Raw genomic sequence first — 57,671 nt, forward strand, 5'->3', positions numbered from 1 at the left:
AACCAACCTCGGAACGTTCCGCGCTTACGTTGAGTTTTATTTGCGTCAGCATCAAGGGATTGCGCAGAACCAGACCATTCTGGTACGTCAAATGCAGCCAACCAGTGAAGGCTTACCATTAGAGATTTATGCATTCACCAATACCATTGCATGGGCATCTTATGAAGCCATCCAGTCTGATATTTTTGATCATTTGATTGCGATTATTCCTGAGTTTGGTTTGAGAATTTATCAAGCACCATCAGGCCATGATTTCCAGTTACTTACGACTGAACAAGAAACAAAAGCGTAAATGTGGCATTAAAAAAGCACCTTCGGGTGCTTTTTTAATTGATCTCAAAATATCGCTTACACCCTTCCATCCATTCTTTCGATACAGGAGGCTCATTAGGATGTTCAGTATTGGCGAGCTCACAATCCTCAACTTTGTTTAATCCGTTGTCGGCTGGGAAAGAATAACCATAATAACCGTCACTATTCAGCTGATATCCCCCTGTTTTTCTATAATCTAGATACAGGTAGCTCACAGATATCAATGTGATTGCTAAAATTGAAATCACTAACCCTTTTAAGGTCATTTTGTTCGCTCTATTGCTATTTTTTCAACATTATAAACATATTTCCTAAACACTTAAGGATATTAAAATTTATCTTATAAAAAATTATTCCAGCTTAATCATTATAAGCATTGAAATTAATATTTTCTAAATCACATAAAAAAGCCCTAAACAGTGAGGGCTTTTTTTTAACTTTTTACCTCAGTCCCATTCAAGCTGGAACTGGATATTGGTATTGGTAAAATTAGGATTCAGGAAAACACGATAACCCGCAGCCTTTAACTCAGTGACAACAATATCTGCGTCCTCACTACTCACTTCATGTTTTGAAAATTGTTGTAAGGCATCGCGGTCGCCATCATTGGCTCTTAATTTAATGGTACTTGAAATCTTGGAGAGAATTTTATCTACAGTTAATTTTTTAACATTGGCATTAGAAATTGCAGTAGCTCGTGATGCAGGTAACAAAATTTCTTCGTTCACTGTATTCCGCCTGTGATATCAGAATAAGAAAAAAATATAATATGTTCTATTTCCACTTTTTCAAGTCATCAAATTCAACTAAACGACATATTTTGGCGCATAAGTCGAAAATTGATGATCCGACTGATTAATTAGCGCCACTTAACGTAAATCGTCTAAACGCTTTACAACAAGCTTAACCCCATAACCCTCTTCATTTTGCCCACTCAATCGGCCATAACTGATCACAGCTGAGACTTTTTTATCAATATTATGGCCAGCCAACTGTTTTGCATCTTGCTCTTTAAGATAGCCCACCATTAACCCCTGAATTTCTACCCGAATCGTATGGTCATGACTTGAATTTAATGGCTCAGAGCGAACGCTCGCAGTAGTTTCTATAAACTTAGAAGTAGGAGCTGTTGCTCTCGCAATTTCTCTTAGATGATGTTGATAAGAGTGTTCGCCAGTAATCTCGAAGGTATATAAGACATTATCAGCAAAAGAAGCATCCTCTGAAGCGGAGGTCGATAGACTTTCATTATTTTGGAATTTTCTGGCAAATAATATGATCAATAAACCGATGACCAGCGTAATAATGATTGTCCACATATCATTATCTCCCCCAACTTATTAGAGTAGATATAACACGCTTAAATGACTAGAAATTTCTGTTGTTTGTATGCAGATCGCACTTAGTCTGCAACGTTTGTTATTTTTCTTTGCTCATAATATTGCAAAATACTACTGACCTTAAGAAGTAAATAGCCAAACAATAAGCCATTCATAATGATGCCGATACCGACAGCAATAATTTTTCCAGACCAAACTTGAACGATGTCCAGATTATCGTTTCGAGTTTCTATTTGCCCGAAAAGTACAATAAAAGCAATGCCAGCAATACATCCCAATATCATAACAACCCACGCAACAAAGGTATTGGTTGTGCTTTCTCTTAGATGGTGTTGGGTTTCACTCATACTGTCCCCTAAATAGGCCTAATAATTGATATTATGTGATGAATATATCAAATTTTGTACAGAGAAAAAGCTCCAAATTGGAGCTTTTTTATTGCAGTTCGTTATTGTTTATTTACAAATAATATCCAGCTTTTCAGCGTAGTAATCTGTCGATATTTTTAAATCGTTCATCAATTTTTCTTTGGTGTAATCTTTTGGTGCAACCTTTAACAAAGCTGGAATATATTTCGATTCATACAGCTTTGGATAATCTTCACAAAGTACTTTAGTCTGTTGCGCTTTAGGCGTATCTGGATTATCCAGAATATCCATATACTCAGAAATTTTATTGTCTACTGTCTCGAAGCTTTCCTGAGCCTTTTCACTCTTTACTTCAGGCTGCTTATTACAACCTACACATACGATTGCAATCAAACCAAAGAATAGAATCTTGTTTTTCATAAGGATCTTTAAGTTCTAGAAAGTAATAAAAGCTAGTGTATATCAGTTTTCATTTGAATAAATGAGAATTTATTTTTCAATTTCTTGTCTATTTCGTAAAGTTTATAGAACACTTCCTAAATTTTGTGCAGTAAAGAGATTGCCCTAAAAATTCTATTTATTTTCTGCAAAATATGAATCTAAAAAAGGCTTTGAATCACAAAGCCTTTTTCATCAGAAGTTTAATTTTATAAATAAATTTCAGGTGGATACGGCGTCTCGTCGCTGACTGGAGAATATAAACTATGCTCCACAAAGAAACCGTTTGGTGCCTGTGCAATATCGATTGTGACGGAGTCCGCCATAATCTGAGGATAGGCCCAAATGAATTGTTTCATCAGCCCCAACGGTTGATTATTTTGCATATCTCCAAATACGCGCTGCCAGATCGGTGTTCGATAAGCCTTGCTCGCGTCAAAACCATATAAATGTGCAATGGATGAATCCGGTACAAAGCCAGCCAGATATGCAACCTTGTCTTCTGGATAGTTCAGATCCTGTGTCGGAATCTCTGCCACCGCCTGATGTGCCAAGCCCAAACGCGCTTCTAAAATCCAGTCATAGGCTTCCGTCATGAGGTAATCAAAATTCGGATATGAATAATGTTCACGCGGATAATTGATATCCGTCACCAGAGTCTCAATTGGGGTGCGAATTGTCGGGAAGAAAATTAATGGGCAGACTTTGGCTTGAGGATATTTTGCCTTAACCACAGTACGAATATCCTGACAGGTCTGTCCCAACTTATTTCTTAACCAGCTTTTAAACTCATCATACGGCGTTCCCGTCTTATTCATGGCTTCGTAGATGGTGCCTAGATTCGGTGCATACAAACCAGTATCTGCATTAAAAGCCAGTTTGGTTGGGTAATCATAGACACATGGGAGATCTGTGCCCTGGTTATACCACCACCACGGTTCGCCAATCTGCATATTGACTTCACATCCGCCAACAGCCATGGTATCTGCAAACTCAATAAACGCTTTATGCAAATAAACCTGTGCATTTTGATCACATGGACTAAAGAAATAACTTGGTGGCTCATAACCTGTACGGCCCAGATCACTATTCCAGTCACGCTGTGCCCAGAATTCATTGGCACCCAATGAATACATTTCAAAGCTCACCCCAAAAACAGGCTGCATATCGGCACAATGTAATGCCTGAGCAAAATGTTCGTGCCATTTTCGGGTACATGGATTAACCACATCTGCATTGCTTAATAATGGATCTGGAATTTGCCATTTATTGATATCAGCTTTCCATGACATTTCAGGATATTTAGACATGCCACAATAATGATTAATTAAGCCGTGATAACCCAAAGCCGCCATGTTATCGACCAGTCGTTGCGGATTGAGATCATAATGATCATCATAACTGGTACAAATGCCATACTCATGCACAGGAACTGAGACCCGATTTAAAGTCAGCTTGGCATTTGGGCCTGTGGTGACGGAGTTCGTCACTCGGATATAACCATCTTCTGCCTGAGCCAATGGAAGTGTTGAGTGTCCATTGTAACTCATTGTAAATCCAGAAAAAGAAATACGCTGAATGTTACTTACAGGAAATGGATCTGTTGCAGAGAACCCTGCCTTGACGGTATCCCAGTTGATATGAATATGCGCTGATCGTGAGGCTGGCTGATCTGCATAATTAAACAGCACAATATAGGCAACTTTATCGACCCCATTTTCATGATATTGCACAGTCAATGTCGGTGTTAAAGCAGGATTATTTAATGCTGGCATAGTTGCCGATAATTCAATATCAAAATCCCAAATCGTACCGCTGTAGTCATATTTAGTCTCATAAGCGAGAAATTTATGATCTTTTACATCATAAGAATCCCAACTAACACCGACCAGATCAGTGGTGGTACGAGAACGGAAACATGCTTCAAAACCGTTACCAAAATTCGTAATTGCAAAAGACATGGTCTGCGGACCGTCTACACGCCAAAACTTTGGACTAAAACGATCGATGATCGAAGTTGCAACAGTTAAGTTAGGAGATTTTTTAAAGTTTTTTTCAAAGTTATTCGTCATTTGATAATGCTCTCATTTAATAATTAAGTTTTTATCTTAAGTAAAGTTGTTATTTTTAGCTGTTTGTATCGGTAATCTTTGATCAAAAGCGAATCACTTACATTGAGTTTGTGTAACTTGGATTGTTCATACATAAAAAAAGCCTATCAGTTGATAAGCTTTCCAATCATTGCTGCTTTTCAGCTGAGTGAATATTTTGACTATATGACAGGTCGTTATCTTTATAGTCTTCACAATTTCTTATCAGCATTTTTTCATTTTTGGTATCAGCTATAATTTCTTTACCATCTGCTCTCTTCATCAATCTTGATTCAATTAGGCAGCCATTCTTCTACATTCGATGGCGCACTGATGACAGGTTTCAGCACATTGCTGACAATGTTCAGAGGCATGTTTAATACATTCCTTGGCGCACCAATCACATATTTTTGCGCAGATCTGGCACATCTCAGCCAGAAAAACTGATTCTCGTTGATGTGCTTTGGCACATAACATACAAATATCTGAACATTCCAGACATCGGGTAATACACTCCCGCATCATCTCTACCTTTTCCTCTTCTAAGCAGGCTGATGCACACGTAGTACAAGTTAATGAGCAAACTAGACAAGCTTTAGCGCAATCTGAAAACTGGATAGTGTCCATATTTTTCTCCTTAGCTAAATCATCAAAAGTGATTACTTAATAAGCTAACGAGATAAATAGATGCAAAACAGACAGATTCGGTTATGAAAAGTAAGCCATGTTTTTTTAAGTAACCTGAATGAGAAATAAATATTAAATATGTCTTTATTCGACAGAGAAACAACAGATTTACAAGGCTAATAACTACGTAAAAGAAATGTAAAAAGAACTAAGTATTTTTATTCATCTTCATAAAACAAAACGCTCAAATTCATTGCTGAAGATGAGCGTTTTATATGACAAATTAGTCAATATTTTAGATTTATCACTAACTATAAATATTTTTATGCAATGTTTCTGAAATCCAATTGATAAATCCAGTTTTATTCTTAAACTGTGGCGTATCAAATAAATTTACATCTAACTCAAAATTATTAAAATTCATAAACTTATAGATACCGCCTCCCAAAGGGATCAAATGACTATGCGGATATTTAAGTGATTTAAGCGCCTCACTAAAGAATAATGCTTTAAGAGGTATCTCACTATTTTTGTATAACTGATAACTTTGAGATTGCGTGAATAAATCATATTCTTGATCTAAACTTGTCTTGATTTGGGAAATAACCACTTCAGACTCCTTTATGACTGGAAGTCCTGTTATAGCATATAAACAAAAAAAGCCCACCTTTTGATGGACTTTTAAAGTATTAAATTGGTACTGCTAGTGCAGGCTTAACTCTTCATCTTTGGCAATAACGACAGATGTTAGCATCGGAATCCCCAAGATCACTGGAACCATAATAATCCATAAATCAGTCGTTAAACGACTTGAAAAGAAGAAATGAATAGCGATGGCGACCAAAGCAAGTACACTCAACAAAACACTCATGAATCGAACTGCAAATTTAATCAGCATTTTTTGATCCTATGTGATTTTAGTACACCTCATCAGTATACGCTCACTGTATCCATGATGGTATGCCCTTTTGTACTGCCCATAAATCACAAAAAAATCCCAATACGAATTGGGCTTTTCTGATTAATAAAGGTTACATTATGTTTGAATACTTTTGACCAGAAAATGTAAAGTCGTAACTCAAAACAATTTTGTAAGCTAGAAATAAGTGAATTTTTTAGGCCATATCCTGTAAAAGATATGGCTTTTTTATTGATGCCCTTTTCTCATCTCTATTGCTGATTTTCTGCTATGCTACAGAATAAGCTGAATTAGTACTTTAGATTAGAGGAAAAAGAAATGCTGCGATGGTTTGAGAAGTTAGTCGACCCATACCCCACTAAAGACTTAAACAAACCATTACCGACTACCTTTTTTTCTTTCGTTTGGCAATCCACCCAAGGCATTCGCCCTTTTCTATTTTTACTGATTGCATGTACCGCTGCTGCGGCCTGCTTTGAAGCTTTATTCTTTTCCTATATTGGTAAATTGGTCGACTGGCTCACTAAAAGTCAGCCCAACACCTTTTTAGAAAACAATCAGCAGAACTTAACCATTCTGATCAGCATTCTGTTTGCCAATATTTTCTTTGTCAGCCTGCAATCGATTATTAAACACCAAGTATTGTTTAGTAACTTTCCGATGCGTATGCGTTGGCGCTTTCATAATTTGTTGTTGCAACAAAGTCTGGATTTCTTCCATACCGATTTTGCTGGCCGCCTTTCCGCCAAAGTGATGCAGACTGCGCTGGCAGTACGTGAATTCTGGATGATTCTTGGTGATATGCTGGTTTATGTACTGGTCTATTTTGTTACCATTAGTCTGGTCATGGGTGCAATTTCGCCTGTGCTGATTGTTCCCCTGATTTTATGGTTAGCCTTATTTATTGCCATTGCCAGCTACTTTATTCCACGACTGGGCAGAATCTCCCAGCAACAGGCCGATGCACGTTCAGTCATGACAGGTCGCGTCACCGATGCCTATACCAATATTCAAACTGTAAAACTTTTTGCTCATGCTGGCCGTGAAAGCCAATATGCCAAAGAGTCGATGCAGGAATTTATGGTGACTGTCTATAAACAAATGCGTCTGGGTGTGAAATACCAGATCAGTATTCGTTTACTCAGCGCCTTCCTGTTTATTAGTGTGATTGGAACATCGGTTTGGCTGTGGACACAAGGTCAGGCAGCAATTGGGGTTATTGCTGCGACTACGGCGATGGTACTCAAGCTGGATAGTCTAGCCGAATTTATCATGTGGCATATTACCATGCTGTTTGAAAATGTCGGTACCATTCAGGATGGTATGAAAACACTGGGCAAACCGATCCAGATTCAGGACAAGGAAAATGCTACTGAATTAAAAGTACAGCACGGCGAGATTCGTTTTGAAGATGTTAGTTTTGCATATAATCAGAAAAATGTGATTGACCATTTTAACCTGACCATCAAACCTGGTGAGAAAATTGGGATTGTCGGTCGTTCTGGTGCCGGAAAATCAACGCTGATTCAACTGCTCTTGCACTTCTATAACATCAACCAAGGTCGTATTTTGATTGATGGTCAAAATATTCATGATGTAACCCAAGATAGTTTACGTGCCAATATTGCCTTAGTGACACAAGATACCTCTCTGCTACATCGTACCGTCGCTGAAAATATTAAATACGGTCGTCCAAATGCGACTGAAGCTGAAATTCAACAGGCTGTCAGAAAAGCCAAAGCGGAAGAGTTTATTCCGCAGCTAACCGATATGAAAGGCCGTGTTGGATTTGATGCTTATGTGGGTGAACGTGGTGTCAAACTGTCTGGTGGACAACGCCAACGTATTGCAATTTCACGGGTTTTCCTAAAAGATGCACCCATTTTAATATTAGATGAAGCGACCAGCGCCCTTGACTCCGAGGTCGAAGCGGCGATTCAAAACAGTTTAAATGACTTGATGGTTGGCAAAACGGTCATTGCAATTGCCCACCGTTTATCTACTATTGCACAAATGGATCGTCTCATTGTACTTGATCAAGGCAGAATCGCTGAGCAAGGCACACATGAACAACTTATTGCTCAGGATGGTTTATATGCTCAACTGTGGAAACGCCAGACAGGCGGTTTTCTGGTTGAACAACGGGTAACGCAGGACACAGAATAATGTTGTATTTAGAAGACCTTAATATTGGTGATCGCTTCATCAGCCGTGAATATGAAATGACACTTGAAGAAGTAAAACAATTTGCCAATCAATACGACCCACAGCCCTTTCATACTGATGAGCAAGCTGCTGCTGAACATCCTATTTTTCAAGGCTTGGCAGCGAGCGGATGGCACACTTCAGCCGTGACCATGCGCCTTTGGACTGAATGTTTTCCAGTGGCAGGTGGCTTGTTGGGAACCGAGTCAAGCTTACGCTGGCCACGACCGACACGTGCGGGCGATAAAATTCATGTTGAAGTGGAAATTACGGCAATTGTTCCGTCTAAAACAAAACCTGACCGCGGTATCGTCAGCTACGTAACCCAAGCTTTGAACCAGCATGGTGATGTGCTATTAATATCTACAACCAAAATTTTGGTATTTAGAAGAGCAGCTTAAGGCTCGGACATTCAGTGACTGTTTTGTCCAACAATTTTTAAGATTGATTATTTTATTTCATGTAAAGATGTTTAAGACTTTAAAGTTTAAAAGATATTGGCAAAATTGATGAGCGCCACGGAAAGCACATGAAAACAAGCACAACTCGTCAAGATCAAGGAATACCAGGCGTCTATGGCCTCTTGCTATTAGACGTGGTTTCTCGCTGGGGATATAGCGACGAAACCTTATTTGCTCCATTTCATTTAACGAGTGAACAACTGGCTGATCCGAATTATCGAATTCCAACGCCGATTGCCAATGAATTGGTGAAGCATTCTTTACGCCTTACTGGTGAAAGCACATTAGGTTTTCACCTTGGTACACAAATGCGAATTTCCATTCACGGATTTATTGGCTACGCCATTATGACGGCGCATGACATTACCGATGCAATTGCATTGGCAAGCCGCTTTATTCAATTACGTCTGCCTTTTTTACAGCTTTATTTTTCCACTTTCGGGCCTAAGGCGACCTTACAACTGCAATGTGATATTGAAGTTGAGCCTTTACGCACCGAAATTATTTTAGGTTTGACCATTGGCATCATGACCATGGCAAGAGCCTTGACTGGCATAGAAGATTTAAGCGGTGAAGTCGATCTGGATTTCCCAGAACCAGTAGGCTTTGAAAAATATAGAGATAAACTCAGTAGCAGCATTCGTTTTAACCAGCCGCATTTAATCTCAAGCTTTGATAAAAAGTATCTAGGTTTGAAAATGGTCAATGCCGATCCGATTGCCAGCCAGATTGCCATTAATCAATGTGAAGCTGAACTGTCAGCACTTGGGGAACGTCGTCGTTTAGCGATGCGTGTCCGTGATATTCTGACCAATTCAGAACAACATTATCTCAGTATTGAAAGTGTGGCTGAACGCTTGCATATGTCTGACCGCACTTTAAAGCGTCAGTTAGCAGCAGAAGGAACTTCTTTTTCGACCTTAGTAGATGAAGTTCGTTATCGTCATGCCACCTCCCTGCTTTCCCGAACGGATTATAGTCTGGAACAGATTGCAGATGAGCTTGGCTATTCGGATGTCGCGAATTTTAGCCGTGCCTTTAAGCGCTGGAGTGGCCGTAGTCCAAGTAACTGGCGTAAAGATCCTTACTTATAAAATCTTCTATACCGAAAGCTTTTGTTTTTATTGAAAAGCATGTATAAACCAAATAAAAATGATACGACAGATTGTTAAGGAGTTGTCATGAATCATCCAGCAGAATTGAAATATGCACGCACGCATGAATGGGTAAGAATCGAGGGTGACCTCGTTGTAACAGGCATTACTGACCATGCACAAGATGAGTTGGGTGATTTGGTTTATGTGGAAACCCCAGAAGTGGGCAGCCATGTAACCGCAACTGAACAGTCAGGTATTGTAGAATCTGTAAAAACAGCATCAGATATTCATGCTCCTGTTTCAGGTACAGTCATTGAAGTAAATACTGATCTTGAAGATGATCCAGATTTCGTTAATGATGAACCGTATGGCAAAGGCTGGATTTACAAGATCAAACCCGACAATATGGCGGATGTTGAAAAATTACTTTCAAATAGCGAATATGAATCAGGTTTATAATTTTATAAATCTCGATCAAAAAGCCCAGTACACTTACTGGGCTTTTTTTGTTTTTGAGACTATTACATTCATTAAGCAACGTAATCTACAGGAATGCCATCCACCTCTGAAACCAGATTTTCAAAAGAGAAAATTTCATCAAGTTGAGCCTGAGTCAGTAGACCTCGCTCTAAGACCACATCCTGAATGGTTTTATTCTCTGCAATACATTGCTTACCAATTTCATCACAGAGCGCATGACCCAATAATGGATCAAGCAAGGTAATAATTCCAACACTACGCATCACTGCATCATGACAAGCCTGTTCATGCGCCTTGATCCCCCGCACACATTTCTCATCCAGACTTTGCATAGCATGCGTTAATAGCTCAATTGATTCGTTTAATGAAATTGCAATCACAGGTTCCATCACATTTAGCTGTAATTGCCCTGCTTCAGCAGCAAAAGTAATCGTAAGATCATTACCAATCACTTTAAATGCAATCTGATTCACGACTTCAGGAATGACTGGATTGACTTTTGCAGGCATGATTGAAGAACCCGCCTGTAGTTCAGGCAATTGAATTTCACCTAAACCCGTACGTGGCCCAGAACTTAGCAGACGTAAGTCATTACTGATTTTTGAAAGCTTGCATGCCAGACGTTTTAACGCACTTGATAAGATAATAAAGACACCACAATCACTGGTTGCTTCGACATAGTCTTCTGCCCCCACCAGTTTTAAGCCTGTAATCTCCTTTAAGCAAGACACGACTTTCGCTGCATAACCTTTGGGTGTATTCACCCCTGTACCAATCGCAGTCGCCCCCAGATTCACTTCGAGTAATAATTCACGGGTACGCTTAATCAATCGCAAGTCTTCTTTTAATAGAGTTGCAAAGGCACGAAACTCTTGCCCAAGTGTCATAGGTACGGCATCTTGTAATTGGGTGCGCCCCATTTTTAAGACATAGCGGAATTCAACTGCTTTATTTTCAAATGAAGTAATCAATTTATCCATTTGCACAAACAAGGGATCCAGTGAGCAGTAAGTCGATAGTCGAATTGCTGTTGGATAAACATCATTGGTCGATTGGGATTTATTGACATGATCATTGGGATGGATAACATCATATTGGCCTTTTTGATGACCTAATAACTCAAGTGCAATATTGGCAATGACTTCATTGGTATTCATATTAATCGAAGTCCCAGCACCACCCTGATAAATATCGATCGGGAAAGAATCCTGCCATTTTTCTGTTTCTGTAATTAAGGCATCACAGGCATGCTGAATCGCTAGACTTTGAGTTTCGGTTAATTTTCCAAAACTTAAATTGGTTTGTGCCGAGGCTTTTTTAACTTGCGCCAATGCACGGATAAAATAGCCATTTTGTCCAACCTTTTGCGACGAAATTTTAAAATTCTCAATTGCGCGTAAAGTATGGATTCCATAATAACAATCTGCTGGAACTTCTTTTGCACCCAGCAAATCATGCTCTATTCTTATTGTTGCCGCTTGAACCGTATTCACTTCCATTTCTCTCAGAGAATGCACCCTTATAGTGCAATGAATTAATATGAAATATTTCAAACTACTTTTCATTAGCAAAACTGCTTAACCTGATATTTTTTTATTAAGGACTTTCTCTAAAATGTTGCGCTTGTAACATCATGTGTCAAATTTTTTGCTCACTTTTTAACAGTTAAAATTTAATCTACAACTGTAGTTTTTCTATTTTGTAACTTTTAAAAACATTTAGGTTGAATTTCAATCAAAACAAAAAACTTTTTTGGAGAAAAAAAAGTCACTTTTTCGAATAAAAAAATTAAGATTCATACACTTATTTACAATTACACAAACAATACAAACACAATACATAAAAATAACAGTGTTTCAAAAATCATTCATGCTTGAATCTGTGACCTTATCAATCCCAAGAATAGTCATTCATTTTTTACTATTCAGGTGTGATTGCAAATTATGGATATGTAAGGACAGGCATCCATTATGAATTTTTCGAATCCCACAGTTGTTGTATTCGTGGTATATATTCTGGCCATGCTTGGCATCGGTTTATACGCCTATTTTTCTACCAAAAATCTTGATGATTATATTCTTGGAGGCCGAAGTCTAGGCAGTTTCGTTACTGCTTTATCCGCAGGCGCATCAGATATGAGTGGCTGGTTACTCATGGGTTTACCAGGGGCCATTTACTTAACTGGATTATCAGAATCGTGGATTGCCATCGGTTTGATTATTGGTGCATGGTTAAACTGGTATCTGGTTGCTGGCCGTTTACGTGTACACACCGAAGTGCAAAATAATGCCCTCACCTTACCGGATTATTTTACTGGTCGCTTCGATGACCAGAAGAAAATCCTACGCGTCACATCTGCATTGATTATTCTTGTATTCTTTGCGATTTATTGTGCTTCTGGCATGGTCGCTGGTGCACGTTTGTTTGAAACCTTGTTCCAGTTGCCGTATAGCACAGCATTGTGGCTCGGTGCATTTGCAACAATCGGTTATGTTTGTATCGGTGGCTTCCTTGCGATCAGTTGGACAGATACCTTCCAAGCAGGCTTAATGATTTTCGCATTATTACTTCTTCCAATCGTGACCTACATGTCTTTAGGCATTGGCATGGAAGAGTTTACTGCCGTTATCGAAAGTGTTCGCCCACATGCATTTGACTTTGCGACCAACTTGAGTGTTGTTGCGATTCTTTCTGCTGCGGCTTGGGGTCTAGGCTATTTTGGTCAACCACACATTCTTGTACGCTTCATGGCTGCTGATTCTGTGAAATCAATTCCAGCGGCTCGCCGTATTGGTATGACCTGGATGATTCTTTGCTTAGCGGGTGCAGTCGGTTCAGGCTTCATCGGTATTGCCTACTTCCAGATGCATCCTGAATTTGCAGCAGCAGTAACAGCTAACCCTGAAACTGTGTTCATGGAACTCACTAAAATCTTGTTCAACCCTTGGGTTGTGGGTGTGATCCTTGCTGCGATTTTATCTGCAATTATGAGTACGTTGAGCTGTCAGTTACTGGTATGTTCAAGTGCGTTAACCGAAGATTTGTACAAAGGCTTTATCCGTAAAAACGCATCTCAAAAAGAACTCGTTTGGATCGGTCGCTCAATGGTTGTCGCTGTTGCAATGCTTGCGCTTTTCCTTGCACAAAACCCTGAAAGTAAGGTGCTTGGCTTGGTTGCGTATGCTTGGGCTGGTTTTGGTGCAGCATTCGGTCCATTGATTATTCTTTCATTGTTCTGGAAACGCATGACCTTGAATGGCGCATTAGCTGGTATGGTTGTTGGTGCGGTGACGGTTATTCTTTGGAAAAACTTATTTGGTTACACTGGCATCTACGAAATTATTCCAGGCTTCGTTTTCGCCTTGATCAGCATCGTGGTGGTGAGCTTACTAGGTAAAGCACCAAATGCTGCTGTAACAAGTCGCTTCGAACAAGCTGATGAAATTTATGCACGCGAAATGAAATAATTTTGCTGAAAAATTTAAGGGGCTTTCGGGCCCCTTTTTTTATTTAAAATTTTGTGCGTGATTTAATTTTTATTTTCGAACTGTCTTTCACCACCTGCATTACAGGATAACTACGTGTTTCCTTGACCCCAGGCAGTTGCCATAAAATCTGCCCTGCAATACGACGAAACTCCTCCATACCCGCACTACGCAGTTTAATCAGAAAATCAAAACCACCACTGACCATATGACATTCCACAATTTCTGGATATTGCGTGACTGCGTCAATAAAATCATCCAGCACATGCGGTGTGGTCTTATCGAGTAGCACTTCCACAAAGACCAGAAAATTGGCGTTGAGCTTATTCGGATTGAGTTTTGCCTCATAACCCAAGATAAACTCATCCTTCGTCAACTTCTGCACACGCGCCATCACCGCAGTCGGTGAAAGGTTCACGAGTTCTGCTAATTTACTGTTAGAAATTCTTCCATCTGCTTGAAGAATATCCAGAATTTTCAGATCAGTTCGATCTAAGGTATAAATAGGGCCATTCAACTGAATTTTCCTCTAAAAAATAAGCAAATTATAGTGAGTTACTCGGGATTTATTCTGTAATGATAAATTATCTAAACCTCTCTGCTCAATATATTTTAGAGATTGTTATTGGAATTTAGCATGAATACATTGGATACTCCCGCACAAATGGATACAGCTCACGCAGACGGTTATATTACCGAATTTAAAGAAAAAAGTGAGTTTGAGCAACGCATCAATACGGCATGGCGCCGTGCAGAGCCTGAAGCAGTCGCTGTACTTGCTGAAGCAGCCAACATCTCTCCTGAACTTGACCATAAAATTTATGAGCTTGCATTTAGCTTAGCGCACAACTTACGTGAGCGTAAAAGTTCAGCGGGTAAAGCTGGGATCGTTCAAGGTTTACTTCAAGAATTCTCGCTTTCTTCACAAGAAGGTGTCGCACTCATGTGTTTGGCAGAAGCATTGCTTCGTATTCCAGATACAGCAACACGTGATTTATTGATTCGCGACAAAATCAACCAAGGCAACTGGAAAGAACACGTTGGTCAAAGTAACCTGATGTTCGTCAATGCCGCTGCTTGGGGTTTAATGTTAACTGGTAAGCTCATGGAAACACCGAAGCAAACCAGTTTATCAAGTGTTTTAACTGGCCTATTGGCACGCAGTGGTCGCGGTATTATCCGTAAAGCCGTTGACGTTGCAATGCGTATGATGGGCGAGCAATTCGTGACTGGCGAAACCATTGGTGAAGCGCTTGAACATGCTAAACCATTTGAGCACAAAGGTTTCCGCTACTCATACGACATGTTGGGTGAAGCTGCCCTAACTGAACATGATGCTGAGCGTTATTACAACGACTATACTCAAGCAATCCATGCCATTGGTAAAGCATCGAATGGTCGTGGTGTCTATGACGGCCCGGGTATCTCAATCAAGCTTTCTGCATTGCACCCACGTTACCAACGTGCGCAAATCGACCGTGTTCATCATGAACTTTACAATAAGGTTTTTGAACTCGCGTGCTTGGCAAAACAATACGATATCGGTTTAAACATCGATGCTGAAGAATCTGAACGTCTGGAAATTTCACTCGAATTGCTTGAACGCTTGTGTTTTGAACCAAAACTTGCAGATTGGAAAGGCATTGGTTTCGTTATTCAGGCTTACCAAAAACGTTGTTTCTACGTTGTTGATTATATCGTTGATCTTGCAAAACGCAGTAACAAACGCCTAATGATCCGTTTGGTGAAAGGTGCGTATTGGGACAGCGAAATCAAGAAAGCGCAAATTGATGGTATGACCGACTACCCTGTGTTTACACGTAAAGTTCACACGGATTTGTCTTACATTGCATGTGCGAAAAAATTACTTGCTGCACCAGATCAAGTGTATCCGCAGTTTGCGACACACAACGCGCAATCGCTTGCAACGATTTACAATCTTGCAGATCCAAGCAAATATTACCCAGGTCAATACGAGTTCCAATGCTTACACGGTATGGGTGAGCCATTGTACGAGCAAGTGGTAGGTTCTAAAGAAGACAATAAACTTGGTGTTCCATGTCGTGTTTACGCACCTGTAGGTAACCATGAAACATTATTGGCTTACTTGGTTCGTCGTTTACTTGAAAATGGTGCCAACACCTCATTCGTAAACCGTATTGCAGATAAGACTTTAAAAGTTGAAGACCTCATTCAGTCTCCAATCAAAGACATCGAGACTTCAGCGAAAGATGAAGGCCAGCTTGGTTTAAAACACCCTGCAATTCCACTTCCGCATGATCTTTATCCATTACGTCCAAACTCAAGTGGTTTTGATCTCAATAACGATCAACCATTAGCAGATTTGGATGCGACTGCACAAAAGCTACGTAGCCAGATTTGGAAAAGCGCCCCATTACTTGGTTTTGAATCAACGGTTCATGAGCAAAGTAATGCACTTGCAATTACAAACCCTGCACAAAACAGCGAAGTTGTGGGCTATGTTAACGAAGCAACCAGCGCTGATGTACAACTGGCATTAGAAGCTGCAGTACAAGCTGAACAAAGCTGGGCTGCAACCGATAAAGTTGAACGTGCTGCTTGCTTAAAGCGTGCGGCTGACTTAATGGAAGCTCGTATTCAGGAGCTTATGGTTTTACTTTGCCGCGAAAGTGGTAAAACTTATGCCAATGCGATTGCAGAAGTTCGTGAAGCAGTAGATTTCTTACGTTACTACGCAACTCAAATTGAAAACCTGCCTGCCAATGCACAAGTGAAGCCATTAGGTACTGTATTGTGTATTAGCCCATGGAACTTCCCTCTTGCGATTTTCTCTGGTCAGATTGCAGCGGCATTAGTGAGCGGTAACTGTGTTATTGCAAAACCAGCTGAACAAACCCCTTTAATTGCAGCTCAAGCCGTACAAATGCTTTGGGAAGCTGGCGTGCCACACGGCGTTGTTCAACTTCTTCCAGGTCGCGGTGAAACAGTTGGTGCTCAATTGAGCCAAGATGACCGCATCCAGGGCATCATGTTTACGGGTTCGACTGAAGTTGCCAAAATCTTGCAAAAGACTGTGGCAAAACGTTTATCTCCAAATGGTCAACCAATTCCGTTAATCGCGGAAACAGGTGGTCAGAATGCGATGATCGTCGATTCTTCTGCACTCACTGAACAAGTGGTTCTCGATGTTGTCAGTTCTGCATTCGACAGTGCTGGTCAACGTTGTTCTGCACTTCGTATCTTATGTGTACAAGAAGACAGCGCTGCAACCGTTATTAAAATGCTGAAAGGTGCAATGCAACAGTTGATCGTAGGTAACCCAGCGATCTTAAAAACTGACATTGGCCCTGTCATCGATACTGAAGCGAAACAAACCATCGATACGCACATTCAAAAGATGCAATCTAAGGGTTACCCTGTTCATCAATTGATGTTTAACAATGCTGCAAGCCAACAGGCACTTGCACAAGGTACTTTTGTTCCACCAACAGCAATCGAATTACCAAACCTTGATGACCTTGAGCGTGAAGTATTTGGCCCTGTACTCCACATCATCACGTATAAATACGGTGAGCTTGAGCAGCTGATCGATCGTATCAATGCAAAAGGTTACGGCTTGACCATGGGTCTACATACCCGTATCGATGAAACCATTAATACGGTTATTCAACGTGCGGAAGTGGGCAACTTATATATTAACCGTAATATCGTTGGTGCAGTGGTAGGCGTACAACCATTTGGTGGTGAAGGCTTGTCTGGTACTGGTCCGAAAGCTGGTGGTCCACTTTATATGTACCGCTTGATGGAACATTGTTCAGAGAAAGTATTGGCGACTCCATTTGCGGTGAAAGCTGAAATCTCTAACTTTGATGCGGTATCAAATGTTGCTTACCAAAGCTTGATGGCTTGGGCGAAACAACACATGGCTCAAGCAGTACCTACAATTCCAGCATTTGGTGTAGGTAAATTCTACGAGTTGCAAGGCCCGACTGGCGAAAGTAACCAGTACATTATCCTGCCTCGTCATCGTGTGCTTTCAATTGCCAATGATGATGCAAGTCAGCTTCAACAATTGCTTGCGATTTTCGCAGTGAGCAGTACAGCAGCTGTGTTAAAAGACAATGCATTCTTGGTGAAACACAAAGCGTCTTTACCAAAAGATGTTTTAGATGCGATCACTGTCATCTCAAGTGTTGAAAAAGATGCCTTTGATGCCGTGCTTCATCATGGTTCTGTTGAACAGTTACAAGATTTGCAAACTAAAGTTGCTGCCCGCTCAGGCGCAATTGTTGGCATTACTCAGCTTCAAGCCAATGAGCAAATTCCGTTAGAACGTCTTGTGATTGAACGCGCAATCAGCGTGAATACAGCAGCAGCTGGCGGTAACGCAAGCTTGATGACCTTATCTGAAGACTAATATTCTCCTTTCCGAGAAATACTGAATCTATCAATGACCCGAATCATGTTTACATGGTTCGGGTTTTTTATTATTTTGAAGCACATAACATCAAGAATAAAATGAGACGCTTTTGATGTAGTTCTTTTTGTCTACAGAATATTAGCCGACTTGCACTCGGCTTTTCGAAGATTATAAAAACAAGATCGAGCAGTTTATCCCTTTTGCCGTGATTGAACATATCGGTTCCTCAGCTATACCCAATGCGATTTCAAAAGGCGATTTAGATATTTATATCGAAGTATCAGCAAAAGATTTTGTGCTGACCATTGAACAGCTTAAACATCTTAATTTTAAGGAAAAACTTGATACTTTACGCACACAAGAGCTGTGTATGCTTGAGTCCTCAGAACATGATGTCGCATTGCAAATCGTTGTGACTGGCTCAGAATTTAAAAACTTTCTCATCTTCCGAGATCAATTGCGACATCATCCAGACCTAGTCCAGCAATACAATCAGCTCAAACAAAGATGTTCAGGTTTCTCACCACAACAATATCGTGAGCTTAAATCGATATTTATTGAAAATGTTCTGAATCAGGAACCATCTTACAAATAAGCAAATTTGATAATTTCCCTGCACCTTGTAGCACTTTTTTTGATACCATTCCTGTTTAGATTTCACCTATAGTTTTCTTGTTTATGACCGTATCTTACCAGCAGCAACTTCAAGAGAAAGTTGAACGAATCACCGCACAATTTGCTCCGTTCAATCCACCAGCTTTAGAAGTGTTTCAATCACCAGAACAACATTTCCGTATGCGTGCCGAATTTCGTATCTGGCATACAGAAGACGATATGTTCTATGCCATGTTTGAACGTGCTGAAGATGGTAAGCAAAAAGAAGTTGTTCGTGTGGATGAGTTTCCTATTGCAGATCAAAGCATTAATGACTTGATGTCTCGTCTGTTAGAAGAATTAAAAGCAGTCCCTGTTTTGTCGCAACGTATTTTTGAAGCGGACTTTCTTGCTACATTAAGCGGAGAAATGCTGGTTACGCTGATTTATCATCGTAAACTGGATGAAGAATGGGAAACAGCGGCTAAAGCGTTAGCAGAAAAGCTGAATATTAAAATTATGGGCCGTAGCCGTGGTCAAAAAGTTATTATTGGCGAAGACTATGTGGTTGAACAGTTGAATGTTCATGGCCGTACTTTTAAATACAAACAAATTGAAAGTAGTTTTACCCAGCCAAATGCACAAGTCTGTCAACATATGCTGGAATGGGCTTGTGATGCAGCACAGGGATCTCAAAAAGATCTTTTAGAATTGTATTGTGGTAACGGCAACTTTACCCTGCCATTGTCTTTGAAATTTAAACGTGTCCTTGCCACTGAGCTGGCAAAATCTTCGGTTTATGCAGCGCAATGGAATATTGAGCAAAACCAGATTGAAAATATTCAGGTTGCACGTTTATCTGCGGAAGAATTTACTCAGGCTTATCAGGGCGAACGTGAATTTAGACGCTTGCAAGAAGCCAATATCGACATTCAAAGCTATGACTTTGACACGGTTTTCGTCGATCCGCCACGTGCAGGAATTGATGATGAAACGCTGAAACTTCTACAAGGATTCGAGCGTATTCTCTATATCTCATGTAATCCAGATACCTTACATGACAACCTCAACACACTGACCCAAACCCATCGAATTGTGAAGTTCGCAATGTTCGATCAGTTCCCTTTTACTCATCATGTTGAGTCAGGCGTTTTACTTGAAAAGATTTAAACAAATTATTTCAACGTAACAATAATTAATAAAGGGTTTCAATAACCCTTTATTTTCGCTCAAAGTATATTGATAAAAAAGTGATAATTTTCAAAGGTCAAGTCATCATACCGTCATAATTTCGTTTGAGATGAGAAGAGTTATCGAAAAAATTGAGGTTCAACTGCTGCTTTTATCACTTAAGCTGACTTGTATTTTATTTTAAAGTGGCTATATTTCGAGCTATGTTAGGTTGTAAATGAAGGCTCTATGAGTTTTTGGCAAAAATTGTTCAATGCAGACGAACAATATAACGAACACAAGAATCAAACTTCTTGCGTTGAAAACGATTGTTCTTGCAAAACCAATGAACAGCTACTCGATGCTTTAGTCAAAGCAACAGATGAAGATGTCATTAAAGGCATTAAGAAAGTACTGATTTCTCGAGGCTACAGCCGCAAAGAATTACTTGCGCTGATCAAACCTCCAATCCAATAAAAAACAAGCTTGGCCTAACCTCTTTACATCAGGAGGTTAGGCTCGAGTTTCAATGACATCCCGCTTTATCCACTACTTCCGCAACGATTGGACCTAAATTAAAGGCTTTATCGTGACGTTTATTTTGCGCCAGATATAAACTCGAAATTGAACCATCCAGATACAGTGCATTATCCACTTTTAGTTGTTGCTTAAAGAATTGGGCAAATTGATAAAAACTTACCCGCTGCTGTGAAATCACAAAGTAAAGCTGATTATCTTTAACCCCGACACCATTTCTGATCTTTAAAGAATTTGAATCAGGAATGAACTGGCGATTGATCTTGCCCTTATAGAGCAACATCGGCCCGGATTGTGTTGCAAATTTAGCATTAAAACCACTCTCCTTATAATCAGCCGTTGTTTTGATTATTGCACGCTGCTCATTCCACGCGACCACCCCATTCGGCTGCATAAAGAAATTACCAAAACCTTTCGCCTGATTTAATTTTGCCGTTTCCTTGCCCTGCTCGATATATAAACCCACGGGCTGAAAATCGGCATGATACATACCACCATTCATGGCAAAACTTAATTGTTTGCAAGTTGGTAATTCTTTCTGAATATTGGAGAACTTCTGATAATAACGCCCCGTATTGGGATTTTTTAAAAATAATTTCAGCTGGTTTAAATGCTCAACCTGAATCACATCATAGTTCACCTTATCAACGGTGATTGTTTGATGTTGCATCGCATAAGCCATTGGCATAAAAGCAAAAGTACAGACTGCTAACCACCATTTTTTCATCATTCATATTTCTTAAAGCAAATTCCTTACTCAATTTTCCCATAACTTTTTATAGGGAGAAAACAGCAGATACAATCCAGACACATATTCCTTGGGTTGAGCTGAGAAATAGACTCGATTGGTTCACTGTTTTTGAGTAAAATAAGGAAGTAAATACAATAATCTTGTATCAACATGCAGCACAAACATCAACATTTCTCCCTTGGCGCGCATCTGATCGTCAAACACTTTGGTTATAGCCATCACGGGATCTATGCGGGTCGCGGTCGGGTCATTCATTATTCTGGTTTTGCTCATATTTTTAAAAAGCATCCGATCGAAATGACTTCAATCCAGCGTTTCGCACGTGGCAAACCGATCTATACTCGACATTACCCATCTCCGCGCTATAAAGCTAAAGCGGTGGTACGGCGTATGCGCTCACGCATGCATGAAAATCACTATCATTTAATTATCAATAACTGTGAACACTTATGTACCTGGGCGATTACCGGTGTTGAATCCAGTACTCAGGTTGAACGAATGCAACGCCGCTTAGCCACGATAGGTTATGTCAGCTCAGTCATGAGTTATATGAATGGCTTGATGCTGACGGTTGCGACCGCCTGCTTTGCGATTGTGCTTTATATTAAAATGATGCTACGTCGACAGGCCAAGAAATCGATCCCCGCTTATTTACATCTTAAAGAAAAACATTCTAAGAAATAAAATACTTTCTGAAACCTTATAGCTGTAGCACCTTATTGATTTTTTAACTATTCTCTTTAAGCTATTTTGTACCAATTACCAAATTAATCCAGCTCAAATAAAGCTGAAGATTTTTGGTACTAAAATTAGCAAGAGATCATAATGAATATATCTATTCGAAATGAACAACCATCTGACATTCCCAATATTTTTAAACTCACTCAAGCGGCTTTCAAAGATATAGAATATTCGAGTCATACAGAGCAATTTATTGTGAATGCTTTACGCGATTCTCAGCAATTGACCGTATCGCTAGTCGCTGAATATGAAGGCCAAATCATTGGGCATATTGCGTTTTCTCCTGTTTCTATCTCGGATGGAACAACCGATTGGTACGGATTAGGGCCTGTTTCTGTACAACCTGAATTTCAAAATCAAGGGGTTGGCTCTCAACTGATCCATACAGGTTTAGAAAAGCTGAAAACATTAAAGGCTGCTGGCTGTGTTCTACTCGGCGATCCAGAATATTATGCCCGCTTCGGCTTTAAAGCGAAGCCAGAACTTGTTTTACAAGGTGTTCCCGCAGAATATTTCCAGACGCTTTCTTTCACCGAAAAAATGCCTCACGGTAATGTAGTGTATGCAGAAGCATTTAATGCAACTGCATAATAGCTTTAGCGCTCAGCCTTAGATAAAGCTGAGCGCTCATAGATGATGATAGAATTTTAAAGTGAATACATTGGTGCAGTCACTTAATGACAAACAAGCTCCTCAGAAACTTCTAAAGCCTTTTCAAAGATTTCAGCATAGCCTGCGATAAGGTCAGCTTTATCTGTTCCATTGACAATGTAACGTGCACCTACATAATCCTTTTTATGTTGATTGAAGTAGTCAGAAAGTCTTTTACCTGTAAACATACCCTTTTTCATGCCAACAATCATGACCCGTGCCGCGATGTCAGCCTGTAAAGCAAGTTTTGGATTTTTGACTAAATCAATTTTTAAGTAATCGCCCATACGCTTATAGTTGGACAACCATGTGAGCTGCACATAGCCATATCCAATGTAGGGATAATATTGCTTAGATTTCAGATATTTTTCAGAACCGTACTCAATGACAGGTTGCATGGTTTTCGCAGTTTCATGCCAAGCCGTTGCCAAAATATAGGCCGCTTGCACCCGACTCAGCTCCTGATGTTCCTCTAAAACAGAAACAAGAAAATTAATTCCATCCACTTGAGGCTGAGTAAGTTTTCCAAAAGCTTCACGTAAAATATCGAAACCGTTTTGAATTATTGTCATGATTTTTTCCTTATAAAAATAAAAAACCGCCTTGAGGCGGTAGTTGATTGAATTGTGTTGTTAGAATTTGTCTTTAAAGTCCTTCACTTCTCTTGCAACATCTAGAATCGTTGAATCCTCTCTTGCATTGATGTAATTAAAAGTCCAGCGAATGAGTGCCCACACAGGTAAGCCACAAAGGAAATACAAGCCACCAAGGGCGAATGCACCAAACATATTCTTACTCCAGTCTTGCAAGTCAAAATGCTGAATCACAAAACCACCGCCGGCAATACTGCCGACCGAAGTAGAAATTAATGAAACCACCCACTCACGCCTAGATTTTGGCAACCGTGTCATCACAACAACAATCCAGGCCAAAAGCATGAAAGTTAGCGCCATCAAGACAATAAAAAACACACCATAGGATTTTATGGCGGCTGCAATATCTGCACCCGCTGAAACGAGATCTACCATTTTCCTCCTCCAAAAAGAAAAGCCCTGAGAAATACAGGGCATTATTTAAATACGATAGTTTTATAAAACAGCCGACTTATTCTTGTTGCAGTCATCACTCTTGTTATTCACTCCCTATCACATCAAATGTTTTATCTATAAAAAAACCTCCCGTGTGGGAGGCCGACTCATTTAATAAATCACAGTGGGTAAAGCGGCAAACGCTGCGAATGGTAAAAAGGTAAATAGTGGTCTGTTCTCATTCGCTTAGGCGAAACCTTGTATTTATGCACTGAGTTATAAGTTTTTGCATTGTTTGTATTTACAGCACAGATCTCTTCTCCCACTGCTGCATATGCTCCCCTTAAATCAAAATCCAGTTGAGTCATCCCATCCAGTGCAATGACTTGATAAAATTCTGGTAATTCCAATCCATGACTTGAAATCCAACTCCCGACCCATTTTTCATCGATATAAACATTCATGGAATGTTTTCCCGTAATTTCAAAAGTGGCAACTGGATTTAAACAAGGCTCATCTTGCATAAAGGTGACGTTATCCATACTGCCATAATCCCCTAATATCACCGTAAACTTCTCATCCACAAACAAACTGTAAATGACAAATCCCTGTTTAACCTGATCAGCAATCCGCCTTTTTTCGGGTTGATGCGCAAGTCCGGCAAGCATAAAAGCATGATGTGGTGCATTTGAGTTGCTCAACGAAAATTTACCCTGACATGCCTGAAAATAGGCAGATAAAAATGGCGCATTGGTCAGTTGACTGGCCCATCCCAACTGGATAAATACATTCGAAAGGTCATAAGGCAATTCAGTGGCTTCCAGCAATACATGATCAAAATCCTTATCTAACTGATAGGCCTGTGCATGAACGGTCTTATCATTGATTTTTAATAACTGTACAGTGTTTGCTGTTACCCGAATCACTAGATTCTCGATTTTATTAAAATCATTCAGGGTGATCGGCAGCGATATACTACTGAACATCGCCACTCGTTTACCCTCAATACTGAGCGTGACATGATCATGATCATTCTTAAAAAGAATCAGGGTTTCAGCCTGCTCACCAATCATAATTTTATAGTCACGATCTGCCTGTAGAGGCTCGATCATTCCTTGCATGTTTGCAGGACGGAATGCAGTCATATCTGGTATAAACTTGGCCTCCGTCACAGCAAGCATATTCCGTGGCTCAATTAATTGATAATCATCGTAAGTCAATGTGGGCTCCTGCATATCATCAATAACTTTTAATGAACCTAGATACGGGTTAGATTCCATCAAGGTCACCCCAACCGCATCTGGCGTCATTTTCATGCTAGATGGGACAATATAGGCAGGAGAAAAATGCGTTACGCCTTGATCTAAATACGGAATATTATTTGTATTGTTGATACTATTCATCTTTAATCACCTCGAATTCTTTATAAATTTCAAACCTTTTTCAGGTTTTAGATATAAAAAAACTCGGTCTCCATTACGGTACCGAGTTTTCTTTAGGCAACAAAAAAGCCCATCTGTTGATGAGCTTTTCAGTTTTGTCATATTTAATACGACCAGTATAGTAAAACTATAGCGTGCTTTCCGAAATAATGGAATCCTTAGTTATGCATATTTTTGTAAGTATTTTTTCGATATTGTTCAATCACAATTTCAGCTTCTTCAATTACCGCTTCAAGTGTTTTAACCATTAGATTTTCATAAGCTTTCCAAGTTTTTCTATAGCTCTCTACATTGAGCTGATGACGATGAATTCCTGCATACGCCAAGCGCCCTTTCGCAGTGTAATTTTCTTCCACCTCAGGGTCTAAAACGAAGTCTAAAACCATTCGTGCCACCAACCAGGCCAAGTGATACATTGCAATGCGTTCTGGTTCACGCTTCCTATCTCTTACGGCCTGTGCAATAAAAATATCAGCCAAATGCTGACGAACATATTCATAATCACTGGCGGTTTTATTTTCAAATACAATTAACGCAGTTACAGACTTCGCCAACTGTGTATCCATCGCAGCAATTGCACCCAAACGATCCTGATAGTTTAAACGCTCACCTGTACCACGCACATAGGGATCAAATCCTGAAGAACGTACAGTTAAACCGTGTGTTAACCACTCAAATTTTTCAAACTTAGTCACCATTGCATTCATCTTTTCACCTCATCTCATTATTTATTTTTCTGGCTTGATCTATGTTGTCCATAAAGTGATAGATCTTCTGCCAATTTGAATCATCATTTTCATGCTTGCTTCTGCATCCAATGACTTTACTTACTGCATAACGCAGCACTAATTAACTTTTGAAATGCGCTTTAATGATATTTTTCTCCTTGTTCTACACATTGCATAGCCTGCTTAATTTCTTCAAATCGAGCCTTGCTACACGGTCGGGTAAAGCTCTTGATTTGAGAAATATAACTATGCGCACAACCGAGAACTCCGACCAAAGCCTTGGCTCGTCCCTTATGTTCATTGAGCCAGCTGCTAAGCGTTGTGATTTGTTGTTCGGTTGCCTGATTTTCGATACGCTTTTGTTTTTTTAATTGTTTCTGCTCATCTTCCAGTCGCATCGCTTTTAGTTTTTTGCTGTATTCCACTCTTCGTGCTTGAAATTTACTTTGAATCGTCGTGATTGCATTGCCTTTCGCCAGCCAAGCTTCAATTTCAGCATTTAAGTTTTGTTTGATATGCATGTTTGGGTTAATTGCCTTATTCATACTCTACCTCCAACATTGAAATTTAGATAACACACCCATAATATTAGCAAACTAATATTAAATCAATAAGTATACTAATTTGACTTCACATTAGTTTGCTAATATTCTGAATTCAATGAATTTGAGGTCGATTGAAATGCTAAAAGATAGGCTCAAAGAAGCTAGAAAAAGAGCGAAGAAGTCTCAAAAAGATGTGGTTGCTGCTGTGGGGATTACCCAATCCGCTTTAAGTCAATTAGAAACAGGATTGGTCAGTTCGTCTTCTCATCTACCCTCTATTGCCAAATTTTTAGGTGTGGATGCTTATTGGCTACAAACAGGCGAAGGTCAGGCTGAACTAGATCCAACACAACCTGAACATTCTATTAATATTTCGCCCGTTCAGGCCAAGATGGCACCTGTCTTGTCATGGGTACAAGCAGGTATTTTTACCAATGTACAAGCTGTTGATATGACTCAAGTTGAAGAATGGCTCCCGCTACCCGATGATTGTGATGAGTGCTTTTACCTTAAAGTTCAAGGCTTAAGTAATTATCCAGTATTTCATGAAGGAGATTATATTCTAGTTGACCCAACAGTCCAGTATAGTGACATGCAGTCGGGTGACATGATTGTGGTTAGAAAACATGAAGATGCAACCTTTAAAAAACTGGTGATCGAAACCGATAATTCAAGATATTTACAGGCGCTGAATCCAGAGTTTAAACCCAATATTATTCCCTTAGATGAAGAATGTATTTTCGTGGGTGAAGTGGTCGATTCAATTCGTTATATTTATCAATCCAAACGTCGCTCTAAGATAAAGCACAGTTAAACGTGACGAGTTTGCATAAAAATTAGTATTCTGATAAAAATAAAATATTAGTATATTAATAAATAAAAAATAATAAGCAAATAAAAAAGCCCGAATGAGCTGATCATTCAGGCTTTTTTGTTAAATTCCGATATTATTTTGCAGCAGTTGCTTCGGTTGTAATATTTACAGTGATCTTGTCACCCACGTTAGGCACATAATTTCCGATACCAAATGCTGAACGGTTAAAGCTAGTGGTCGCATTAAAGCCAATTGCAGGTACTTTTGCCATTGGGTGCTCGCCTTGTTTATTTAACACGGCATCTAATACCACAGGCTTAGTCACACCTTTAACAGTCAAATCACCTGTAATTTTAAAGTGCTTTTTGTCTTTGGTTTCTACTTTGGTACTTTTGAAAGTAATGTTTGGATATTTTGCAGCATTAAACCATGCTTCTTCCTGAAATTCTTTATCTAAAGCAGGAACATTGGTATTTACGCTGCTTAAAGGAATCGTAACTTCAACTGATGAATTTGCAGGTTTTGCATTATCGACCTTAATCACACCCTGGATGTCAGTGAAGTTTGCACTTGGTGTAGAAAAACCAAAGTGATTCCAGCTGAACACAGTCGCTGTATGCGTTGGGTCAATTTTATAATCTACAGGCGCTGCCAAAGTTACTGAACTTGCTAACGCGACTGCTAAACCGAGGCTTAATGTTTTAAATTGCATTTTTCGTATCCTTGTTTGATATAGCCATTAGTGTATAGATCAAGTATTTTTATTCACTAGTCTTTATAAAACGATATGTTTCATCCATGCAACAATAAAAGCGTTACAGTTGTTATTTAAAACGCCTATTATAAGACCATTCGCTACTCGACAATTGATTTGAGAAATAACATGATCAATTGATAAATTTAGATTTAAATTCTTAAAGATAAACAACAAGGTAGAATATGACTCATACAGTTCAAGCTCAAAATACTTCAACACCTTATCGTGTTACGCTTACAGACGCTTCTGGTCATAGCTGGTATGCGGATGAGCCTACAGACAAAGGTGGGCAAGATACCGCGCCAAACCCTGTCCAGCTATTACTTTCCGCTTTAGGTGCGTGCACAACCATTACCTTAGAAATGTATGCCAATCACAAAGGCATTAAACTTGAACATGTTCATGTCGAGTTAGCCTTAAATCCGAATGGTGAACCTGAGGCAGGTCAAAATAATATTGAACGTAAAATTACTCTAAAAGGTGAATTTACTGAAGAGCAGCACAAACGTTTGTTAAAAGTCGCGGAAAGCTGCCCGATTCATAAGTTGTTAACGTCTAATATTTCGATTCAGAGTGAGCTGCATATTTAATTTTAGTAAACATAAAAAAAGCGCCCTATTCAGAGCGCTTTTTTACTACTTAATTTAATTAAGCAGTCAATTCTTTAACCGCAGCAACAACCGCTTCAGTCGTAATACCGAAGAATTGGAACAAGTCTTTTGCTGGAGCAGATTCGCCATAAGTCGTCATACCGATCACTTTGCCGTCTAAGCCAACAAACTTCCACCAGTAATCCACATGAGCCGCTTCAACTGCTACGCGTGCACGAATATGTGCAGGCAATACCGCTTCACGATATGCAGCATCTTGCTTCATAAACTCTTCAGCACATGGCATAGACACAACACGCACACCTTCAAGTTGTGCATATGCTTCCATTGCCAATGAAACTTCTGAACCAGTCGCGATGATGATTGCTTTTAACTCGCCTTTCTCTTCAGCAAGCACATAACCACCTTTTGCAACATTTTGAATTTGAGCTTCATTACGTGCTTGGAATGGCAAGTTTTGACGAGAGAAAATTAACGCTGATGGACCATCTTTACGTTGAAGTGCAGATTTCCAAGAAACCGCCGCTTCAACTGTGTCACATGGGCGCCATGTATTTAAGTTTGGCGTACCGCGTAATGATGCAATTTGTTCAATTGGTTGATGCGTAGGACCATCTTCACCCAATCCGATCGAGTCATGCGTATATACATGAATCACACGTTGCTTCATCAATGCAGACATACGCACGGCATTACGCGCATATTCCATAAACATCAAGAATGTTGCAACGTAAGGTACGAAACCACCGTGTAAAGCCACACCATTCGCAATTGCAGTCATACCAAATTCACGAACACCGTAATACACGTAGTTACCCGCTGGGTTTTCCTGTACGCCTTGGCAACCTTTCCAAAGTGTTAAGTTAGAACCCGCCAAGTCAGCAGAACCACCTAATAATTCAGGCAGTAATGGACCAAATGCTTGTAATGTATTTTGGCTTGCTTTACGTGTTGCAATAGTTTCAGCTTTAGCATTGGTTTCAGCAATGAAAGCATCTGCTTGTGCTGCAAACTCAGCTGGCAAATCACCATTGATACGGCGTAATAATTCTGCTGCTTCAGTTGGATATTTTGCTTGGTATTGAGCAAACAATTCATTCCATGCTGCTTCAGACGTTTCACCTTTTGCTTTTGCATCCCAAGCTGCATATACATCTTCAGGAATAACAAATGAATCTTCTTTCCAGCCTAATGCTTCACGGGTTAAAACGATTTCGTCTTTACCCAATGGTGCGCCGTGGCAATCTTCTTTACCTTGTTTGTTTGGTGAACCTAAACCAATCACCGTTTTACAGATAATGATTGTTGGTTTATTGGTTTCAGCTTTTGCTTCAAGAGTTGCTTGGCGAATTGCAGCAGCATCATGGCCATCTACATGAAGAACTTGCCAACCGTATGCATTGAAACGTTGTTCAGTATCATCACTGAACCAACCTTCCACTTCACCATCAATTGAAATACCGTTGTCATCGTAGTATGCGATTAACTTACCAAGACCTAAAGTCCCCGCAAGTGAACATACTTCGTGAGAAATACCTTCCATTAAGCAGCCATCGCCAAGGAAGCAGTAAGTGAAGTGATCAACAACGTTTAAATCGTCTTTGTTGAACTGTGCAGCCAAAGTTTTTTCAGCAAGTGCGAAACCAACTGCATTGGCAATCCCCTGACCTAATGGACCAGTTGTTGTTTCGATACCAGGTGCATAACCATATTCAGGGTGACCTGGTGTTTTAGAGTGTAATTGACGGAACTGTTTTAAATCTTCAATAGATAAATCATAACCAGTCAAATGCAATAACGCATATTGCAACATAGAGCCATGACCATTTGACAATACGAAGCGGTCACGGTTCGCCCATTGCGGGTTGGTCGGGTTATGATTTAAAAATTCACGCCAAACCACGTCAGCGATATCTGCCATCCCCATTGGTGCACCTGGATGCCCTGAGTTTGCTTGTTGCACAGCATCCATTGCCAAGACACGAATTGCATTTGCAATACGACGTTCATTTAAAGGGGTTGTCATAAGTCAGAATCCGATTAAATCAAATAAGATGAGAGAAGATGAGAGAAGATGAGAAACCATCTTTCAAAAACTGCCACTATTGTCTTAAAAAAACGCCAATGGGTAAAGTCCAATAGACGATATTTCTTGTTTTTCACGCAATCATTTAGCATTAAGTGTGTAAATGTTCATACGATAGGCAGTACCAGCAATATCAAGTAAAAAATTTAAGCGACAAATTACAGATTTATTCATATAAAAAACACTAAATATCAATTTCCCTGATACTCATATCAATAAAAACATCATGAAAATGAAATAAATTCACGCTTTTTAATCAGCTTGTGCTAGTCCTATGCGCCAAGTCGATGTAACATACTCTGTCTTTTTGAAAATACCAATGATAGGACGTTCATGCGCGAGTATGCTGTTTTTACTTCAGAATCTGTAAGCGAAGGTCATCCAGATAAAATGGCTGACCAAATTAGCGATGCAATTTTAGATGCAATCCTAAGAGAAGACCCGTATGCGCGTGTCGCTTGTGAAACATTAGTAAAAACAGGTGCGGTTGTTCTTGCTGGTGAAATCACAACGACAGCAAATGTGGACTTTGAAGCGATTGTACGTCAAACCGTAAATGGAATTGGTTATCACCACTCTGACTTAGGTTTCGATGGTTCAACTTGTGCCGTGATCAACATGATCGGAAAGCAGTCTCCTGAGATTGCACAAGGTGTTGATCGCCAAAAGCCAGAAGATCAAGGTGCAGGTGACCAAGGTCTCATGTTCGGTTACGCAAGCCGTGAAACTGACGTGTTGATGCCTGCTCCAATCTCTTACGCTCACCGTTTAATGGAGCGTCAAGCAGAATTACGCCGTTCAGGTGCATTGCCATGGTTACGCCCAGATGCGAAAAGCCAGGTAACGTTTGCTTATGAAAATGGCAAACCGGTTCGTTTAGATGCTGTTGTTTTATCAACTCAACATGATCCTGAAATTTCTCAAATTCAGTTAAAAGAAGCTGTCATTGAAGAAATCGTTAAACCGATCATTCCTGCTGAAATGTTCCATGCAGGTACTAAATTCCATATCAACCCAACAGGTATGTTCGTTATTGGCGGTCCTGTAGGTGACTGTGGTTTAACAGGTCGTAAAATTATTGTAGATACTTACGGCGGTATGGCTCGTCACGGTGGTGGTGCTTTCTCTGGTAAAGATCCATCAAAAGTTGACCGTTCGGCTGCTTATGCAGGCCGTTATGTTGCGAAAAATATTGTTGCAGCGGGTTTAGCAGATAAATGTGAAATTCAGGTGAGTTATGCAATCGGTGTTGCTGAACCAACTTCAATTTCAATCAACACTTTTAACACCGGTAAAGTATCAGACGAGTTAATTGTTCAACTTGTACGTGAACACTTTGACTTACGTCCATACGGCATTACCCGTATGCTAAATCTGATTCAACCAATGTATAAGCAAACAGCAGCTTATGGTCACTTTGGCCGTGAAGGTTCTGACTCTGCCTTTACTTGGGAAAAAACAGATAAAGTAGATATCCTGAAAGATGCAGCTGGACTCTAATCCACTACTCTTCAATAAAAAAGCTCGCAATTGCGAGCTTTTTTATAACCCCAATCATTATTTATTCGAATTGGTATTATCCTGTTTGAACATCTCCAGCAGCGAATTGCTTTGAACTGGTTGATCTTCTTGATGATGCTGACTATATAAATGTGCAAGTTTAATGACCACCACCACTGCTAGGCAGGCAGCAACACAAAACATCCACAAGCCATAAGGGCTGCGAATATGCTGAGAACCGCAATACGGGCACTCTTTATCTGTTGATGCGACGACCTTGTCACAACATGCACAATGATATTGATATAACATCATTAACACCTCCTCTCTTTATTTTTTTATTTTCTTTTTACAACAAATACTCATATGTCACACTTTTATCCTATGAGAAAAAAAACCATAATTCAATCACGTTTTCTGACCTATGCATTCAAATTAACAAATTTTTATGACAATTTGATTAGAATCTTAATTTTAAGAAAATCATTAAGTTCTTAATATTATTTTGATCTTTCATGTTATTTGTTAAAATAATGTTTTGCAAATTGTGGAATAGATGATGACCCAATTGATTAATAAAGGTGGATTTCGCGAACGCGCCAACCGTAGTCGCAAGTACAAACAGTCAGAAAACGAAGTCACTACCCTGCAACCTAGCCAATATCAACCACAGCCTAAAGAAACAGAGACTTCTACGAATCCCGAATCACACCCCGATCATTCCATCCAAAAAGATCAAACATAAAAAAAGCACACTCAATAAGGTGTGCTTTTTTTGCAAATTATGAATCTAATCAATTCACATCTTTAAATTCGATTTTCTTCTGATCAGGTTTTACTTCACGAGCTTCACCATCAATAATGGTTGAGTCACGATACTGACCACCACCTTGTTGTTGATTTTGCATATCTTGCATCTGGCGCATCAGGTCAGCAAACGGATTCTGTCCTGCAGCACCACCCATGTTGCCCATACCGCCCATCATCTTATCCATCATGGCTTGCTGACGTTTTGCCATGGTTTTCATCAAGGCATTGCGGAACGCCGTTTGAACAGATGGAATCAACACCAATACCGCCAATACATCCGAAATTAGACCAGGAATCATCAGTAAGAAACCTGCCATTGCAAGCGCCAGCTTCTTGGTCACAGCAGGATCTCCACCCAACTGACCTGTCATCTGCATTTGCTGTAATTGCGGCATAATCGTTGAAGCACTTGAACGTAACAGGTTTAAACCAATAAAGAATGCGATAATGAACCAGAAAAAGACATACCACATACTTCCAACGAGGTCACCCACGCCAATCCAGACTAAAACCTCGGCAATTGTGCCAAATACCACGATAAGAAGTAGATTCATGTCAAATCTCTAAAATTAAAACCTTGTGCAATATTGAACAATCAATCCTGACACAACAAATAAAATAAACTCAATACCCTTAATGATGGGTACATTTTAAAATTTATCAAGTCTTATAGAATAGCTTGTATAAAAAAACTCCCAACTAAATCAAATCTAATTGGGAGCTTAGATATTTTTTAAAGATTAGCCACAAGTTGCTTGAGTAATCTTCTTAGACTGGGGATCGATCGTTACAGTCACACGATTCTCACGATAATCCATGGTCACTGGCTGATTTGGACCTACACTACGTACAATTTCAGATTTGGTTTTTTGCTTGATTTGCGCTTCTGTTAAGCCAGACTGTCCAACCAACTTAGCGGCTTCATCAGCGATACATTTAGGTTGACTTGCGCGAAAAAGTTCCCATTCTTCAACTACTTGACCATTTGGTAATTTACAATAACCGACCTGACCATTGGCTTCATTACGGATTTCTAACTGTCCACCTTGGTCTACACAGTATTTACTAGCTGGGTTAGGCATACCAATTTTTGGTGGAGTTGTGTCTTTATTTGGTGTTGCTGAACACGCTGCAAGTGAAGTAAGAACCACACCTAAAAGTAAGATCTTTTTCATAGTTTGAATTCTGATAAAGTGAAAAAGCAAAGATAACAAAATAACTTAACTTTTTATGTCAATGATTTGAAACAGGAAGCGATTTTTCTATTTATATGATCCAAATGTATTCAATACTTAACTCATGACTATTGAATAATCACATACTCTAATCGGATCGCCTGATCCACTAAATAATGCTCTTTGATAATATAAAAATAAGGTCGCGTGCTAATCCACTCATCCATTGCCAGAATTGCTTCTGTATAGCCAGTGAGTGCGGAAAAATCTTTGACTTGTATGATATCCATGAGCTGATCTCTTTTTTTGTTAAGCCTAGCACACTCAACCTATTTTGCTAAAGAATAAAATATAGCCAGATTCATCAACAGATTTTTATATAGCCATGATCTATTTTGCCTGCCTCTCCCAATATAAAAAGTGCCTCGACATAAGAGACACTTTTAGGGACAAGATAGATCGATATTTAGAAAGAGACCATTTTTCCAGGATTCAGCATACCTGTAACGCCGTACCAACCTTTTGACATTGGAATCGCAAGTGGTGCCAGCAGACGTCCAAATAAAATATCACTGTGCTGGATCTTGGTTAACATTGCATAATCTGTATTTAAACCAGAAAAATCATCTGCAATCGCTTTACCGATACGAACCGTTTGTGCCACACCATGACCACTCCAGCCGTGTACCGCATATATTGGATATTTTTCTCCAAATTTTCGGTTATCCGTTGCGCCGTTCATGGTCAGATCACTGACCCCGCTCCAACAGAAATCCATCTCCACATTTTTTAACTGTGGAAATACTTTATTTGCCCGACCAAGCAAATATTGGTTAATACGACCTACACTCCAGCTTGTACCTGTTCCTTGCCCACCGAACAATAAACGGTTTTTCGAAACGCCACGATAATAGTCAATCTGCAACTGCGTATCATAGACAGGATGATCCAGTGGCAATAATTCAGTTAAAGGAACTTCTAAAGGTGCAGTTACCGCAATGTAGGTATGGAATGGAATCGCTGTCTGCTTCTTTTCAGGCAGCAATTTAAAAGCATTGTGATGCACGGCAATAACGACACTTTTACGTGCTTTAATGGTGCCTGTCTTGGTTTTAACATAAATACCATCCGCCTGTTCAGAAATAGACAATACCTCTGTCTGCTCAAACACTTGGCCACCATTTTTACAAAAACCATGCACCAAAGCACGATTTAAAGCCAATGGCTGAATATGACCACCTAAATCATCAACCAGCCCACCTTTATAAAGGTCAGATTTAATTAATTCCTTCAGCTCGTATTCGCCCATAACCTTGGTATTGTTTTCACCTAAATACTTCCTCGCATCTGCGCCTTGCGTCAGTGCAATGAGATGCCCTTCATGCACAGCAGCGGTAACGTGCCCACGCTTACGTGCCAATTCAACATCATATTTTTCACTGATCTGGTCAATTAATGACATCGCTTCGGTAGAGGTAAAATGCCAAAGCTTTTTAGCATCTTCATAACTAAAACGCTTAATCATTTCCTCTGCTTCCCAACGTGCAAGCCCAGGTGTGAGCTGTCCACCATTTCGACCTGAAGCAGAAGAACCAATGCGATTTTTCTCAACCAGAATCGTATCTACACCCTGTTCAGATAAATGCAAAGCCGCGGAAGCGCCCAGCAACCCACCGCCAATCACCACGACATCACACACCTGATCCGAATTGAGTGCATCAAAGGTATGCCAATCTTCCAAAGCACTTTCATAATAATTGGCTGGATGCTCAAATTTCCCATGCTTAGGATTCACCCAACTCCACTCATTCGAATTTTGATATGCCTTACTTTCTTTAAAGACAACATCATCTAAATGGGCTGGTTTTTTTATACCGTTAGACATTTGGAATTCACCTAAAAATAAATTTTCTTACTAATAATGAAACAAGCTTAGCCGCAAAATAATGATTAATAAAACCAGAATCTTTCAATAATATTGATAGGTATTGAATAACTATAATTTTAGGTGAATCGTTAAAACCTTAAATTTTATCGCTGGTTAGCTATTCGGCGTGAAATGAAGCATAAGAAAAAATTATAAAAAATATGGCTGACAAAATAGCTGGGAAAAACTAAGCAAGTCAGCTTGTCTGGACATTAAAAAAGCACCCGAAGGTGCTTTTCTCTCTATAGGCTGGTTGCAAGTAATACCACAAAACTAAATAACAACGTGCCTAAAGATCTTTTACAATGTACATGAACTTCATGCTCAAACCCTTGAGCATATGACTCCAAGTTTTCCATAACTCTACCGCTCATTAAATGTACTGCACTTATTAATTTGCCTAACAAATTAACAAAATAAAATTAGCAAAAAGTCGTAGATCTGGCTAGCACAAATTTTGTACAAAAAAGTTGATTTATGACAAAAATAGTCGCTTCACTCAAAATAATTAAATATTTAATTTAAAGAAATGCAAAAGCAGCGATACAAAAAAAAGCCCACTAAGGTGAGCTTTTTTCAATTATTTCCAAGTTCTAAGGAACAACAGTAATACCCGTTGCCTGTGGTCCTTTTTTGCCATCAGTAATTGTAAATGTTACACGTTGGCCTTCATGAAGCACTTTAAAACCGTTGCTTTGGATTTCACTGAAGTGAGCAAAAACGTCCTGTCCAGAATCAGCATGAATGAAGCCAAAACCTTTAGTTTCGTTGAACCATTTCACTGTACCAGTCACAGTATTAGACATATATTTTAACCTATTTAATAAATTTGGGGATGCTTAGCAGCAAGTAACTTGGAATCATAAACTCTGAGATTAGATCTGATAAAACGAAAGGTTTATCTAAACTATGAAATGCAAGATTTACTGAATCAACAGCGTTATTCTTCTAGTTGTAATTTACTATACACGAGTTTACTTTTTAGGCGCAATGAATATTTATTGATCGTATACAGATGTCCTTATTTGGCGATCGGTACATTGCTACTCTTGCAATTTTTCCAATAATTTTCAATTAATTATTATTCAGGTTTAATTTAAAAGTCATCAGCTCAGATAATGATATAAATTTTTAACATATTATTTCACAGGCTTTTAGCTTAATTACAAGAGCGACCACTACGTGATCTATATGTTAAACCGTTCACTAAAATCCGTTTGCCACAAAAAAAGCCCACATGAGGTGAGCTTTCTTTTTACTGGTCTAAAAATTAGATAACAGTGATAAGGGTTGCTTGTGGTCCTTTCTTACCTTGACCAAGTACGAAAGAAACGCGTTGGCCTTCTTGTAATACTTTAAAACCTTTGCTTTGGATTTCGCTGAAGTGTGCAAAAACATCTTCACCAGAATCAGCTTGAATGAAACCAAAACCTTTAGTTTCGTTAAACCACTTAACAGTACCGGTAACTGTATCAGACATACTTTTAAACCTTTTAAAATTTGTTCATTTATAAATTAAATCAAAATTTTCTAATCATGATTTAACTTAATCTATCTTTATTTGATAGATACTGCAAGCATACCAAACTTTAAGCCAAACGAGATAGTAGATTAATAGAAGTATAAAAAGTTTTATCTGCTAAGTGAGCAATATTGCGTTTTAATAAATCGCATAGTTTCAAAACAGGATTTACTTTTAAATCAAAAAATTACATCAAAAATTTACCGCTAAAAATAACGAACAGCTCAAATAAATCCATGTAGTGTATAGAAAAAATATCTTAATTTTTTACATTTGAGTTATTTTTTGCATGATGATTTCACCCAAAAAATGGTTTTTCATTTCAAATTTAGCTTTGAGCCACTCAAGCATTTCTCTATCAGAAAATGAACTCCCTTAGATTTGAACAAAATTATGTGGCTTACTTTCATTCTATCGAAATAAGCCCCTCCACCTCATCTGCTTCAAAGGCAGAATAACGAGTGACTAAATTTTTATGCTGTTTCGGCAGTAGCCCCTAAGTAAAGATTTATAGATTGACTAAAATATGTGAGTGGCAATAAATGACAATTTTCCAGATATAAAAAAAGCCCACATAAAGTGAGCTTCATTTTCAAGCAATCTTATTAGATAACTTTAATCGTTGTTGCTTGTGGTCCTTTTTTACCTTGACCAAGTACAAACGAAACGCGTTGGCCTTCGTTTAATACTTTGAAACCATTGCTTTGGATTTCGCTGAAATGTGCAAAAACATCTTGACCAGAGTCAGCTTGAATGAAACCAAAACCTTTAGTTTCGTTAAACCACTTAACAGTACCAGTAACTGTATCAGACATACTTTTAAACCTTTAAACTTTGTTCATTTATGAGTTAAATCAAATTTTTAATATTGATCTAACTCAATCTATCTTTAACAAATAGATACTTCAAGTGCGTAAACTATCTATATTAATCGATAAAGCTGATTAACATCGGTATAGAAACTTTTACCATCTAGATTAAAGTCAATTTCCTGACCTGATTCTAGCTGGATCTTCTTTCCAACTTCTACCCATTTAAAACCATTCAACGTATTCTGTTGACGTTTCATCGGGATAATTTGCACACAAATTTCATTGCCATTACTGGCTTTGGCTACACGCCATTCATTAATAATTTTCAACACAAAATCACTCATTCCTGAGCTCAAGTGATCGATTTGGATTTACTATAACGCTAGATATATGGAGAGAGGTAAACTACAATTCTAGAATCTAATAATTTTTAGCTTTCTTTAGGGTTATTTCAGCTAACTTAATTGCTGTCTAATCTTTCAGATAACAACAACTCAATAATCACAGAGCTAATATTCGATTAACTTTAAAAGTGGTAGCGGGAGCTGGATTTGAACCAACGACCTTCGGGTTATGAGCCCGACGAGCTACCAGACTGCTCCATCCCGCAACAACATATTGATCAACATCTTCGATCAATGAGATGCTTTATACGCCCATCTCCCCCACAATGCAAATTTTTTTTATAAAAATCACGTAATTTACGGCCTAATGCTCAAATTAAACACAAATCGTTCAAAATACCCCCGCAATTTACTTAAATAATAGATCTATAAAAATGAGCCAAAATTTAAAAATATTGGACAGGTAAAAGTGAGTTTGCTTAATAAATCTGCTATTTTCTTATAATTCAAAATCCTACAAAAATATTATGCATCGAAAAGCCCGCTATGTAACAATATCAACAATCTTTCATTTTTATAGTTCGACATGTCATTAATTATTGGTATTGATCCTGGTTCACGCTTAACAGGTTATGGAATTATCGAAAAAGATGGCAATAAACTACGTTTTGTCGATGCAGGAACCATTCGTACCGAAACTCAGGAAATGCCAGAGCGTTTAAAACGTATCTTTGCAGGGGTTGAACGGATTGTTAAATTTCATGGCCCGACTGAAGCGGCTGTAGAACAAGTCTTTATGGCACAAAACCCCGATTCGGCATTGAAACTCGGTCAGGCACGTGGCGCTGCAATTGCCGCTCTGGTTAATCTGGATTTACAAGTGGCTGAATATACCGCACGACAAATTAAACAGTCTGTGGTCGGTTACGGTGCAGCAGATAAAGAACAAGTCCAAATGATGGTGATGCGCTTGTTGAATCTGAGTATCAAACCACAATCAGATGCAGCCGATGCCCTTGCCGCAGCCATTTGCCATGCGCATGCTTCTGGGAGTATGAGCAAAATGGCTGTGCTCAATGCATTAGGTGGCATGGCACGAGGCCGTAGCCGTGCCAGTACCAGACGCCGTTAATCGTTCTGATTCACCACCTGATAAATCATTTTCCCCATGTCATGCGCCTGTAAACCTCGCATACCATTTTCAGCCAGCAAATCGCCAGCCTGCGCATGTAAAGTCACAATCTCGTGCAAAGCAATTTGCTGATGAAACTGCGCTTTTAAACTGGCAATCATGCCTGCCAGTACATCCCCCATTCCACCTGTGCCCATGCCAGCATTGCCTTGGGTACAGATAAATAATTCTTTCTCTAAAATGAGACTGCCTGCGCCTTTAAGCACCCATTGTCCGGCGTACTTTTGTTGCAGTTGCTGAATTGCTGCAATTCGGTCTTGTTCAATTTCTTTTGCACTACAACCGAGTAAAGTCGCCGCCTCACCTGAATGCGGTGTTGCATATACATGATTATTTAATTGTTGCGGATTTTTTGCCAAAAACCAGAGTCCATCTGCATCCAGCGCCACGTCTAAATGAGCGTTTTGATTTAGTAGTTTAAACCATTGCTGATAAATATGTTCAGCCCATTGATCCCGCCCTAAGCCCATACCAAAACATACGGCATCCACCTGTTTAAGTAACTGCTCAATCTCTTCTTGATCCAAGCTATTTATGTCGCGCACCATAATATTGGGCGAACGCGCCAAAATAGCCTGATGGTGTTTTGCATGACAAACAATGCTAACTTTGCCCGCCCCAGCATGAAAAGCCGCCTCAGCAGACATGATGACGGCGCCACCCATATCCGCATGCCCACCAACAACCAGCACATGTCCATAGCTGCCTTTATGTCCAAAAGCTTGTCGCTTTGGCAAGATAACTTTCTCTGGAGATAAATAAGCGAGGGGTTTTAAATCGTTATCTGTAGGAATCAAGTTAAGAAGATGTAGTTTTCCAACATATTGCTTGGCTTGACCTGTGAATAGCCCAGCCTTATAACCCAAAATTGTAAAAGTCTGATCCGCTTGTACAGCAACGGGTAAAGCCTGCCCTGTATTGGCCTGTAAACCGCTAGGAACATCGATAGAGATTTTTAAACCCATTTGTGCATTGAAGAGCTGAATGATATCTTGCCAATGTTGGTCGAGTTCCCGATTCAAGCCAATTCCAAATAAGGCATCAATATGACAGTCAAAGGTCGGGATTTCTTGATGGACAGCTTTTTCAGACAAGACATAATCTAGGCTTTGAATATCAACTTGCTGCTTTTGTGCATAAGCTGCTGCTTGTTTTAGATCTCCAGATTGACCAAGTTCAGCCGCAAAGATCGTCACTTTTATTCCCTGCTGCTTCAAATAGGCAGCAACATAGTAACCGTCTCCTGCGTTATTGCCTTGCCCGCACCAAACTGCAATCTTTTGAATTTTCTTTGACTTAAATTGCACAATTAACTGCTGGGAGATTGCCCAAGCTGCTTGCTGCATAAGCCCTAATGACGAATTTTGCTGAGCAAACCAACGCTGTTCCCATGCTTGGATACTCTGGCTATGGTAAACTACACCTTGCATGTTCTCTCCCTCATTCTTGGTTTATGGCTTCAACCTCTTCATCTCCGACACAATCTCAAAAGATTGAACTACAGCAGCTCGATCCACAAGCACTTAAGGCTTGGATTAAACAACAAGCTCTGGATCTGGGTTTTTCTGATTGTGTCATTGCCAAACCAGATGCTCAAGATCAAATGCCTCGTTTTAAAGAATATTTAGAACGTGGTTACCATGCAGACATGCACTATTTAGAGGAAAATCTGGAAAAGCGTGCGGATCCAACCTTGCTCGTGCCGGGCACAAAAAGTATTATTTGTGTGCGTATGAACTATCTTGTGGCATCACCAAAGCCCCGTTATATCCCTTTTGAACCAAATTCAGCCATTATTGCGCGTTATGCTCGAGGACGTGATTATCATAAAGTCATGCGTGGGCGACTAAAAACTTTAGCCACGCGGATCAGGGAAAAAGTCGGTGATTTTGAATCACGTCCGTTTGCTGACTCTGCGCCTATTTTTGAAAAATCGCTTGCTGAAAGTGCAGGAATGGGATGGACGGGCAAACATACCTTATTGATTCATAAAAAGTCAGGATCTTTCTTTGTTTTAGGTGAACTATTTACGTCACTGGAACTGCCTTTTGATGAACCAGCAACTGCACATTGTGGCTCATGTACTGCCTGTATCGACATTTGTCCGACCCAAGCGATTGTAGAACCCTACATGCTCGATGCCAGAAAATGTATCGCTTATCTCACCATTGAATATAAAGGAATTATTCCGGAAGAATTACGTGCAGGAATTGGCAACCGTGTTTTCGGTTGTGATGACTGCCAACTGATTTGCCCATGGAATAGCTTTGCCAAAACTGCATCTATTCCAGATTTTGATCCGAGACATGGTCTGGATAATATTAGCCTGCTTGATATCTGGCGCTGGGATGAAGCCACTTTTCTTGCCAATACTGAGGGCAGCCCGATCCGCCGTACTGGATATCAATCCTTCAAACGTAATATTGCAATCGGTCTGGGAAATGCTCCATACTCAGCTGAAATTGTCACGCACTTGCAAGATGCAAAAATGTGGCACGACGAGATTGTCAATGTACATATTGACTGGGCAATTCAGCAGCAATTGCAACAGGTCGATGTACCTCAAATAGAAAAATGATGTTTTTTGCCCTTTGGCTTTGGCACGATTTCTGTATGATTAGTCTCAATGTTTGTCATCAATCATCATGGATATAACAATGACCTTACGTAATGACTGGACTCGTGATGAAATCCAAGCTCTATATGATCAACCTTTTTTAGACTTAGTATTTAAAGCGCAAAGCGTACACCGTCAACATTTCCAAGCCAATTCGATTCAGGTCAGTACCCTTCTTTCAATTAAAACGGGTAAATGTCCTGAAGATTGTAAATATTGTTCGCAATCAGCGCATTACGATTCAAAATTAGAAGCTGAAAAACGTATCGCTGTTGATAAAGTCATTCGTGAAGCACAGTCTGCAAAAGAGTCTGGCTCTTCTCGTTTCTGCATGGGTGCTGCTTGGCGTAATCCGCATGAACGTGACATGCCTTATGTGCTTGAAATGGTGCGTGAAGTGAAAGCGTTAGGTCTTGAAACCTGTATGACTTTAGGTATGTTGAATCAGTCGCAAGCCGAGCGTTTAAAAGATGCGGGCCTCGATTATTACAACCACAACCTGGATACTTCTCGCGAATACTATTCTCATATTATTAGCACCCGTACTTTTGATGATCGTCTGGATACTTTAGATCACGTTCGTCAAGCAGGGATGAAAGTATGTAGTGGCGGTATCGTCGGTCTGGGTGAAAGCCGTAATGACCGTATTGGCCTATTACATGAACTTGCAACCATGCCTGTACATCCTGAATCAGTGCCAATCAACATGCTGGTTCCTATTGAAGGTACACCACTTGCTGATGTCGAAAAGCTGGATGTAACCGAATGGATTCGTACCATTGCGGTTGCACGTATCATCATGCCACATAGTTATATCCGCCTTTCGGCAGGTCGTGAGTCACTCAGTGATTCTGATCAGGCGCTTGCATTTATGGCTGGTGCAAACTCGCTATTCTCTGGTGACAAATTATTAACCACACCAAATGCTGGCGAAGGCAAAGATCAGATCTTATTTGCTAAATTAGGTTTAACCGCAGAAAAACCAAAACCGACTGTTGCAGAACTTTCGGTCGATGCCATGAGTGCATAAATGAAAAAGCCTTGTCAGATGACAAGGCTTTTTTTTAGATGAAAAATTAGATTGATGTCACCAGAATGCCATACTTGGCAGTTAGATACATCCCGACTCGAATAATATCCACGCCTGCTGCATGTGAAACTGAAAGTTCCTGTGTATGCACATCAAAATGCAATGAATCGAAAACGTCTTGATGATGCATTAACCATGTCATTGTATCTGCCATATTTTCATCAGCAGTATACGTTTCTGATTTAAAATCCTTACCCATTAAGCCAATCTAATCATTGAATACATGACACTATCATAGCGAATAGACAGCTTTAAATCAGCTAAGTCAAAGACATTTAGCGATATGAATTCTCGCTAAATGTCTCAATAAGCCTTGGTCGTTTTAAGATTCAGTTTAAGCAGCCTTTGGATTCACAATCGTCTGACCTGATTTCAGGCTTGCAACTGCTTTAGGATTAAATTCCAGTGTCAGTACGTGATTGTCTAAATGGACGTGATACGAACGAATCAATGACTGCTGCCCTTCATCTGTTTCAAGCACATATTCATCAGCAATATTTAAAATACCTTCCAGATTTGTCGTACTTGAAGCGCGGTCATGGCTAAACAAATCATAGATTGTTTGTAGATTAAAGCTGGTTTGCTCTTCCAATGGGTGACTCTTCAAATGGCTTTCTAGGAATAAAACAAACTTATGTGCAAAGAAATAGTAGTTAGGTTTGTGGGTATAAAGCATGTTCATTGAAAGCTCCTTTCGGTGTTTTTTTCATCTAATCATGACTAAAAAACTAAGGTTTCAATCTTAAAAAATTCTTAAAAAAAGTTTGATGTTTTTGTTAACAGCAAGAAAGTCTGTTATCATAATTAAGCACCTATTAATTTATTTTTTACCATTTGTTAAAAAATACACACTTTCTCTCATACCTATTATTCAAAAAAGTTAAACAGTTTGGTCATTTTTATTAATGAAAAAAACAATAAATCATAAGCCAAATTAAATAAACCAACTAAAAAAGTTGGTCTAAACACTATATAAATCAATAAAACACAATACATATCAATAATTTATTTTAAATCGGGAATTTCGCTTAAAATAAAACCAAAAGTGTGACGTAAGTTGCAGTTTTTAATAAAAATGATATATTCGTCGCATTACTTTTCTGGGAAGAATCCATCGGGAAAAGTAATGTACTTCCATTTTTAAGCTGATGTATTCGAGAAATTATTATGAAAAAACTTGCTTTAATCGCTGCACTTTCGGTTGTCGGTATTGCTCAAGCTCAAGCTGCAGACGGTACAATTACAATCAATGGGTTAGTTACAGATAAAACTTGTGACATTATCACTCCTGCTGGCAAAGACTTTACAGTTGCTCTTCCTACTGTTTCAAAACAAACGCTTGCAAACTCTGGTGATGTTGCTGGCCGTACACCATTCCAAATCAACTTGGCAAACTGTTCAGAAGGTAAAGTTGCAACTTACTTCGAACCAGGTGCAACTGTTGACTTCAATACAGGTCGCTTATTAAACCAGGCTGCTTCTGGCGCTAAAAATGTTGACGTTCAACTTTTAGGTAGCAACAACCAAGTAATTCCAGTACTTGCTGCTGGTAGCAATGGCGCTCAAGCAAACTCACAGTGGGTTGACGTTGTTGAAGGCGGTGCTGCTGACCTTAACTACTATGCAGAATACTATGCAACTGGCGCTTCTACTGCTGGTGAAGTAACAACTTCAGTTCAATATACTATTATTTATCAATAATCTATTGATACTTGGGTTTCTGTGTTCGCACAGAAACCTTTTTACCGCACTTTTCCTATGAACCTTATTGAGAAGACTCAAATGTCATTGAACAGTCGTAATTTTTTGCTTGGTTTAGCGCTTTCTTCTGCAATCGTAACACCACTTTCTCATGCAGAGATCGTGCTACACGGTACACGTGTAATCTATCCTTCAGATGCGCGTGAAGTAACATTACAGCTCAGTAACAATGGCAACAAACCAGCGCTCGTTCAGGCCTGGATTGATGAAGGCGATCCTAAAAGTACACCAGATCAATCAAAAGTACCTTTTATGATTACACCGCCTATTTCTCGAGTAGAAGCAGCCAAAAGTCAGTCATTGCGTATTACAGCACTGCCGAATGCAAAGCAGCTGAGTCAAAAACAGGAAACTGTGCTCTGGTTAAATGTGCTGGACATTCCACCAAGACCGACTGCTAAAGGTGAGGAAACCATTCCAGATAACTTTTTACAGCTTGCAATTCGTTCGCGTATTAAATTTTTCTATCGCCCTGCCAGTATTAAATCTGATGCGAATACCGCTGCAGAAAAACTGCAATGGCGTAAATCTGGACAAAAGTTGGTCATTAAAAATCCAACGCCATTCCACATTACAATGACAGCAATCTATCAATTTGACGGCAACAAGCGCGTTGATCTTTTACCTCAGGGCCTCATGCTCAGTCCTTTCTCTGAAGATCAAGTGCAACTAAAAACAACAAATACCGCAAAAATGAGCTTTGTAAATGTTAATGACTATGGTGGCCGCGTCGAGCAGCCTATCAACTTACAGTAACCCTTAAATATAAGCTCAATATTTAAAGCACCTATGTGAAATAGGCGAACCTCTTATGTTAAAAAAGCACACATCATATCGCTTATTGAAGCGACATATTTGCTATACGCTTGCGTCAGGGATAGTGACCATGACGGTTCCCATGTTAGTTCATGCGGAAGATTCAGTAAAAGCGCCTGCTGTGGAAGCAGAGTTTGACTCAAGCTTCCTGATTGGTGATGCACAAAAAATTGATATATCCCGCTTTAAATATGGCAATCCTGTTTTACCTGGGGAATATAACATTGATGTTTATATTAACGGTCAATGGTTTGGCAAACGCCGTATTGTGTTTCGTGCTACAGAACAAAATCAGAATGCATTTACCTGTTTTACCGCAAACTCATTACTTGAATATGGCGTAAAACAGGACGTTCTTGCGAGTCGTATTTCCGCTGCTAGTCCAAATGCCTGTCATAAAATCGAAGAATGGATTGAAGACGCCTACTACGATTTTGATACCTCCCGTTTGCGAATTGATATTTCCATTCCTCAAGTTGCATTACAGAAAAATGCACAAGGATACGTTGATCCAAGTATTTGGGATCGTGGTGTGAATGCAGGCTTTTTATCTTATAGCGGTAGTGCCTACAAAATCTTTAACCGTTTAAATGACAATAATCAAGAAACCACCAATGCCTTCATGGCACTCACTGCGGGAATGAATATCGCGGGTTGGCAATTGCGTCACAATGGTCAGTGGCAATGGCAAGACGGCGTACAAAATCAGCTAGATTCAAAAAAACAAAAAAAATCCACTTATGACGCAACCAGTACTTACTTACAAAGAGCCTTCCCTGCATATCGTGGTGTATTAACGGCTGGTGATAGCTTTACCAATGGTGAACTATTTGATTCATTTGGCTATCGTGGACTGGATTTTTCCAGTGATGATCGCATGTTGCCAAACAGTATGTTGGGTTATGCGCCCCGTATCCGTGGTAATGCAAAAACCAATGCCAAAGTTGAAATTCGTCAGCAAGGCCAACTGATTTATCAAACGACAGTTGCACCAGGTAATTTTGAGATTAATGATCTTTATCCAACAGGATTTGGCGGTGAGCTTGAAGTCTCTGTCATTGAATCAAATGGTGAAGTACAGAAGTTTGGTGTTCCCTACGCTTCGGTCGTACAAATGTTACGTCCCGGGCTCAGCCGTTACTCGCTGACAGCCGGTCAGTTCCGCGACAAGGAAATTGATCTTGATCCGTGGGTCACACAAGGTAAATATCAGATTGGTATTAATAACTATATTACGGGTTATGCGGGTGCACAGTTAGCTGAAAAATATGCGGCTGTATTACTAGGTTCAGCCTTTGCGACTCCAATCGGTGCGGTATCGTTTGACGTTACCCATTCAGAAGCAGACTTTGAGAAACAAGGTTCACAAACAGGTCAGAGTTTCCGTCTAAGTTATAGCAAACTCATTTCACCGACCAATACCAACCTGACCTTGGCCGCTTACCGCTACTCGACCGAAAACTTTTATAAATTACGTGATGCCCTACTGGTACGTGATCTGGAAGATAAAGGAATCAACACCTATGCGGTTGGCAAACAACGTAGCGAATTCCAGATTACCTTAAACCAAGGTTTACCTGAGGGTTGGGGAAATATCTATGCAGTGGGTTCGTGGAATGATTACTGGAACCGTAACGAAACCAGTCGTCAATATCAGGTCGGCTATAGCAATAGCTATCATGGGTTAACTTACGGGCTTTCTGCAACCAATCGTCAAATTGAATATGGTAGTAACAATCAGACCCGTGATACTGAATATTTGATGACGCTTTCTTTCCCGATTAACTTTAGAAAGAACTCTGTTATCGTCAATGCCACCCAATCTCAAACCAACCGAACTGTTGGTATAAGTGGCATGGTCGGCGATCGTTTTAGCTATGGCTCATCGTTTTCTCATGAAGACCGAAACAACCCTAGCCTTAACGTAAATGCACGCTATCGAACTAACTTTGCAACTGTGGGCGGTTCTTATAGCATTGCAGATACCTATCAACAAACAATGCTCAGTGTCAGCGGTAATATCGTGGCACATGATCAAGGTGTACTGTTCGGCCCAGAACAAGGCCAAACTATGGTATTGGTTTATGCACCAGATGCCGCAGGCGCTAAAGTAAATAATACAGCGGGTCTGAGTATTAATCAGTCTGGTTATGCAGTTATTCCGTATGTGACACCTTATCGCCTAAATGACATTACTTTAGATCCGCAAGACATGTCGACCAATGTGGAGCTTGAGGAAACCAGTCAGCGTATTGCGCCTTATGCAGGTGCAATTGCCAAAGTAGATTTCTCTACTAAAAAAGGTTATGCCATTTATATCGACACCAAGACTGAAACAGGTGAAAACCTGCCATTTGCAGCACAAGTATTCAATGCTCAAGATGAAGCCATTGGAATCGTGGCACAAGGCAGCATGGTCTATTTACGTACTCAGGAACCGCAAGGTAATTTGTATGTAAAATGGGGCAATGAAGCCAATGAGCAATGCCACTTCAACTATGATGTCACTGCACAACTTTCTAACGATCAGCAAAGCATGATCATGACCGAGGCCGTATGTAAATGAAAAAATTACTTTTAAGCAGTGCTCTGTTTACAGCGGGTCTTGGTGTATATGGTGAGGCGAATGCGGCGTGTGCTCCAACTGCTGGTTTTACCACTAAAGCCATTAGTATGGCTGTAGGACGTGTTGTTGTTAGACCATCTGATAATGTTGGAAAAATCTTACGTAAAGCCACCTTCACTATCGACCCAAATAACTCAACAATTAACTGTACGAGAAACTCATCTGGTACTGTAAGAGCCGATTTAACCCAGCAATATCCTGTAAGTTCACTGGGTAATAATATCTATACAACGAATATTCCCGGTATTGGTATCCGTTTATATCGGGAAGCACAAAATAATGCCAACTTCTCAGGCTATTATCCATATGCAAGAACAATTACCGGTGGCCCTTACTGGAATGGTACAAATTACTCCCTCGATACAGGTTATTTTGTCGTAGAAATTGTTAAAACAGCGACACAAACAGGATCTGGAGCTTTAGTACCGGGTCAATATAGTAGTTATTATTTAACAAGTCACCCGGGCCGCCCTATTTTAACGAGTCACGTTTACGGCAATGCAATTACCATCGCATCTTCCTCTTGTGAGCTTCAAGGAGATATTAATAAGGTTGTTCAGCTACCAACCGTGACTAAAGCAAGTTTTACGGGTGTTGGATCTACTCAAGGTGAACAATCTTTTGATCTGAATATTTTATGTAATGGCGGAGAGAATCCAACGGGCTACGAAGAAAAGAATCTGATTAGTTTAAGTTTTGACTATCAACAAGATGGTAATAATAATCAGGTAATGACCAATATCGCTCCTAACTCCACTAAAGCTCAAGGTGTAGGCGTACAATTACTTTCTACTTATCAAAATGTAGATCCTTTATCTCAGAATAAGGTGATTAGTAAAGGTGAGAAATTAGCGATAGGTTCTGTCAGCTCCAATCAAACCGTACAATTCAATATACCGCTGACCGCCCGTTATTATCAAACTGCCACCAAAGTAACGGCTGGTACTGTTCGTGCGATGGCAACAGTAACAATTCAGTACGATTAAGCTTAAAAAAAATCGCTTTCCCACCTCCTCCCTAAATCTTTTATATAGGATTTAGGGATTTTTTCATTTTAAAAATAAATCACACTAAATAAATAATAAGTGATGCATGACACAAAATAAGAAATTTATATTAATTATCATTTTATATAATATTTTTTAAATAGATCACATTTTAAATAGAAATTTTATATATATTTTCTTTTACGATTGATTCTGCAATATTTTTTATGTTAATTAATGCTTAATACATTTATAAAAGGTATTAAATATGTATAAAAACATTTATAAATCTGCCCTAGTTTTATCATTAATGGCATTTGCCTCGGTTAGTTATGCCACAGGTACAATCCAGATTAGTGGTAAAATCGTAGAAGATACTTGCTTTCAGCAACACTACAATATTGACTGTCAGCCATTGAATAGCTTACGTAATAATGCTGAAGTACAAACCAGCTCTCTGAATGATTTAACTAATCAAATGCAAGAGAATGATCTGACAAGCATTAGTATTGAACAGTTACCTGAGCAGAATAGTGCTGTTGTGATTGCAAGTTACTATTAAAAATAAACTCATTTAAATACAAAATAAAGCGTGAAACCAATCACGCTTTATTTAATTAAATATAATAAAATCACAAAATAAAAAATCAAAAAACTAGCTTTAAAGAGTATTTATTCTAATTTATTCCAACTCAATATATTTACCTTGTATTTAAATATCTATCTACTTCAAAAAACATATTACTGACTCATATAATTTACAAAACAATCATTAAGCTTTGGATCTCACCCCAATATAAAAAATGCCGTAAATATGAGCTTACAACATCTAGAGACGAGAAAAGAAGAAATTTCATTGCAATGCAGTCGAATAGTACTCGCAAAAACCCAAAAAAATATCAATAACCATTTGAAACTAATCAACTAAAATATAGGACACTTCTAGCATAATCAAGCAGAAATGGGCAGGTTCTATAGATAGGATATATATTGAATAATATTATTTATCAATTTGATCAATACTACTAATAAATCTAAGCTTAACATTGAGCGCTATAAAACAAGAATTCATGGATGAGTTCGACATGTTATTAAAATTTAAAGGAAAATAACTGAAAAGGAAATTTTTCATTATCCAAAGGAAGGACTCAATGCAAAATGTCAATGCTGCAAGGTTGATTGATCAAGCTTCATTAAATAAGCACCATAAAATTCTGGTTTTTTGGTGTTCCATCATTATGCTTTTTGATGGCTATGATCTGGTGATTTACGGTTCGGTATTACCTCATTTGATGACTGAATGGCAGCTTAGCCCCCAGACGGCAGGATTGCTCGGCGCAGCATCATTAATGGGTATGATGGTCGGTGCGATTACCCTCGGTATGGCAGCTGATAAATTTGGCCGTAAGAACGTCATTATTGCCTGTACGATTCTGTCGAGCCTTGCTGTCACCATGAATGGCTTTACCCATGATGTCATCAGTTTTTTTATATGCCGATTTCTAACAGGTTTGGGTTTAGGGGGGGCAGTTCCTAATCTGGTCACGATCGTGAAGGAAATGTCGCCAAGTACTCATCGCAACCGCTTAATCAATTTTGTTCTCGCCTTTTATGGTGTTGGCGCAATCATTTCAGGTCTGGCAGGCTTGTTCTTAATCTCTACTTTTGGATGGAAAATAGCCTTTTGGATTGCGGGGAGCAGTATTGTCATCGTCCCTTTTATGATAAAAACTTTTCCTGAATCCATCAGCTACCTGATTCATAAAAATCGCCAGACTGAAGTCGTCCAAACATTAAAAAAGCTGAATCCTCATCACATCCATCAACCTCAAATGCACTATGTAGTTGAGATGACAAGCAATACCCAGAAGAACCCTGTTCTAGGCCTATTTACCGAAGGCAAAGCATTCAGGACGTTCCTGATCTGGTCTAGCTTTGCGATGGTGATGTTAATGGTTTATGGCCTGAATACATGGTTGCCAAAACTTATGAATGTTGGTGGCTATTCTTTAGGTTCTAGTATTACTTTTTTGGTCACACTCAATATCGGTGCAATTTTAGGGACATTAGTATTTGGCGTCATTGCCGATAAACTTGGTGCCAAGAAAACGCTTGTTTTAGGCTACATATTGGCTGCGCTATCGATTAGTTGCCTCGGCTTTCATCCACCCAAGCTCATTCTGACCCTGTTATTGATTATCGCTGGCGGTGCAACTGTGGGCTCAATGGCGGTGATACATGCACTCGCAGCAGATTTTTATCCTGCCAATATTCGTTCCACAGGCGTCAGTTTTGCCGCTGCCATCGGTCGTTTTGGCGCAATTGCTGGCCCATTATTTGGTGGCTTCTTGCTCGCCCTTAATCTTCCTTTTGAGCAAAACTTCTTGGTATTTGCTATTCCCGGCATCATCGGTGCAATTACGATCGCCCTCTTTACGCATCAGAAATTAAACCCAGTACAACAAATCGTTAAAGGATAATACGATGAATACTCAAGCCAATATTGTTGAACAGATTTGGAAAGAACATATTTTTCAGGGAAACTGGATTAAAACAAATAACTTATCGAGAGATATTATCAATCCAGCAACAGGCGAACTGATTTCAACTGTGCAACTTGCCTCACTAGATAACGTGAACAGTTCCGTCGAAATCGCTGTAGAAGCACAAAAATCGTGGAAAAATACCAGCTTTGAAAGCCGTGCCAAGATACTCAGAAAAGCAGCGCAATTTTTTGAAGAGAATATTCAAACCTTTATTGACTGGAATGTTCAGGAGTGTGGTTCAACATTGTTAAAAGCTGGCTGGGAAGCCAATGCCTGCATAGAACAGTTATATATGGCTTCCTCCATGCCGATGGCAGCGGCAGGAGAAATTTTCCCCTCCTCCATTCCAGGCAGAACAAACGTCTGGCAGCGCGTTCCTTTAGGGGTTGTAGGCGTCATCTCGCCGTGGAATTTCCCTTTATTGCTATCCATTCGTTCAATCGCACCTGCTTTGGCAATGGGTAATAGCGTGATTCTTAAGCCTTCAGAATTTAGTAATGTTACTGGTGGAGCCTTGCTGGCGTGGCTGTTCCAGATGTCAGGATTACCTGAGGGTAATTTTCAGGTGATCAGCGGCGAAAGTGAGATCGGTGAAGCATTGGTAAATCATCCGCTTGTTAATCTGATTTCTTTCACTGGCTCAACCGCTGTAGGCAAAAAAATTGCTGAATCTTGTGCCAAACAATTGAAAAAATGTGTGCTGGAATTAGGCGGTAATAACGCCATGATTATCTGCGAAGATGCAGATATTGATACTGCTGTAAACAATGCCGTTTGGGGTAGTTTTCTGCATCAAGGGCAAATTTGCATGCAAACAGGTCGCCATTTAGTACATCGCAGTATTGCAGATGAATATATTCAAAAATTAAAAGAAAAGGCGTCATCTCTCAAGGTTGGCGATCCGTCTTCACCAGAAACTCAATTGGGCCCGTTAATTAATGCCAATCAGCATCAGAAAGTCTGGCGTATGGTAGAAACTGCGGTTGAACAAGGCGCGACTCTGGAATGCGGTGGTCAAGGAAATCAATTATTCTTCCATCCAGCCGTTGTGACCAATATCAGTAAAGACAATCCACTTTTTACACAAGAAATCTTTGGTCCTGTCGCACCGATCCTGATTTTTGATGATATTGCAGAAGCGATTGATATCGTAAATTCATCTAAATATGGTCTAGCTGTTGCCATTCATACGGCGCGCACCGCTTGGGCCTATGACTTAGCCAAGGACATTAAAAGCGGCATGATTCATATCAATGACCAAACCGTCAATAATGAATATCATGTACCGTTTGGAGGAATGGGAGAGTCAGGATATGGTGGACGCTTCGGTGGGCCAGCAAATTTTGATGAATTCAGTCAGCGCCAATGGGTCAGTATTTTAGATAAAGGGATTCAATATCCACTTTAAGTATTCCTTTAAATGCAATAAAAAAACCTAACGCTTCAGTTAGGTTTTTTATTGCTCGCTGAGTACTTTATTAAAAGGCTTTAACCTCTAAATTTATGAGCTTCGGGTAATATAGCGTGTATTTAATTGTTTCACCGATGGGCATCCGATTTGTGCCAAAGTACGATCGACGTCCTGTTTTAACAATGCAATCACTTCATTAACCCCAACCTCTCCTTTTGCAGCCAGCCCATATAAAGTCGCACGGCCCAAACATACCATATTCGCTCCCAGACATAAGGCTTTGACAATATCGGAACCACGTCTAAAGCCACTATCAATAAAGATGGGTTGATGAATAGAACTGGAAATATCGTATAAGGCTTCCATCGGAGAAATACTACAATCGAGTTGGCGTCCACCATGATTGGAAAGAATGACCCCATCTGCACCACATTGAATGGCACTTTGAGCATCTTCCAGACGAACAATACCTTTGACCAATAAAGTATGTGGCCAAATATCACGAAGCTTTTTTAAACTTTCCAGATTGAAACGGGTATCCATCTGACGGCTCATCAACGCAGCTTGTATTTCCAGACTCTGCGCCTCCGAAGTCACAAAATTAGCCAATTGTGGCATTCCCTGTTGAAGAAACCGCAATGACCAAGCTGGATGCAACATACCATCCAGCACCAAACTTGGTGAAAATCGTAGCGGAAGCGCAAACTCATTGCGAATATCTCGTTCTCGATAGCCATTTACTCCAACATCCAGAGTAATGACCAAAGTGGTATATCCCGCTTTTAGTGCTCGATAAACCATTTGAACGGCTAATTCTTCGTGTACAACATAGAGCTGAAACCACTTTTCACCATCACATGCTTGAGCAACATCTTCAATCGACATATTTGAAGCTGTCGAAAGCATGAAGGGAATATTTGCTTGGGCTGCACTTTTTGCCAGTAAAGCATCTGCTTTAGGCCAAAAGGAGCTATTTAAACCTGTGGGTGCAATTGCAAAAGGCGCATCCCATTTCTTATTAAAGAGCTCACAAGAAATGTCACGGTGACTGATATCAACGAAACGCTGTGGCTTAAAACGCCATTGATCGAAAACGGATCGGTTGTGCTGCAAACCTTTTTCATCCTCAGCACCACCCTCTAAATAATCGAAAATAATCCGTGGTAGTTGAGCTTTCGCTTGACGTCGATAGTCTTCAACATTGATGAATTGACGCGACACAACAGTTTCCCTTCTATTGGTTTTTCAGACAAATCCTTGTGGTTTTCTAATGCCAATGTTTCGCTTTACTGGTTTTACCAATACCAGGATTGAAACTATTGGTCGGATCCAGCTGCCTTAAATGCGCCTGATACGTTGGCGAAGCCTGATAGAGATGACCAACATTATGTTCTGCTGGATATTTTGCACCGCGTGCCTCGAGATAAGAGAGAACCTCATTTTTAAATTGTTTGGCATCCACACCATCTTTAAGCAGATAGTCTTGATGTGATACCAGACAAAAGAAATGCCCACAGCAGCTTTCCATCATCACCTGTTTTTGCAGATGCTCTGGCAAACGAATTAACCACTGTTGATCATTTCGTCTAAATGCGACATCAAACGACACCAAACGCTGATTCGGATCAATTGATCGACTTTCGCAGTAGTAAACAACACAACCACCGACAGCAAAACGGATCAGAAATACATTCTTTTCTTCTTTTTTATTGCATAGAAAAAATTGCGCTTTCTTTCCAGAAAAGAAATCATTTAATAATTTTTGCAATTCATCATTCTGTTGTGCATCAATCTTAATTATCAATAGATGCTGATACTTTTGATGAAATTCTTGTATACGCGGCTCAATCCATGACGGCGAAAGACGATTAAACAACTGAATACAGCGATCAACTGTATTGTTAGGCAAGAAAGGAACTTGTTTGAAAAATTGATCAATCTTTGATTTAAATGCAAATAAATTCGGGATTTTCTCAGCACCCCAGATATCAATCGCCTTATACATATGTTTTGCATAGCGTTGAGTCATCTCAAATGCATTTTTATGAATATATTCAGCTTGAATAGGCAGTTCCGATAAATGTTCTAATAAATATTTACGTAATTGAATGAACTGCAATTCATCATTACTCCCTATCAGATAGGTACTTGCCTCAGCAGCTGCGGCAAAAGTCGGTAAACGCACAGCAAAAACCGCTAATTTACCCGAACATCCTGCACTGTCATGTAGATATTCAGGATTGCCATTGTATCTTGTTGGCATTGCAGAAGTCGTATCTCTTAAGGTTGCGGCATAATCATCTGCCCATATACGTCCTTCCCAATGTTGTGAGTGCGCGGTTAAATAGTTTTTCTGTTCTAAATTTTGAAAAATTTCTTCGGGTGTAGCACCTAAATCAATTCCTAAATGATTGACGAGAATTAAGCTTCCATTCTCATCAATTTGGGCAAATAGAGATTTTTCGGTATATGCAGGCCCTCTTTGAATCAGAGAACCTCCCGAGTTATTGCAAACACCGCCAATGACTGAGGCACCAATACAAGAAGAACCGATAACTGAATGAGGTTCACGACCATAAGGTTTTAACGCGTTTTCCAGCTCTGTCAACGTGGTACCGGGAAAAGCAATTAACTGTGTTGCCTGCTCCAACAATTGCAAACCCTTCAATTTGCTCGTACTTATGACGACCACATCACGGTCATAATTATTTGAATCAGGCGTAGCCCCGCCAGTTACACTGGTATTCGATGCCTGCAAGATCATGATGACATCATGCTGCACGCAAATCTCTAATACCTTCCATAGTTCCAATAAGGTTTCAGGAATGACCACAGCAATTGCATTACCTTTTCCAATCCGAAATCCTTTTAAATAAGGGGCTTTGGCAGATTCTTTCAGCAAAATCTGACGGGATTTAAGCAAATCTCGAAATGCATCGATAACTGGGTTTTCTTGCATGTAACAGCATCCTATCTTGTAATTTTAAATATGCCTCGACCCTTTAATTTTCTACTGTAACAATCTCTAGTAAAGTCGGTTGATCAGAGGCAAGCGCCTGTTTAAATCGGTTAATAAATTCCTCATCATTGCTGATGCGATGCGCCTCAACACCATAACCTTGTGCAATCTGAGTAAAATCGATATCAGGCACATCCATTCCAGGGACATTTTCTGCTTTTAAAACATCAGCGAACCAACGTAATGCGCCATAGGTTCCATTTTTCAGAACAATAAAAATAACAGGAATTTTATATTGAGCGGCGGTCCATAATGCCGTAATACTGTAATTGGCTGAACCATCGCCAATGATCGCGACAACTCTACGTTGTGTGTGAGCCAATTGAATCCCCACGGCAGCAGGCATACCAAATCCGAGTCCACCTGCAGCAGCAAAGAAATAGCTACCCTGTCCTTTAATATTCAAGCGTTCCCAAATAATACTCATGGTTGAGGTAGATTCATTGGTAAAAATCGTATCCTCAGGCACCAGATCATTGAGCAAATCAAATAATCGTTCTGGCTTAATATAATTTCCTTGGCTAGGTTCTGCCAATTTAGCCCGTGGTCGAGGCATAACCTCACCTTGCTTTTTCTCTACCACCTGACTTAAACGCGCCAAACTATCCTTTAAATCACAAATATAGCTTATTCCCATTGCTGCTCTAGCAGCTTCATGAATATCACAGCTAAAGGCAATTAATTCGGTATTTTCTCCGAGATATTGCCCAGGTTCATATTGGTGATAGCGAAATACAGGCGCACCGAAAACCAGTACCAAATCATAATTTTTAAAAATTGCTGAAATCCCAGCAATACTCGCTGGCAGGATTCCCTGAAAATAAGGATGCATGGTTGG

At 39.6% G+C, this 57,671-nt stretch carries 59 protein-coding genes, 1 tRNA gene and 1 pseudogene (2 of these 61 cut by a window edge); 26 read left to right on the forward strand and 35 right to left on the reverse strand.

What is annotated here, in order from left to right:
• Positions 1–292: the end of a mechanosensitive ion channel family protein gene (locus tag EC846_RS05705; protein WP_005257183.1), read on the forward strand. It extends 959 nt beyond the left edge of the window; only the last 292 of its 1,251 coding nucleotides appear in the window; the start codon falls outside the window, past its left edge; it ends in the stop codon at positions 290–292.
• Between the two features lie 34 nt (positions 293–326).
• Here EC846_RS05705 and EC846_RS18445 read toward each other — a convergent pair whose 3' ends face one another.
• The 9 genes from EC846_RS18445 to EC846_RS05750 form a co-directional block, all read right to left on the reverse strand.
• Positions 327–578 carry a hypothetical protein gene (locus EC846_RS18445; protein WP_123774500.1) on the reverse strand — a complete coding sequence of 84 codons (252 nt, stop codon included), beginning with the start codon at positions 576–578 and terminating at the stop codon, positions 327–329.
• A gap of 180 nt (positions 579–758) precedes the next feature.
• Positions 759–1,040, reverse strand: coding sequence for a hypothetical protein (locus tag EC846_RS05715; protein WP_004771852.1), 282 nt, complete (start codon positions 1,038–1,040; stop codon positions 759–761).
• A gap of 141 nt (positions 1,041–1,181) precedes the next feature.
• Entirely contained in the window at positions 1,182–1,631 is a 450-nt protein-coding gene (locus EC846_RS05720) for a hypothetical protein (RefSeq protein ID WP_123774501.1), read from the reverse strand.
• 83 nt (positions 1,632–1,714) lie between these two features.
• A complete protein-coding gene (locus tag EC846_RS05725) occupies positions 1,715–1,999 on the reverse strand; it encodes a hypothetical protein (protein WP_123774502.1) in 285 nt (94 codons plus the stop codon).
• A 108-nt stretch (positions 2,000–2,107) separates the two neighbouring features.
• Positions 2,108–2,440, reverse strand: coding sequence for a hypothetical protein (locus tag EC846_RS05730; protein ID WP_004771849.1), 333 nt, complete (start codon positions 2,438–2,440; stop codon positions 2,108–2,110).
• A 227-nt stretch (positions 2,441–2,667) separates the two neighbouring features.
• Positions 2,668–4,530 carry a phage capsid protein gene (locus tag EC846_RS05735; protein WP_123774503.1) on the reverse strand — a complete coding sequence of 621 codons (1,863 nt, stop codon included), beginning with the start codon at positions 4,528–4,530 and terminating at the stop codon, positions 2,668–2,670.
• Between the two features lie 315 nt (positions 4,531–4,845).
• Positions 4,846–5,175 (reverse strand): four-helix bundle copper-binding protein, encoded by a 330-nt coding sequence (locus EC846_RS18450; protein ID WP_081402409.1) that lies wholly within the window; start codon positions 5,173–5,175, stop codon positions 4,846–4,848.
• A gap of 307 nt (positions 5,176–5,482) precedes the next feature.
• Positions 5,483–5,785: a hypothetical protein gene (locus EC846_RS05745; RefSeq protein WP_123774504.1), complete on the reverse strand. Its 303-nt coding sequence runs from the start codon at positions 5,783–5,785 to the stop codon at positions 5,483–5,485.
• Positions 5,786–5,878: 93 nt separating this feature from the next.
• Positions 5,879–6,073, reverse strand: coding sequence for a hypothetical protein (locus EC846_RS05750; protein WP_123774505.1), 195 nt, complete (start codon positions 6,071–6,073; stop codon positions 5,879–5,881).
• A gap of 339 nt (positions 6,074–6,412) precedes the next feature.
• Between EC846_RS05750 and EC846_RS05755 the strand changes: the two genes are divergently transcribed.
• From EC846_RS05755 to gcvH, 4 genes are all read left to right on the forward strand, one after another.
• A complete protein-coding gene (locus EC846_RS05755; RefSeq protein WP_123774506.1) occupies positions 6,413–8,260 on the forward strand; it encodes an ABC transporter ATP-binding protein in 1,848 nt (615 codons plus the stop codon).
• On the forward strand, positions 8,260–8,700 hold the full coding sequence (locus EC846_RS05760; protein ID WP_005257174.1) for a MaoC family dehydratase: 441 nt from the start codon (positions 8,260–8,262) through the stop codon (positions 8,698–8,700). Before EC846_RS05755 ends, EC846_RS05760 begins: the two co-directional genes overlap by 1 nt.
• Positions 8,701–8,828: 128 nt before the next feature.
• Positions 8,829–9,854: an AraC family transcriptional regulator gene (locus EC846_RS05765; RefSeq protein WP_123774507.1), complete on the forward strand. Its 1,026-nt coding sequence runs from the start codon at positions 8,829–8,831 to the stop codon at positions 9,852–9,854.
• A gap of 87 nt (positions 9,855–9,941) precedes the next feature.
• Positions 9,942–10,316, forward strand: coding sequence for a glycine cleavage system protein GcvH (gene gcvH / locus EC846_RS05770; protein WP_123774508.1), 375 nt, complete (start codon positions 9,942–9,944; stop codon positions 10,314–10,316).
• A gap of 71 nt (positions 10,317–10,387) precedes the next feature.
• Here gcvH and aspA read toward each other — a convergent pair whose 3' ends face one another.
• On the reverse strand, positions 10,388–11,836 hold the full coding sequence (aspA, locus tag EC846_RS05775) for an aspartate ammonia-lyase (protein WP_123774509.1): 1,449 nt from the start codon (positions 11,834–11,836) through the stop codon (positions 10,388–10,390).
• A 471-nt stretch (positions 11,837–12,307) separates the two neighbouring features.
• Here aspA and putP point away from each other — a divergent pair, with 471 nt between their 5' ends.
• Positions 12,308–13,804: a sodium/proline symporter PutP gene (putP, locus tag EC846_RS05780; protein WP_123774510.1), complete on the forward strand. Its 1,497-nt coding sequence runs from the start codon at positions 12,308–12,310 to the stop codon at positions 13,802–13,804.
• A 43-nt stretch (positions 13,805–13,847) separates the two neighbouring features.
• On the opposite strand, the gene EC846_RS05785 is transcribed toward putP, so the two are convergent.
• Positions 13,848–14,339, reverse strand: coding sequence for an Lrp/AsnC ligand binding domain-containing protein (locus tag EC846_RS05785; RefSeq protein WP_004771832.1), 492 nt, complete (start codon positions 14,337–14,339; stop codon positions 13,848–13,850).
• Positions 14,340–14,459: 120 nt separating this feature from the next.
• Between EC846_RS05785 and putA the strand changes: the two genes are divergently transcribed.
• The 4 genes and pseudogenes from putA (at position 14,460) to EC846_RS05805 (ending at position 20,465) form a co-directional block, all read left to right on the forward strand.
• A complete protein-coding gene (putA, locus tag EC846_RS05790) occupies positions 14,460–18,221 on the forward strand; it encodes a trifunctional transcriptional regulator/proline dehydrogenase/L-glutamate gamma-semialdehyde dehydrogenase (RefSeq protein ID WP_123774511.1) in 3,762 nt (1,253 codons plus the stop codon).
• Between the two features lie 145 nt (positions 18,222–18,366).
• Positions 18,367–18,819: pseudogene (locus tag EC846_RS05795) on the forward strand (GrpB family protein); the annotation flags it as partial.
• Between the two features lie 83 nt (positions 18,820–18,902).
• Positions 18,903–19,988, forward strand: a complete 1,086-nt coding sequence (gene trmA / locus EC846_RS05800) for a tRNA (uridine(54)-C5)-methyltransferase TrmA (protein ID WP_123774512.1) — start codon at positions 18,903–18,905, stop codon at positions 19,986–19,988.
• Between the two features lie 249 nt (positions 19,989–20,237).
• Positions 20,238–20,465, forward strand: coding sequence for a hypothetical protein (locus EC846_RS05805; protein ID WP_004771827.1), 228 nt, complete (start codon positions 20,238–20,240; stop codon positions 20,463–20,465).
• 49 nt (positions 20,466–20,514) lie between these two features.
• On the opposite strand, the gene EC846_RS05810 is transcribed toward EC846_RS05805, so the two are convergent.
• Positions 20,515–21,255 carry a phosphodiester glycosidase family protein gene (locus EC846_RS05810; RefSeq protein ID WP_416332311.1) on the reverse strand — a complete coding sequence of 247 codons (741 nt, stop codon included), beginning with the start codon at positions 21,253–21,255 and terminating at the stop codon, positions 20,515–20,517.
• Positions 21,256–21,426: 171 nt separating this feature from the next.
• On the opposite strand from EC846_RS05810, the gene EC846_RS05815 reads away from it, so the two are divergent.
• A complete protein-coding gene (locus tag EC846_RS05815; RefSeq protein ID WP_004771824.1) occupies positions 21,427–21,960 on the forward strand; it encodes a lecithin retinol acyltransferase family protein in 534 nt (177 codons plus the stop codon).
• 141 nt (positions 21,961–22,101) lie between these two features.
• Positions 22,102–22,608: a GNAT family N-acetyltransferase gene (locus tag EC846_RS05820; RefSeq protein WP_123774513.1), complete on the forward strand. Its 507-nt coding sequence runs from the start codon at positions 22,102–22,104 to the stop codon at positions 22,606–22,608.
• A gap of 83 nt (positions 22,609–22,691) precedes the next feature.
• Here the strand turns inward: EC846_RS05820 and EC846_RS05825 are convergent, their stop codons facing one another.
• The 5 genes from EC846_RS05825 to EC846_RS05845 form a co-directional block, all read right to left on the reverse strand.
• Positions 22,692–23,240 (reverse strand): hypothetical protein, encoded by a 549-nt coding sequence (locus EC846_RS05825; RefSeq protein ID WP_123774514.1) that lies wholly within the window; start codon positions 23,238–23,240, stop codon positions 22,692–22,694.
• Positions 23,241–23,300: 60 nt separating this feature from the next.
• Complete coding sequence (locus EC846_RS05830; protein ID WP_062846964.1) at positions 23,301–23,696, reverse strand: hypothetical protein; 396 nt, start codon at positions 23,694–23,696, stop codon at positions 23,301–23,303.
• Between the two features lie 179 nt (positions 23,697–23,875).
• Positions 23,876–25,099, reverse strand: coding sequence for a hypothetical protein (locus tag EC846_RS05835; RefSeq protein WP_123774515.1), 1,224 nt, complete (start codon positions 25,097–25,099; stop codon positions 23,876–23,878).
• 197 nt (positions 25,100–25,296) lie between these two features.
• Positions 25,297–25,845, reverse strand: a complete 549-nt coding sequence (locus EC846_RS05840) for a hypothetical protein (RefSeq protein WP_123774516.1) — start codon at positions 25,843–25,845, stop codon at positions 25,297–25,299.
• Positions 25,846–26,006: 161 nt separating this feature from the next.
• On the reverse strand, positions 26,007–26,411 hold the full coding sequence (locus tag EC846_RS05845) for a hypothetical protein (RefSeq protein WP_123774517.1): 405 nt from the start codon (positions 26,409–26,411) through the stop codon (positions 26,007–26,009).
• Between the two features lie 136 nt (positions 26,412–26,547).
• Between EC846_RS05845 and EC846_RS05850 the strand changes: the two genes are divergently transcribed.
• Positions 26,548–27,225, forward strand: a complete 678-nt coding sequence (locus EC846_RS05850) for a LexA family protein (RefSeq protein ID WP_123774518.1) — start codon at positions 26,548–26,550, stop codon at positions 27,223–27,225.
• Positions 27,226–27,358: 133 nt separating this feature from the next.
• Here the strand turns inward: EC846_RS05850 and EC846_RS05855 are convergent, their stop codons facing one another.
• The gene (locus tag EC846_RS05855) at positions 27,359–27,937 is read right to left on the reverse strand and encodes a YceI family protein (protein ID WP_004771813.1); all 579 of its coding nucleotides are present in this window, start codon (positions 27,935–27,937) and stop codon (positions 27,359–27,361) included.
• A 227-nt stretch (positions 27,938–28,164) separates the two neighbouring features.
• Here EC846_RS05855 and EC846_RS05860 point away from each other — a divergent pair, with 227 nt between their 5' ends.
• The gene (locus tag EC846_RS05860) at positions 28,165–28,572 is read left to right on the forward strand and encodes an OsmC family protein (protein WP_123774519.1); all 408 of its coding nucleotides are present in this window, start codon (positions 28,165–28,167) and stop codon (positions 28,570–28,572) included.
• A 58-nt stretch (positions 28,573–28,630) separates the two neighbouring features.
• On the opposite strand, the gene tkt is transcribed toward EC846_RS05860, so the two are convergent.
• A complete protein-coding gene (gene tkt, locus EC846_RS05865) occupies positions 28,631–30,619 on the reverse strand; it encodes a transketolase (protein ID WP_123774520.1) in 1,989 nt (662 codons plus the stop codon).
• Positions 30,620–31,012: 393 nt separating this feature from the next.
• Here tkt and metK point away from each other — a divergent pair, with 393 nt between their 5' ends.
• Positions 31,013–32,179 carry a methionine adenosyltransferase gene (metK, locus tag EC846_RS05870; RefSeq protein WP_004771809.1) on the forward strand — a complete coding sequence of 389 codons (1,167 nt, stop codon included), beginning with the start codon at positions 31,013–31,015 and terminating at the stop codon, positions 32,177–32,179.
• Positions 32,180–32,236: 57 nt separating this feature from the next.
• Here the strand turns inward: metK and EC846_RS05875 are convergent, their stop codons facing one another.
• Complete coding sequence (locus EC846_RS05875; RefSeq protein WP_004771808.1) at positions 32,237–32,494, reverse strand: hypothetical protein; 258 nt, start codon at positions 32,492–32,494, stop codon at positions 32,237–32,239.
• A gap of 244 nt (positions 32,495–32,738) precedes the next feature.
• On the opposite strand from EC846_RS05875, the gene EC846_RS05880 reads away from it, so the two are divergent.
• The gene (locus EC846_RS05880; protein ID WP_123774575.1) at positions 32,739–32,924 is read left to right on the forward strand and encodes a hypothetical protein; all 186 of its coding nucleotides are present in this window, start codon (positions 32,739–32,741) and stop codon (positions 32,922–32,924) included.
• A gap of 49 nt (positions 32,925–32,973) precedes the next feature.
• Here the strand turns inward: EC846_RS05880 and EC846_RS05885 are convergent, their stop codons facing one another.
• The 9 genes from EC846_RS05885 to EC846_RS05920 form a co-directional block, all read right to left on the reverse strand.
• Positions 32,974–33,543 carry an FxsA family protein gene (locus EC846_RS05885; RefSeq protein WP_123774521.1) on the reverse strand — a complete coding sequence of 190 codons (570 nt, stop codon included), beginning with the start codon at positions 33,541–33,543 and terminating at the stop codon, positions 32,974–32,976.
• A 186-nt stretch (positions 33,544–33,729) separates the two neighbouring features.
• The gene (locus EC846_RS05890; protein ID WP_004771803.1) at positions 33,730–34,164 is read right to left on the reverse strand and encodes a DUF333 domain-containing protein; all 435 of its coding nucleotides are present in this window, start codon (positions 34,162–34,164) and stop codon (positions 33,730–33,732) included.
• Between the two features lie 128 nt (positions 34,165–34,292).
• Entirely contained in the window at positions 34,293–34,454 is a 162-nt protein-coding gene (locus EC846_RS18275; protein ID WP_171409980.1) for a hypothetical protein, read from the reverse strand.
• Between the two features lie 176 nt (positions 34,455–34,630).
• Positions 34,631–36,049, reverse strand: coding sequence for an NAD(P)/FAD-dependent oxidoreductase (locus EC846_RS05895; RefSeq protein ID WP_123774522.1), 1,419 nt, complete (start codon positions 36,047–36,049; stop codon positions 34,631–34,633).
• Positions 36,050–36,684: 635 nt separating this feature from the next.
• Positions 36,685–36,897, reverse strand: coding sequence for a cold-shock protein (locus EC846_RS05900; protein WP_004771800.1), 213 nt, complete (start codon positions 36,895–36,897; stop codon positions 36,685–36,687).
• A gap of 464 nt (positions 36,898–37,361) precedes the next feature.
• Positions 37,362–37,571: a cold-shock protein gene (locus EC846_RS05905; protein WP_004771798.1), complete on the reverse strand. Its 210-nt coding sequence runs from the start codon at positions 37,569–37,571 to the stop codon at positions 37,362–37,364.
• Between the two features lie 647 nt (positions 37,572–38,218).
• Positions 38,219–38,428 (reverse strand): cold-shock protein, encoded by a 210-nt coding sequence (locus tag EC846_RS05910; RefSeq protein WP_004661816.1) that lies wholly within the window; start codon positions 38,426–38,428, stop codon positions 38,219–38,221.
• Positions 38,429–38,535: 107 nt separating this feature from the next.
• Positions 38,536–38,769: a hypothetical protein gene (locus EC846_RS05915; protein WP_004771797.1), complete on the reverse strand. Its 234-nt coding sequence runs from the start codon at positions 38,767–38,769 to the stop codon at positions 38,536–38,538.
• 189 nt (positions 38,770–38,958) lie between these two features.
• A tRNA-Met gene (locus EC846_RS05920) sits at positions 38,959–39,035 on the reverse strand.
• 320 nt (positions 39,036–39,355) lie between these two features.
• Here EC846_RS05920 and ruvC point away from each other — a divergent pair.
• Entirely contained in the window at positions 39,356–39,901 is a 546-nt protein-coding gene (gene ruvC, locus EC846_RS05925; protein ID WP_004771796.1) for a crossover junction endodeoxyribonuclease RuvC, read from the forward strand.
• On the opposite strand, the gene EC846_RS05930 is transcribed toward ruvC, so the two are convergent.
• Positions 39,898–41,391 carry an NAD(P)H-hydrate dehydratase gene (locus EC846_RS05930; RefSeq protein WP_123774523.1) on the reverse strand — a complete coding sequence of 498 codons (1,494 nt, stop codon included), beginning with the start codon at positions 41,389–41,391 and terminating at the stop codon, positions 39,898–39,900. The genes ruvC and EC846_RS05930 overlap by 4 nt on opposite strands.
• Before the next feature lie 23 nt (positions 41,392–41,414).
• On the opposite strand from EC846_RS05930, the gene queG reads away from it, so the two are divergent.
• Together queG and bioB are read left to right on the forward strand one after the other, a co-directional pair.
• Entirely contained in the window at positions 41,415–42,539 is a 1,125-nt protein-coding gene (gene queG / locus EC846_RS05935; protein ID WP_123774576.1) for a tRNA epoxyqueuosine(34) reductase QueG, read from the forward strand.
• A gap of 79 nt (positions 42,540–42,618) precedes the next feature.
• A complete protein-coding gene (gene bioB, locus EC846_RS05940; protein ID WP_004771790.1) occupies positions 42,619–43,608 on the forward strand; it encodes a biotin synthase BioB in 990 nt (329 codons plus the stop codon).
• A gap of 46 nt (positions 43,609–43,654) precedes the next feature.
• Here the strand turns inward: bioB and EC846_RS05945 are convergent, their stop codons facing one another.
• Both EC846_RS05945 and EC846_RS05950 read right to left on the reverse strand, forming a co-directional pair.
• Positions 43,655–43,867, reverse strand: coding sequence for a hypothetical protein (locus EC846_RS05945; protein ID WP_047432771.1), 213 nt, complete (start codon positions 43,865–43,867; stop codon positions 43,655–43,657).
• 135 nt (positions 43,868–44,002) lie between these two features.
• Positions 44,003–44,350 carry a hypothetical protein gene (locus tag EC846_RS05950; RefSeq protein ID WP_047432768.1) on the reverse strand — a complete coding sequence of 116 codons (348 nt, stop codon included), beginning with the start codon at positions 44,348–44,350 and terminating at the stop codon, positions 44,003–44,005.
• A gap of 485 nt (positions 44,351–44,835) precedes the next feature.
• On the opposite strand from EC846_RS05950, the gene EC846_RS05955 reads away from it, so the two are divergent.
• The 7 genes from EC846_RS05955 to EC846_RS05985 all read left to right on the forward strand — a co-directional run bounded on the left by EC846_RS05955 (position 44,836) and on the right by EC846_RS05985 (position 53,811).
• Positions 44,836–45,369: a fimbrial protein gene (locus EC846_RS05955; RefSeq protein WP_047432766.1), complete on the forward strand. Its 534-nt coding sequence runs from the start codon at positions 44,836–44,838 to the stop codon at positions 45,367–45,369.
• A gap of 81 nt (positions 45,370–45,450) precedes the next feature.
• Positions 45,451–46,185: a molecular chaperone gene (locus EC846_RS05960; protein WP_123774524.1), complete on the forward strand. Its 735-nt coding sequence runs from the start codon at positions 45,451–45,453 to the stop codon at positions 46,183–46,185.
• 55 nt (positions 46,186–46,240) lie between these two features.
• Positions 46,241–48,811: a fimbria/pilus outer membrane usher protein gene (locus EC846_RS05965; RefSeq protein WP_123774525.1), complete on the forward strand. Its 2,571-nt coding sequence runs from the start codon at positions 46,241–46,243 to the stop codon at positions 48,809–48,811.
• Positions 48,808–49,857, forward strand: a complete 1,050-nt coding sequence (locus tag EC846_RS05970) for a fimbrial protein (RefSeq protein WP_005257113.1) — start codon at positions 48,808–48,810, stop codon at positions 49,855–49,857. The genes EC846_RS05965 and EC846_RS05970 overlap by 4 nt, the downstream gene beginning before the upstream one ends.
• Before the next feature lie 268 nt (positions 49,858–50,125).
• On the forward strand, positions 50,126–50,419 hold the full coding sequence (locus EC846_RS05975; RefSeq protein ID WP_123774526.1) for a type 1 fimbrial protein: 294 nt from the start codon (positions 50,126–50,128) through the stop codon (positions 50,417–50,419).
• A gap of 589 nt (positions 50,420–51,008) precedes the next feature.
• Complete coding sequence (locus EC846_RS05980) at positions 51,009–52,337, forward strand: MFS transporter (RefSeq protein WP_123774527.1); 1,329 nt, start codon at positions 51,009–51,011, stop codon at positions 52,335–52,337.
• 4 nt (positions 52,338–52,341) lie between these two features.
• Entirely contained in the window at positions 52,342–53,811 is a 1,470-nt protein-coding gene (locus EC846_RS05985) for an aldehyde dehydrogenase family protein (RefSeq protein ID WP_123774528.1), read from the forward strand.
• Positions 53,812–53,904: 93 nt separating this feature from the next.
• On the opposite strand, the gene EC846_RS05990 is transcribed toward EC846_RS05985, so the two are convergent.
• The 3 genes in view from EC846_RS05990 to mdlC are tightly spaced (at most 46 nt apart) and all read right to left on the reverse strand, a layout consistent with a single transcriptional unit that may run on beyond the window.
• Entirely contained in the window at positions 53,905–55,035 is a 1,131-nt protein-coding gene (locus tag EC846_RS05990; RefSeq protein WP_123774529.1) for an alpha-hydroxy-acid oxidizing protein, read from the reverse strand.
• Positions 55,036–55,081: 46 nt separating this feature from the next.
• Complete coding sequence (gene dld, locus EC846_RS05995; protein WP_123774530.1) at positions 55,082–56,773, reverse strand: D-lactate dehydrogenase; 1,692 nt, start codon at positions 56,771–56,773, stop codon at positions 55,082–55,084.
• A gap of 43 nt (positions 56,774–56,816) precedes the next feature.
• A protein-coding gene (gene mdlC, locus EC846_RS06000) for a benzoylformate decarboxylase (RefSeq protein ID WP_213071305.1) crosses the window boundary here: on the reverse strand, positions 56,817–57,671 show its 3' portion. Its footprint extends 726 nt past the window's final position; the window shows 855 of its 1,581 coding nt (coding positions 727–1,581); its start codon lies off the right edge, out of view; it ends in the stop codon at positions 56,817–56,819.

It is taken from the genome of Acinetobacter sp. BIGb0102, assembly GCF_003815055.1.
Taxonomy (GTDB): domain Bacteria; phylum Pseudomonadota; class Gammaproteobacteria; order Pseudomonadales; family Moraxellaceae; genus Acinetobacter; species Acinetobacter vivianii.

Excerpts from the sequence above, each read along its gene's own strand:
- EC846_RS18445 (WP_123774500.1), bottom strand. The coding sequence starts at position 578 with ATGACCTTAAAAGGGTTAGTGATTTCAATTTTAGCAATCACATTGATA.
- EC846_RS05720 (WP_123774501.1), bottom strand. The coding sequence starts at position 1,631 with ATGTGGACAATCATTATTACGCTGGTCATCGGTTTATTGATCATATTA.
- EC846_RS05725 (WP_123774502.1), bottom strand. The coding sequence starts at position 1,999 with ATGAGTGAAACCCAACACCATCTAAGAGAAAGCACAACCAATACCTTT.
- EC846_RS05730 (WP_004771849.1), bottom strand. The coding sequence starts at position 2,440 with ATGAAAAACAAGATTCTATTCTTTGGTTTGATTGCAATCGTATGTGTA.
- EC846_RS05735 (WP_123774503.1), bottom strand. The coding sequence starts at position 4,530 with ATGACGAATAACTTTGAAAAAAACTTTAAAAAATCTCCTAACTTAACT.
- EC846_RS18450 (WP_081402409.1), bottom strand. The coding sequence starts at position 5,175 with ATGGACACTATCCAGTTTTCAGATTGCGCTAAAGCTTGTCTAGTTTGC.
- EC846_RS05750 (WP_123774505.1), bottom strand. The coding sequence starts at position 6,073 with ATGCTGATTAAATTTGCAGTTCGATTCATGAGTGTTTTGTTGAGTGTA.
- EC846_RS05755 (WP_123774506.1), top strand. The coding sequence starts at position 6,413 with ATGCTGCGATGGTTTGAGAAGTTAGTCGACCCATACCCCACTAAAGAC.
- EC846_RS05760 (WP_005257174.1), top strand. The coding sequence starts at position 8,260 with ATGTTGTATTTAGAAGACCTTAATATTGGTGATCGCTTCATCAGCCGT.
- EC846_RS05765 (WP_123774507.1), top strand. The coding sequence starts at position 8,829 with ATGAAAACAAGCACAACTCGTCAAGATCAAGGAATACCAGGCGTCTAT.
- gcvH (WP_123774508.1), top strand. The coding sequence starts at position 9,942 with ATGAATCATCCAGCAGAATTGAAATATGCACGCACGCATGAATGGGTA.
- aspA (WP_123774509.1), bottom strand. The coding sequence starts at position 11,836 with ATGGAAGTGAATACGGTTCAAGCGGCAACAATAAGAATAGAGCATGAT.
- putP (WP_123774510.1), top strand. The coding sequence starts at position 12,308 with ATGAATTTTTCGAATCCCACAGTTGTTGTATTCGTGGTATATATTCTG.
- putA (WP_123774511.1), top strand. The coding sequence starts at position 14,460 with ATGAATACATTGGATACTCCCGCACAAATGGATACAGCTCACGCAGAC.
- trmA (WP_123774512.1), top strand. The coding sequence starts at position 18,903 with ATGACCGTATCTTACCAGCAGCAACTTCAAGAGAAAGTTGAACGAATC.
- EC846_RS05805 (WP_004771827.1), top strand. The coding sequence starts at position 20,238 with ATGAGTTTTTGGCAAAAATTGTTCAATGCAGACGAACAATATAACGAA.
- EC846_RS05810 (WP_416332311.1), bottom strand. The coding sequence starts at position 21,255 with ATGATGAAAAAATGGTGGTTAGCAGTCTGTACTTTTGCTTTTATGCCA.
- EC846_RS05815 (WP_004771824.1), top strand. The coding sequence starts at position 21,427 with ATGCAGCACAAACATCAACATTTCTCCCTTGGCGCGCATCTGATCGTC.
- EC846_RS05820 (WP_123774513.1), top strand. The coding sequence starts at position 22,102 with ATGAATATATCTATTCGAAATGAACAACCATCTGACATTCCCAATATT.
- EC846_RS05825 (WP_123774514.1), bottom strand. The coding sequence starts at position 23,240 with ATGACAATAATTCAAAACGGTTTCGATATTTTACGTGAAGCTTTTGGA.
- EC846_RS05830 (WP_062846964.1), bottom strand. The coding sequence starts at position 23,696 with ATGGTAGATCTCGTTTCAGCGGGTGCAGATATTGCAGCCGCCATAAAA.
- EC846_RS05835 (WP_123774515.1), bottom strand. The coding sequence starts at position 25,099 with ATGAATAGTATCAACAATACAAATAATATTCCGTATTTAGATCAAGGC.
- EC846_RS05840 (WP_123774516.1), bottom strand. The coding sequence starts at position 25,845 with ATGAATGCAATGGTGACTAAGTTTGAAAAATTTGAGTGGTTAACACAC.
- EC846_RS05845 (WP_123774517.1), bottom strand. The coding sequence starts at position 26,411 with ATGAATAAGGCAATTAACCCAAACATGCATATCAAACAAAACTTAAAT.
- EC846_RS05850 (WP_123774518.1), top strand. The coding sequence starts at position 26,548 with ATGCTAAAAGATAGGCTCAAAGAAGCTAGAAAAAGAGCGAAGAAGTCT.
- EC846_RS05855 (WP_004771813.1), bottom strand. The coding sequence starts at position 27,937 with ATGCAATTTAAAACATTAAGCCTCGGTTTAGCAGTCGCGTTAGCAAGT.
- EC846_RS05860 (WP_123774519.1), top strand. The coding sequence starts at position 28,165 with ATGACTCATACAGTTCAAGCTCAAAATACTTCAACACCTTATCGTGTT.
- tkt (WP_123774520.1), bottom strand. The coding sequence starts at position 30,619 with ATGACAACCCCTTTAAATGAACGTCGTATTGCAAATGCAATTCGTGTC.
- metK (WP_004771809.1), top strand. The coding sequence starts at position 31,013 with ATGCGCGAGTATGCTGTTTTTACTTCAGAATCTGTAAGCGAAGGTCAT.
- EC846_RS05875 (WP_004771808.1), bottom strand. The coding sequence starts at position 32,494 with ATGATGTTATATCAATATCATTGTGCATGTTGTGACAAGGTCGTCGCA.
- EC846_RS05880 (WP_123774575.1), top strand. The coding sequence starts at position 32,739 with ATGACCCAATTGATTAATAAAGGTGGATTTCGCGAACGCGCCAACCGT.
- EC846_RS05885 (WP_123774521.1), bottom strand. The coding sequence starts at position 33,543 with ATGAATCTACTTCTTATCGTGGTATTTGGCACAATTGCCGAGGTTTTA.
- EC846_RS05890 (WP_004771803.1), bottom strand. The coding sequence starts at position 34,164 with ATGAAAAAGATCTTACTTTTAGGTGTGGTTCTTACTTCACTTGCAGCG.
- EC846_RS18275 (WP_171409980.1), bottom strand. The coding sequence starts at position 34,454 with ATGGATATCATACAAGTCAAAGATTTTTCCGCACTCACTGGCTATACA.
- EC846_RS05895 (WP_123774522.1), bottom strand. The coding sequence starts at position 36,049 with ATGTCTAACGGTATAAAAAAACCAGCCCATTTAGATGATGTTGTCTTT.
- EC846_RS05900 (WP_004771800.1), bottom strand. The coding sequence starts at position 36,897 with ATGTCTAATACTGTGACTGGTACAGTGAAATGGTTCAACGAAACTAAA.
- EC846_RS05905 (WP_004771798.1), bottom strand. The coding sequence starts at position 37,571 with ATGTCTGATACAGTTACCGGTACTGTTAAGTGGTTTAACGAAACTAAA.
- EC846_RS05910 (WP_004661816.1), bottom strand. The coding sequence starts at position 38,428 with ATGTCTGATACAGTTACTGGTACTGTTAAGTGGTTTAACGAAACTAAA.
- EC846_RS05915 (WP_004771797.1), bottom strand. The coding sequence starts at position 38,769 with ATGAGTGATTTTGTGTTGAAAATTATTAATGAATGGCGTGTAGCCAAA.
- ruvC (WP_004771796.1), top strand. The coding sequence starts at position 39,356 with ATGTCATTAATTATTGGTATTGATCCTGGTTCACGCTTAACAGGTTAT.
- EC846_RS05930 (WP_123774523.1), bottom strand. The coding sequence starts at position 41,391 with ATGCAAGGTGTAGTTTACCATAGCCAGAGTATCCAAGCATGGGAACAG.
- queG (WP_123774576.1), top strand. The coding sequence starts at position 41,415 with ATGGCTTCAACCTCTTCATCTCCGACACAATCTCAAAAGATTGAACTA.
- bioB (WP_004771790.1), top strand. The coding sequence starts at position 42,619 with ATGACCTTACGTAATGACTGGACTCGTGATGAAATCCAAGCTCTATAT.
- EC846_RS05945 (WP_047432771.1), bottom strand. The coding sequence starts at position 43,867 with ATGGGTAAGGATTTTAAATCAGAAACGTATACTGCTGATGAAAATATG.
- EC846_RS05950 (WP_047432768.1), bottom strand. The coding sequence starts at position 44,350 with ATGAACATGCTTTATACCCACAAACCTAACTACTATTTCTTTGCACAT.
- EC846_RS05955 (WP_047432766.1), top strand. The coding sequence starts at position 44,836 with ATGAAAAAACTTGCTTTAATCGCTGCACTTTCGGTTGTCGGTATTGCT.
- EC846_RS05960 (WP_123774524.1), top strand. The coding sequence starts at position 45,451 with ATGTCATTGAACAGTCGTAATTTTTTGCTTGGTTTAGCGCTTTCTTCT.
- EC846_RS05965 (WP_123774525.1), top strand. The coding sequence starts at position 46,241 with ATGTTAAAAAAGCACACATCATATCGCTTATTGAAGCGACATATTTGC.
- EC846_RS05970 (WP_005257113.1), top strand. The coding sequence starts at position 48,808 with ATGAAAAAATTACTTTTAAGCAGTGCTCTGTTTACAGCGGGTCTTGGT.
- EC846_RS05975 (WP_123774526.1), top strand. The coding sequence starts at position 50,126 with ATGTATAAAAACATTTATAAATCTGCCCTAGTTTTATCATTAATGGCA.
- EC846_RS05980 (WP_123774527.1), top strand. The coding sequence starts at position 51,009 with ATGCAAAATGTCAATGCTGCAAGGTTGATTGATCAAGCTTCATTAAAT.
- EC846_RS05985 (WP_123774528.1), top strand. The coding sequence starts at position 52,342 with ATGAATACTCAAGCCAATATTGTTGAACAGATTTGGAAAGAACATATT.
- dld (WP_123774530.1), bottom strand. The coding sequence starts at position 56,773 with ATGCAAGAAAACCCAGTTATCGATGCATTTCGAGATTTGCTTAAATCC.